The sequence below is a fragment of the Hymenobacter sp. BRD128 genome (genome assembly GCF_013256625.1).
Classification (GTDB): Bacteria; Bacteroidota; Bacteroidia; order Cytophagales; family Hymenobacteraceae; genus Hymenobacter.
In genome coordinates this window covers 3,256,941-3,313,810 of sequence record NZ_CP053908.1, presented here as the reverse complement: position 1 = coordinate 3,313,810, position 56,870 = coordinate 3,256,941, and the positions used below count along the sequence as shown (strand labels likewise).

58 protein-coding genes (2 of these 58 cut by a window edge) are annotated in these 56,870 nt (G+C 58.7%); 57 read left to right on the top strand and 1 reads right to left on the bottom strand.

What is annotated here, in order from left to right; translation table 11 throughout:
• From nagB to GKZ68_RS14615, 13 genes are all read left to right on the top strand, one after another.
• Positions 1 to 1,629 carry the 3' portion of a glucosamine-6-phosphate deaminase gene (gene nagB / locus GKZ68_RS14670; protein WP_217275260.1) on the top strand. It extends 315 nt beyond the left edge of the window, so 1,629 of the gene's 1,944 nt are visible here — the last part of the coding sequence; the start codon falls outside the window, past its left edge; it ends in the stop codon at positions 1,627 to 1,629.
• A gap of 42 nt (positions 1,630 to 1,671) precedes the next feature.
• On the top strand, positions 1,672 to 2,553 hold the full coding sequence (locus tag GKZ68_RS14665) for an ROK family protein (protein WP_173116069.1): 882 nt from the start codon (positions 1,672 to 1,674) through the stop codon (positions 2,551 to 2,553).
• Positions 2,550 to 4,886: a family 20 glycosylhydrolase gene (locus GKZ68_RS14660; RefSeq protein ID WP_173116067.1), complete on the top strand. Its 2,337-nt coding sequence runs from the start codon at positions 2,550 to 2,552 to the stop codon at positions 4,884 to 4,886. Before GKZ68_RS14665 ends, GKZ68_RS14660 begins: the two co-directional genes overlap by 4 nt.
• A 75-nt stretch (positions 4,887 to 4,961) precedes the next feature.
• Positions 4,962 to 6,188 (top strand): sugar MFS transporter, encoded by a 1,227-nt coding sequence (locus GKZ68_RS14655; protein ID WP_367949165.1) that lies wholly within the window; start codon positions 4,962 to 4,964, stop codon positions 6,186 to 6,188.
• A gap of 113 nt (positions 6,189 to 6,301) precedes the next feature.
• Complete coding sequence (locus tag GKZ68_RS14650) at positions 6,302 to 8,965, top strand: glycoside hydrolase family 2 TIM barrel-domain containing protein (RefSeq protein WP_173116065.1); 2,664 nt, start codon at positions 6,302 to 6,304, stop codon at positions 8,963 to 8,965.
• 46 nt (positions 8,966 to 9,011) lie between these two features.
• Positions 9,012 to 11,315, top strand: a complete 2,304-nt coding sequence (locus GKZ68_RS14645; protein ID WP_254244016.1) for a GH92 family glycosyl hydrolase — start codon at positions 9,012 to 9,014, stop codon at positions 11,313 to 11,315.
• 405 nt (positions 11,316 to 11,720) lie between these two features.
• Entirely contained in the window at positions 11,721 to 13,970 is a 2,250-nt protein-coding gene (locus tag GKZ68_RS14640; protein WP_254244015.1) for a SusC/RagA family TonB-linked outer membrane protein, read from the top strand.
• Positions 13,955 to 14,770: a hypothetical protein gene (locus tag GKZ68_RS22175; RefSeq protein ID WP_254244014.1), complete on the top strand. Its 816-nt coding sequence runs from the start codon at positions 13,955 to 13,957 to the stop codon at positions 14,768 to 14,770. The genes GKZ68_RS14640 and GKZ68_RS22175 overlap by 16 nt, the downstream gene beginning before the upstream one ends.
• Positions 14,771 to 14,778: 8 nt before the next feature.
• A complete protein-coding gene (locus GKZ68_RS14635; RefSeq protein ID WP_173116063.1) occupies positions 14,779 to 16,371 on the top strand; it encodes a SusD/RagB family nutrient-binding outer membrane lipoprotein in 1,593 nt (530 codons plus the stop codon).
• A 98-nt stretch (positions 16,372 to 16,469) separates the two neighbouring features.
• Positions 16,470 to 17,564, top strand: coding sequence for a carbohydrate-binding family 9-like protein (locus tag GKZ68_RS14630; protein ID WP_173116061.1), 1,095 nt, complete (start codon positions 16,470 to 16,472; stop codon positions 17,562 to 17,564).
• Complete coding sequence (locus tag GKZ68_RS14625) at positions 17,561 to 18,655, top strand: family 10 glycosylhydrolase (RefSeq protein WP_173116059.1); 1,095 nt, start codon at positions 17,561 to 17,563, stop codon at positions 18,653 to 18,655. The genes GKZ68_RS14630 and GKZ68_RS14625 overlap by 4 nt, the downstream gene beginning before the upstream one ends.
• 185 nt (positions 18,656 to 18,840) lie before the next feature.
• Entirely contained in the window at positions 18,841 to 22,041 is a 3,201-nt protein-coding gene (locus GKZ68_RS14620) for a VCBS repeat-containing protein (RefSeq protein WP_254244013.1), read from the top strand.
• A gap of 20 nt (positions 22,042 to 22,061) precedes the next feature.
• Positions 22,062 to 23,441, top strand: coding sequence for a vanadium-dependent haloperoxidase (locus GKZ68_RS14615; protein ID WP_173116055.1), 1,380 nt, complete (start codon positions 22,062 to 22,064; stop codon positions 23,439 to 23,441).
• 2 nt (positions 23,442 to 23,443) lie between these two features.
• Here GKZ68_RS14615 and GKZ68_RS14610 read toward each other — a convergent pair whose 3' ends face one another.
• Complete coding sequence (locus tag GKZ68_RS14610) at positions 23,444 to 24,772, bottom strand: gluconate:H+ symporter (RefSeq protein ID WP_173116053.1); 1,329 nt, start codon at positions 24,770 to 24,772, stop codon at positions 23,444 to 23,446.
• 354 nt (positions 24,773 to 25,126) lie between these two features.
• On the opposite strand from GKZ68_RS14610, the gene GKZ68_RS14605 reads away from it, so the two are divergent.
• The 44 genes from GKZ68_RS14605 to GKZ68_RS14390 all read left to right on the top strand — a co-directional run.
• Positions 25,127 to 26,011, top strand: a complete 885-nt coding sequence (locus GKZ68_RS14605) for a sugar phosphate isomerase/epimerase (RefSeq protein WP_173116051.1) — start codon at positions 25,127 to 25,129, stop codon at positions 26,009 to 26,011.
• Positions 26,012 to 26,116: 105 nt separating this feature from the next.
• Entirely contained in the window at positions 26,117 to 27,796 is a 1,680-nt protein-coding gene (locus GKZ68_RS14600; RefSeq protein ID WP_173116049.1) for a GMC oxidoreductase, read from the top strand.
• A 21-nt stretch (positions 27,797 to 27,817) separates the two neighbouring features.
• The gene (locus GKZ68_RS14595) at positions 27,818 to 28,429 is read left to right on the top strand and encodes a gluconate 2-dehydrogenase subunit 3 family protein (protein ID WP_254244012.1); all 612 of its coding nucleotides are present in this window, start codon (positions 27,818 to 27,820) and stop codon (positions 28,427 to 28,429) included.
• Positions 28,430 to 28,524: 95 nt separating this feature from the next.
• The gene (locus GKZ68_RS14590; protein WP_217275259.1) at positions 28,525 to 29,676 is read left to right on the top strand and encodes a Gfo/Idh/MocA family protein; all 1,152 of its coding nucleotides are present in this window, start codon (positions 28,525 to 28,527) and stop codon (positions 29,674 to 29,676) included.
• Between the two features lie 6 nt (positions 29,677 to 29,682).
• Positions 29,683 to 30,735, top strand: coding sequence for a sugar phosphate isomerase/epimerase (locus GKZ68_RS14585; RefSeq protein ID WP_173116047.1), 1,053 nt, complete (start codon positions 29,683 to 29,685; stop codon positions 30,733 to 30,735).
• A gap of 15 nt (positions 30,736 to 30,750) precedes the next feature.
• Positions 30,751 to 31,233: a c-type cytochrome gene (locus GKZ68_RS14580; protein ID WP_217275258.1), complete on the top strand. Its 483-nt coding sequence runs from the start codon at positions 30,751 to 30,753 to the stop codon at positions 31,231 to 31,233.
• Positions 31,234 to 31,285: 52 nt separating this feature from the next.
• A complete protein-coding gene (locus GKZ68_RS14575; RefSeq protein WP_173116045.1) occupies positions 31,286 to 32,542 on the top strand; it encodes a nucleoside permease in 1,257 nt (418 codons plus the stop codon).
• Between the two features lie 21 nt (positions 32,543 to 32,563).
• Complete coding sequence (locus GKZ68_RS14570; protein ID WP_173116043.1) at positions 32,564 to 33,451, top strand: hydroxypyruvate isomerase family protein; 888 nt, start codon at positions 32,564 to 32,566, stop codon at positions 33,449 to 33,451.
• 44 nt (positions 33,452 to 33,495) lie between these two features.
• On the top strand, positions 33,496 to 34,269 hold the full coding sequence (locus tag GKZ68_RS14565) for a DUF1080 domain-containing protein (RefSeq protein ID WP_173116041.1): 774 nt from the start codon (positions 33,496 to 33,498) through the stop codon (positions 34,267 to 34,269).
• A gap of 113 nt (positions 34,270 to 34,382) precedes the next feature.
• Entirely contained in the window at positions 34,383 to 34,709 is a 327-nt protein-coding gene (locus tag GKZ68_RS14560; protein WP_173116039.1) for a DUF3467 domain-containing protein, read from the top strand.
• A gap of 131 nt (positions 34,710 to 34,840) precedes the next feature.
• The gene (gene rpsL / locus GKZ68_RS14555) at positions 34,841 to 35,269 is read left to right on the top strand and encodes a 30S ribosomal protein S12 (protein WP_173116037.1); all 429 of its coding nucleotides are present in this window, start codon (positions 34,841 to 34,843) and stop codon (positions 35,267 to 35,269) included.
• A 99-nt stretch (positions 35,270 to 35,368) separates the two neighbouring features.
• A complete protein-coding gene (gene rpsG, locus GKZ68_RS14550; protein ID WP_173116035.1) occupies positions 35,369 to 35,836 on the top strand; it encodes a 30S ribosomal protein S7 in 468 nt (155 codons plus the stop codon).
• 110 nt (positions 35,837 to 35,946) lie between these two features.
• Positions 35,947 to 38,088 (top strand): elongation factor G, encoded by a 2,142-nt coding sequence (fusA, locus tag GKZ68_RS14545; protein WP_173116033.1) that lies wholly within the window; start codon positions 35,947 to 35,949, stop codon positions 38,086 to 38,088.
• 46 nt (positions 38,089 to 38,134) lie between these two features.
• Positions 38,135 to 38,440, top strand: coding sequence for a 30S ribosomal protein S10 (gene rpsJ, locus GKZ68_RS14540; RefSeq protein WP_144846844.1), 306 nt, complete (start codon positions 38,135 to 38,137; stop codon positions 38,438 to 38,440).
• Positions 38,441 to 38,669: 229 nt separating this feature from the next.
• Positions 38,670 to 39,290 carry a 50S ribosomal protein L3 gene (gene rplC, locus GKZ68_RS14535; protein ID WP_173116031.1) on the top strand — a complete coding sequence of 207 codons (621 nt, stop codon included), beginning with the start codon at positions 38,670 to 38,672 and terminating at the stop codon, positions 39,288 to 39,290.
• A 19-nt stretch (positions 39,291 to 39,309) separates the two neighbouring features.
• Positions 39,310 to 39,957 (top strand): 50S ribosomal protein L4, encoded by a 648-nt coding sequence (gene rplD / locus GKZ68_RS14530; protein ID WP_173116029.1) that lies wholly within the window; start codon positions 39,310 to 39,312, stop codon positions 39,955 to 39,957.
• Complete coding sequence (rplW, locus tag GKZ68_RS14525) at positions 39,957 to 40,244, top strand: 50S ribosomal protein L23 (RefSeq protein WP_173116028.1); 288 nt, start codon at positions 39,957 to 39,959, stop codon at positions 40,242 to 40,244. The genes rplD and rplW overlap by 1 nt, the downstream gene beginning before the upstream one ends.
• Positions 40,245 to 40,277: 33 nt before the next feature.
• Complete coding sequence (gene rplB, locus GKZ68_RS14520; protein ID WP_173116026.1) at positions 40,278 to 41,105, top strand: 50S ribosomal protein L2; 828 nt, start codon at positions 40,278 to 40,280, stop codon at positions 41,103 to 41,105.
• Positions 41,106 to 41,108: 3 nt separating this feature from the next.
• Entirely contained in the window at positions 41,109 to 41,387 is a 279-nt protein-coding gene (rpsS, locus tag GKZ68_RS14515; RefSeq protein ID WP_068340444.1) for a 30S ribosomal protein S19, read from the top strand.
• A gap of 1 nt (position 41,388) precedes the next feature.
• Positions 41,389 to 41,835 carry a 50S ribosomal protein L22 gene (gene rplV, locus GKZ68_RS14510; protein WP_173116024.1) on the top strand — a complete coding sequence of 149 codons (447 nt, stop codon included), beginning with the start codon at positions 41,389 to 41,391 and terminating at the stop codon, positions 41,833 to 41,835.
• The gene (rpsC, locus tag GKZ68_RS14505) at positions 41,820 to 42,707 is read left to right on the top strand and encodes a 30S ribosomal protein S3 (RefSeq protein WP_173116022.1); all 888 of its coding nucleotides are present in this window, start codon (positions 41,820 to 41,822) and stop codon (positions 42,705 to 42,707) included. Before rplV ends, rpsC begins: the two co-directional genes overlap by 16 nt.
• A 93-nt stretch (positions 42,708 to 42,800) precedes the next feature.
• Positions 42,801 to 43,229: a 50S ribosomal protein L16 gene (gene rplP / locus GKZ68_RS14500; RefSeq protein WP_068340453.1), complete on the top strand. Its 429-nt coding sequence runs from the start codon at positions 42,801 to 42,803 to the stop codon at positions 43,227 to 43,229.
• Positions 43,230 to 43,233: 4 nt separating this feature from the next.
• Positions 43,234 to 43,443 carry a 50S ribosomal protein L29 gene (gene rpmC, locus GKZ68_RS14495; RefSeq protein WP_173116020.1) on the top strand — a complete coding sequence of 70 codons (210 nt, stop codon included), beginning with the start codon at positions 43,234 to 43,236 and terminating at the stop codon, positions 43,441 to 43,443.
• A gap of 2 nt (positions 43,444 to 43,445) precedes the next feature.
• Positions 43,446 to 43,745 carry a 30S ribosomal protein S17 gene (gene rpsQ, locus GKZ68_RS14490; RefSeq protein WP_151086037.1) on the top strand — a complete coding sequence of 100 codons (300 nt, stop codon included), beginning with the start codon at positions 43,446 to 43,448 and terminating at the stop codon, positions 43,743 to 43,745.
• A gap of 9 nt (positions 43,746 to 43,754) precedes the next feature.
• The gene (rplN, locus tag GKZ68_RS14485; protein ID WP_068340463.1) at positions 43,755 to 44,123 is read left to right on the top strand and encodes a 50S ribosomal protein L14; all 369 of its coding nucleotides are present in this window, start codon (positions 43,755 to 43,757) and stop codon (positions 44,121 to 44,123) included.
• A gap of 3 nt (positions 44,124 to 44,126) precedes the next feature.
• The gene (gene rplX / locus GKZ68_RS14480) at positions 44,127 to 44,390 is read left to right on the top strand and encodes a 50S ribosomal protein L24 (protein ID WP_208131281.1); all 264 of its coding nucleotides are present in this window, start codon (positions 44,127 to 44,129) and stop codon (positions 44,388 to 44,390) included.
• A gap of 14 nt (positions 44,391 to 44,404) precedes the next feature.
• On the top strand, positions 44,405 to 44,962 hold the full coding sequence (gene rplE / locus GKZ68_RS14475; RefSeq protein ID WP_173116018.1) for a 50S ribosomal protein L5: 558 nt from the start codon (positions 44,405 to 44,407) through the stop codon (positions 44,960 to 44,962).
• The gene (gene rpsN, locus GKZ68_RS14470; protein WP_144846881.1) at positions 44,962 to 45,231 is read left to right on the top strand and encodes a 30S ribosomal protein S14; all 270 of its coding nucleotides are present in this window, start codon (positions 44,962 to 44,964) and stop codon (positions 45,229 to 45,231) included. Before rplE ends, rpsN begins: the two co-directional genes overlap by 1 nt.
• 313 nt (positions 45,232 to 45,544) lie before the next feature.
• Positions 45,545 to 45,943 (top strand): 30S ribosomal protein S8, encoded by a 399-nt coding sequence (gene rpsH / locus GKZ68_RS14465; RefSeq protein ID WP_144846899.1) that lies wholly within the window; start codon positions 45,545 to 45,547, stop codon positions 45,941 to 45,943.
• Positions 45,944 to 45,965: 22 nt separating this feature from the next.
• Positions 45,966 to 46,523: a 50S ribosomal protein L6 gene (rplF, locus tag GKZ68_RS14460; RefSeq protein ID WP_173116016.1), complete on the top strand. Its 558-nt coding sequence runs from the start codon at positions 45,966 to 45,968 to the stop codon at positions 46,521 to 46,523.
• 9 nt (positions 46,524 to 46,532) lie between these two features.
• On the top strand, positions 46,533 to 46,883 hold the full coding sequence (rplR, locus tag GKZ68_RS14455) for a 50S ribosomal protein L18 (protein WP_133656912.1): 351 nt from the start codon (positions 46,533 to 46,535) through the stop codon (positions 46,881 to 46,883).
• A 6-nt stretch (positions 46,884 to 46,889) separates the two neighbouring features.
• Positions 46,890 to 47,507, top strand: a complete 618-nt coding sequence (gene rpsE, locus GKZ68_RS14450; RefSeq protein ID WP_173116014.1) for a 30S ribosomal protein S5 — start codon at positions 46,890 to 46,892, stop codon at positions 47,505 to 47,507.
• Positions 47,508 to 47,514: 7 nt separating this feature from the next.
• A complete protein-coding gene (gene rpmD, locus GKZ68_RS14445; protein ID WP_173116012.1) occupies positions 47,515 to 47,694 on the top strand; it encodes a 50S ribosomal protein L30 in 180 nt (59 codons plus the stop codon).
• A gap of 15 nt (positions 47,695 to 47,709) precedes the next feature.
• A complete protein-coding gene (gene rplO, locus GKZ68_RS14440; RefSeq protein ID WP_173116010.1) occupies positions 47,710 to 48,156 on the top strand; it encodes a 50S ribosomal protein L15 in 447 nt (148 codons plus the stop codon).
• 22 nt (positions 48,157 to 48,178) lie between these two features.
• The gene (secY, locus tag GKZ68_RS14435) at positions 48,179 to 49,495 is read left to right on the top strand and encodes a preprotein translocase subunit SecY (protein ID WP_173116008.1); all 1,317 of its coding nucleotides are present in this window, start codon (positions 48,179 to 48,181) and stop codon (positions 49,493 to 49,495) included.
• 9 nt (positions 49,496 to 49,504) lie between these two features.
• Positions 49,505 to 50,287: a type I methionyl aminopeptidase gene (gene map, locus GKZ68_RS14430; protein ID WP_173116006.1), complete on the top strand. Its 783-nt coding sequence runs from the start codon at positions 49,505 to 49,507 to the stop codon at positions 50,285 to 50,287.
• A gap of 5 nt (positions 50,288 to 50,292) precedes the next feature.
• Positions 50,293 to 50,511, top strand: coding sequence for a translation initiation factor IF-1 (infA, locus tag GKZ68_RS14425; RefSeq protein WP_035567874.1), 219 nt, complete (start codon positions 50,293 to 50,295; stop codon positions 50,509 to 50,511).
• 24 nt (positions 50,512 to 50,535) lie between these two features.
• Positions 50,536 to 50,652, top strand: a complete 117-nt coding sequence (gene rpmJ / locus GKZ68_RS14420; protein ID WP_068340511.1) for a 50S ribosomal protein L36 — start codon at positions 50,536 to 50,538, stop codon at positions 50,650 to 50,652.
• 114 nt (positions 50,653 to 50,766) lie between these two features.
• On the top strand, positions 50,767 to 51,144 hold the full coding sequence (rpsM, locus tag GKZ68_RS14415) for a 30S ribosomal protein S13 (RefSeq protein WP_173116004.1): 378 nt from the start codon (positions 50,767 to 50,769) through the stop codon (positions 51,142 to 51,144).
• Positions 51,145 to 51,267: 123 nt separating this feature from the next.
• Positions 51,268 to 51,660 (top strand): 30S ribosomal protein S11, encoded by a 393-nt coding sequence (gene rpsK, locus GKZ68_RS14410; protein WP_144846925.1) that lies wholly within the window; start codon positions 51,268 to 51,270, stop codon positions 51,658 to 51,660.
• Positions 51,661 to 51,686: 26 nt separating this feature from the next.
• Complete coding sequence (gene rpsD, locus GKZ68_RS14405) at positions 51,687 to 52,292, top strand: 30S ribosomal protein S4 (RefSeq protein ID WP_068340514.1); 606 nt, start codon at positions 51,687 to 51,689, stop codon at positions 52,290 to 52,292.
• Positions 52,293 to 52,477: 185 nt separating this feature from the next.
• On the top strand, positions 52,478 to 53,467 hold the full coding sequence (locus tag GKZ68_RS14400; protein ID WP_173116002.1) for a DNA-directed RNA polymerase subunit alpha: 990 nt from the start codon (positions 52,478 to 52,480) through the stop codon (positions 53,465 to 53,467).
• A gap of 171 nt (positions 53,468 to 53,638) precedes the next feature.
• Positions 53,639 to 54,226, top strand: a complete 588-nt coding sequence (gene rplQ, locus GKZ68_RS14395; RefSeq protein WP_173116000.1) for a 50S ribosomal protein L17 — start codon at positions 53,639 to 53,641, stop codon at positions 54,224 to 54,226.
• A gap of 214 nt (positions 54,227 to 54,440) precedes the next feature.
• Positions 54,441 to 56,870, top strand: the 5' portion of a protein-coding gene (locus GKZ68_RS14390) for a glucosidase (RefSeq protein ID WP_173115998.1). It continues 204 nt past the right edge of the window; the window shows 2,430 of its 2,634 coding nt (coding positions 1-2,430); it begins with the start codon at positions 54,441 to 54,443; its stop codon lies off the right edge, out of view.

The following is a 56,870-nucleotide window of genomic DNA, read 5'->3' as shown; positions in this document are numbered from 1 at the left end:
TACGTGACGTTTATGCACGAAAACCTGTTCGACCACATCGACATCGAGCGGGAGAATGTGCACATCCCCGACGGCACCCTGGCCCCGGAAGAAGTGGCGGCGTTCTGCCTCAACTATGAGCGCCAGATTGCGGAGTGCGGCGGCCTCGACCTGCAGCTGCTGGGCATTGGGCGCACGGGCCACGTGGGCTTCAACGAGCCGGGCTCGGCCCCCAACTCGGGCACGCGCCTGGTGACGCTCGACGACCTGACGCGCCGCGACGCCTCGCGCGACTTTGGGGGCAAGGAGTACGTGCCGCGCAAGGCCATTACGATGGGCATTGGCACTATTTTTCAGGCCCGCGAGATTGTGTTGCTGGCCTGGAGCGGTAAGAAAGCCCCCATTATTAAGAAGGCTGTGGAGGGCGAGGTGTCGAGCGAGGTGCCCGCTACGTACCTGCAACTAGCTGAAAACGTAGAATTTATTGTCGACGAAGAGGCGGCGGCGGAGCTAACGCGCTTCGACAAGCCGTGGCTGGTGAAAGACTGCGTGTGGGACGAGCAGCTCATCAAAAAAGCGGTTATCTGGCTCTCGAATACCCTGGGCAAGCCCATTCTCAAGCTCACCGACGAAGACTACAATAGCAATGGCATGGCGCAGCTGGCCACCGAGCAGGGGCCGGCTTACGCCATCAACATTCGCATTTTCAATAAGCTCCAGCACACCATTACGGGGTGGCCGGGGGGCAAGCCGGGGGCCGACGACTCGCAGCGCCCCGAGCGGGCCTTGCCCGCCACGAAGCGGGTTGTTATTTTTTCGCCCCACCCCGACGACGACGTGATTTCGATGGGCGGCACGTTTATCCGCCTCATCGACCAGGGGCACGACGTGCACGTGGCCTACCAAACCTCGGGCAACACGGCCGTGTGGGACGATGACGTGCTGCGCTACATGGAGTTTGCCATCGACTTTGCGGCCAGCCTGGGCAAGGAGGCTAGCCAGCTGCAGGCGGTGTACGACGAGAGCCGGCACTTTATTCAGCAAAAGCAAACCAACCAGGTCGATACCGAGGCCATTCGCAACGTGAAAGGCTTTATTCGCAAGAGCGAGGCCATTGCGGGCGCGCGCTACGCGGGGCTGGCCGACGACCACATTCACTTCCAGGCGCTGCCCTTTTATGAGTCGGGCAAAACGTCGAAAAACTCGGTAACGGATAAGGATATCGAGCTGACGATGGCGCTGTTGCAGCAGGTGCAGCCACAGCAGGTATTTGTGGCCGGCGACTTTGCCGACCCCAACGGCACGCACGTGGTATGCTTCAACATCGTGAACGAGGCGCTGCGCCGCCTGCGAAAAACCGAAAGCTGGGTCGAAGCCTGCTGGATGTGGATGTATCGCGGGGCCTGGCACGAGTTTAAGCCCTACGAGATTGAGATGGCCGTGCCGCTGTCGCCGCAGGAAGTAATTCGCAAGCGCAACGCCATCTTCAAGCACCAGAGCCAAAAGGATACGCCCGTGTTTCCGGGCGACGATGCCCGCGAGTTCTGGGTGCGGGCCGAGCACCGCAACCGCGAAACGGCCCAGCAATACGACCGCCTGGGCATGGCCAACTACGAAGCGATGGAAGCGTTTGTGCGCTGGCATTTTTAAGGCTGCCACCCGCGTCGCATCTCTTTCTAACTCTCCTTCCGCATGAGCAGCACTAAGTACCTAGGCGTAGACATTGGCGGCACGAAAGTGCACCTGGGCGTGGTGCAGCACGGCCAGGTGGTGCAGGAAACGCGGTTTGAGACGCCGTTTGACGCGCCCCGGGAGGAAATTCTGGCCGAGCTGACGCGGCAGCTGGCCCCGCTGGTGACGGACGAGGTGGCGGGCATCGGCATTGGCGTGCCGGGGCTGGTAGACGAGGAAAAAGGCATTGTGCACAACGTGCAAAATATTCCGTCGTGGCGCGAGGTGCACCTGCGCCAGCACCTGGCTAGCCACTTCGACCAGCCGGTGTATATCAACAACGACGCGAATGTCTTCGCCCTTGGCGAGAAAATGTACGGCCAGGGCCAGCCCTACGCCAACCTCGTGGGGCTGGTGCTCGGCACCGGGCTAGGGGGCGGCATTATTATCAACCACCAGGTGTATGCCGGCACGCTGGCCAGCGCCGGCGAGTTTGGCAGCGTGCCTTACCTCGACAAAACGCTGGAAGACTATTGCAGCGGCAAGTTTTTTGGGCAGCGCACGGGCCGGCCGGGCACCGAGTGGCACGCCCGCGCCCGGCGGGGCGATGCCGAGGCGCAAGCCGTGTACGCCGAGTTTGGCTGGCATCTGGGGCAGGCGCTGCACATCATCCTGTACGCCCTGGCGCCCGAGGCCATTTTGCTGGGTGGCTCGGTGAGCAAGGGTTTTGAGTATTTCCGGGGCAGCCTGCACGAAAGCCTGGCAGCCTTTCCTTTCAAGCAGGTAACGGAGCGGCTGGTAGTGGCACCCTCCGCCCTCCGCAACGCGGCCGTGCTGGGCGCCGCCGCCCTCTGCCACATGAAGCAGCTTACTTCCCGCCCTCACCACACACTCGTACTATGACTAAGACCCTCGCCGCCGCCCTGGCCGCCGTGCTGAGTGTAGGCGGGCTAGCCCCTGCCCACAGCCAGCAGGTTCCCGCTAGTCCGGCCGGCATTGCCATTATTCCGCAGCCGGTGCGGCTGGTGCCGGGCACTGGCAGCTTCGCCATTACGCCGGCAACCCGGATTTACGTTGGCCCCAAAAATGACGAGCTGCGCCGCATCGGCCAGAGCCTGAGCGAAGAAATAAGCCGCGCTACCGGCGTGGTGCCGCCCGTAGTGGCGGCTGCGCCGGGCAAAAACCTCTCCGGTGCTATTTACTTAAAGCTTTTAGCCGCCCTCGACACGCTGGGGCCCGAGGGCTACACCCTGAGCGTGCAGCCGGCGCAGGTAGTGCTGGCCGCCCGCCAGCCGCAGGGCCTGTACCTGGGTACCCAGACCATCCGGCAGCTGCTGCCGGCGCAGCGCACCGCCAGTGCTAGCCTGCCCGCCGTGGAAGTGGCCGACAAGCCGCGCTACCAGTGGCGCGGCATGCACCTCGACGTGAGCCGCCATTTCTTCCCGGTCGAGTTTGTGAAGCAGTACATCGACTACCTGGCGCTGCACAAGATGAACACCTTTCACTGGCACCTCACGGACGACCAGGGCTGGCGCGTCGAGATTAAGAAATACCCTGGGCTAACCTCAGTAGGCGGCTACCGCGACGGCACGCTCATCGGCCACTACGGCGCGAAGGTGCCTGAATACGACCACGTGCGCTACGGCGGCTTCTATACCCAGGAACAAATAAAAGAGGTGGTGAAATACGCGCAGGACCGCTACATCACGGTGGTGCCCGAGATTGAGATGCCCGGCCACGCCCTGGCGGCGCTCTCGGCCTACCCCGAGCTGTCGTGCACCGGCGGCCCGTTCAAAGTGGGGCAGACGTGGGGCGTGTACGACGATATTTTTTGCGCCGGCAACGAGCAAACCTTCGCCTTTTTGCAGGACGTGCTGACGGAGGTGGTGCCGCTTTTTCCGAGCAAAATCGTGCACATCGGTGGCGACGAAGCCCCCAAAACCCGCTGGAAAACCTGCCCCAAGTGCCAGGCCCGCATCAAGGCCGAGCACCTCAAGGACGAGCACGAACTGCAGAGCTACTTCGTGCAGCGGATGGAGAAATTCGTGAACAGCAAGGGCAAAACCATCATGGGCTGGGATGAAATCTTGGAGGGCGGGCTAGCCCCCAATGCCGCCGTGATGTCGTGGCGCGGCATGGAAGGCGGCACGGCCGCCGCCCGGCAAAAGCACCAGGTGGTGATGACGCCCGGCGAGTTTGTATACTTCGACCACGCGCAGGGCGACCCCACCCTGGAGCCCCTGAGCATCGGCGGCTACCTCCCCTTGGAGAAGGTCTATTCCTTCGAGCCCACGCCTTCCGAACTCACGGCCGACGAAAAAAAGTACATTCTGGGCGCGCAGGCCAATCTCTGGACCGAGTATATCCCGACCACGCAGCAGGTCGAGTACATGGTGCTGCCCCGCATGGCGGCCCTGGCCGAAGTGCTCTGGACGCCGGCCAGCCTCAAAAACTGGGCGAGCTTTAAGGTGCGCATGCAGCCGCAGTACCAGCGCTACGCCGCGCTCGGGGCCAACTATGCCAAGAGCGCCTTCAACCCGCGCCAGCAGTTTGTGCCCGATACTACCAAGGGTGGCGATGTGGTGAGCCTGCTGCTCGACGCCACCGGCCCGCAGGTAACCTACACCCTCGACGGCTCGGCGCCAACTCCGGCTTCGACTGCTTATACCGGGCCTTTCACGCTCAGCCGCTCGGCGGTGGTGAAAGCCGCCTCGTTTGAGAACGGCCAGCCGGCCGGCAAGACGACGACTACCGAGGTGCTGGCCCATCAGGCCCTGGCCGCCCCGACCCGGCTAGCCAGCGCCCCGCACAAAAACTACCGCAGCGTGGGCCCCCTCACGCTGGTCGATGGCCTGCACGGCTCGCTCAGCCACACCGATGGGCGCTGGCTAGGGTTTTTGGGTACTGACCTGCTGGCGACCATCGACCTCAAAAAAACCACCGAAATCAGCCGCCTGCGCAGCACGTTCTTGCAGAAGCCGGAAGACAAAATACTGCTGCCCAGAATGGTAGAAGTAGCCGTGTCGAACGACGGCCACACCTACAAAACCGTGTACACCGGGCCCGTAGCGGCGGCCCAGCCCGGCACCAGCATCGGCGAGGTAAAAGCCGACTGGAAAAAAACCAAGGCTCGCTTTGTGCGCGTCACGGCCAAAAATGCCCAGCCGCTAGCCCCCGGCGCTACTACGCAAGACACTGATACCTGGCTGTTTGCCGACGAGCTGATGGTGCAGTAGGGCGCCACTTATATCCTGGCCGAATGGGCAGTTGCCGGCCCGCATTCTTACCTCCTCAAACCACCCCGATACCGTATGCCTACCGTTGCTACCACGGCCCCCGCGCCCGCCCGGCCAGCTACCGGCCAGCCCACGAAGTCGATTGTTATTATCGGGGCGTTGTTTTTCATCTTCGGCTTCGTCACCTGGCTCAACTCGGTGCTGATTCCGTACCTGCGCATTGCCTGCGAGCTGACCAACTTCGAGGCCTACCTGGTGGCGTTCGCCTTCTACATTTCGTACCTGGTCATGGCCATCCCGTCGGCCTGGGTGCTGAAAGCCACCGGGTTCAAAAAAGGTATGTCGCTGGGGCTGCTGGTGATGGGAGCGGGGGCCCTGCTTTTTGTGCCGGCCGCACTCACGCGCACCTACGGGCTGTTTTTGCTGGGGCTGTTTGTGCAGGGTACGGGGCTGGCGGTGCTCCAGACGGCGGCTAACCCCTACATCACCATCCTGGGCCCGCGCGAAAGCGCCGCCAAGCGCATCAGCATCATGGGTATCTGCAACAAGGTGGCCGGCGCCATCGCGCCCGTTGCGCTGGGGGCCGTGGCCCTCAAGGATGCCGACGCCCTGGTCAAGCGCCTGGCTAGCCTCAGCCCCGCCGCCAAGGCCGCCGAGCTCGATGCCCTGGCCGCCCGCGTAGTCACGCCCTACCTGCTGATGCTGGCCGTGCTGGTGGTGCTGGCCGGGCTCATCTACTTCTCGGCGCTACCCGAAATCGACACCGACCACGAAGACGAAGCCGTGGCGGCGGCCAACACGAACAAATCGAGTATCCTTCACTTTCCGCACCTGCTGCTGGGGGCGCTGGCCATGTTTTGCTACGTGGGCGTAGAGGTGATTGCCGGCGACACTATTATCAGCTACGGTGCCTCGCAGGGCATTGCCCTGGCCACGGCCAAATTCTTCACTACCTGCACGCTGGTAGCCATGATTGTGGGCTACGGTATTGGCATTGCCGCCATTCCGCGCCTCATCTCGCAGGAGCGGGCCTTGCAGGTTTCGGCCGTCACGGGGGTGCTGTTTGCACTGGGCGCGCTCTTCACCACTGGTTACACGTCAGTGCTGTTTATCTCGCTGCTGGGGCTAGCCAACTCGCTGATTTTTCCGGCCATCTGGCCGCTGGCGATTGACGGACTCGGGCGCTTCACCAAACTGGGCTCGTCGCTGCTCATCATGGCCATTGCCGGGGGGCGGTGCTGCCGCCGCTCTACGGGCTGCTGGCCGACCACTCCTCGCCCCAACACGCCTACTGGCTGGTGATTCCGTGCTACTTGTTTTTGCTGTTTTACGGCGCGGCCGGGCACACTATTCGCCGCGCTTAGCAGGCATTCGAGGCTCGTTCTGGCGGGCACCTCACTTGCATTACTTCAAGGATGACAAAATTTCGTTACCTGCTTTTACTTCTCGCGCTGGTCGGTGCTTTGCCGCTGGCCGCGCAGCAGCGCTACGAGTTGAACGCTGGCTGGCGGGCCTTGCCCATTGGCAAGGTACCGGCCAGTGGGGCGCAGCTCTCGCAGCCGGGCTACGCGCTCACGGGCTGGCTGCCGGCTGTGGTGCCGGGCACGGTGCTCACCACCCAACTGGCTAATAAGCAGGTGCCCGACCCGTTTTTTGGGATGAACAACGAGCGTATTCCGGACATCTACCGCACCGGGCGCGACTACTATACTTACTGGTTTGTCAAGGATTTTCAGGAGGCGCCCGCCGCCGGCAACGGGCAGGCGTGGCTGCACCTGCGGGGCGTGAACTACAGCTGCGAGGTGTACCTGAACGGGCAGAAGCTTAATAAGCAGACGCACCACGGCATGTTTCTGCGCCAGGCCTACAACATCACGCCCTACCTGGCCAAAAACGGGCGCAACCGCCTGGCCGTGGTGGTGTACCCGCCCGACCCCGTGGGCAACCCCAATGGCGGCCAGGGCGGCGACGGCACCATTGCCCGCAATGTGAGCACGCAGTACACGGCCGGCTGGGACTGGATTCGGCCCATCCGGGACCGTAATACGGGCATTTGGGACAAGGTGACGATTGAAAAAACGGGGGCCATCAACCTCAAAAACCCACACGTCATCACCCGCGTGCCCGGCGTGCGCCTGCCCGCCGGCCCCCAGGCCCCCGCTAGCCTCGACGTGACGGCCGAGCTGGAAAACCCAACCGCGCAGGCCGTGGCTGGCACCCTGCAATACGCCCTGGCGGGCCAGCTGATAAAGCAGACCGTGACGGTGCCCGCGCGCAGCACCAAGCTGGTGCGCCTGCCGGAGCTCACGCTGGCTAGCCCCCGGCTGTGGTGGCCCAACGGCTACGGCCCGCAACACCTCTATCCGCTCAAAATGCAGTTTCTCACGGCCGGCCGCACCGTGTCGGACGAGGAAAACCTGCAGGTGGGCGTGCGCCAAATCGGGCACGTCTGGAACGAGCATACCCAGAGCATGCAGGTGGTGCTCAACGGCCAGAAAATCTTCGTCAAGGGTGGCAACTGGATTATCTCCGACGCCATGCTGCGCTTTACGCCAGCGCGCTACGACGCCGAAATCCGGTTTCACCGCGACATGAACCTGAACCTCATTCGGATATGGGGCGGGGCGCTGGTCGAGCGGCCCGAGTTTTACGAAGCCTGCGATAAGTACGGTTTGCTCGTGATGCAGGACTTCTGGGTGAGCGGCGACGCCAACGGCCGCTGGGTAGACCCCCAGAAGCTGGAAGACCAGTGGACCCGCCGCCAGTATCCCAACGACCACCGGCTATTCATCAGCTCGGCGGCCGACCAGATAAAAATGGTGCGCAACTACGCCTCGCTCGGCATCTGGTGCGGCGGCAACGAAATCACCCCGCCCCGCGATATTCTCACGGCGCTGCAAGACTCCCTCTTGCCCCGGCTCGACGGCACCCGCTGGTTTATCCCGTTCTCCAACGCCGACAGCATGTCGTTTAACACCCAGGGTGGCAACGGCGACGGGCCGTATGGTATTCAGCCCATTAGCCAGTTCTGGGCGCACCGCACCTACCCATTCAACTCGGAAGTAGGCTCGGTAGGCGTGGGCGATGTGGAGTCGCTGGAGCGCTTTCTGCCCGCCGCCAACCTCGTGCCCCCGCGCTACCTGGGGGCTGGCAGCAAGCCCACTGAGCAGGTCGACTCGATGTGGACCTACCACACCTACATCGGCTACGAGCAGCACCTGCTGCCCTACGGCGCGCCCAGAACCCCCAAGGATTTCGGCCTGAAGGCGCAAGTGGTGAACTACGACCAGTACCGCGCCCTGATGGAAGGCTTCAGCTCGCACATGTGGGACTGGTACACGGGCAGCATCATCTGGAAAACGCAGAACCCCTGGACGGCGATGCGGGGGCAGATGTACGACTACTACCTCGACCCTAATGCCTGCCTCTACGGCCTGCGCGCGGGCAGCGAGCCGCTCCACGTTATGTATAACCCTGTAGATAGCATGGTAATGATTACCAACAACTTGTTTCAGGTAAAGCGTGACCTGATGCTGGTAGTAGACGCCTACGATATGGCTGGTAAAAAGACCAACATCACGCAGGTAATAGTGGAGGCCGGGCCGTCGATGTCGAAAAAGTTCTTATCCATCAGCTCCGTGGTGAAGCAGCTAGGCCAGCAGAAGGGCCTGTTCCTGTCGCTACAGCTGCTGGACCTGCGCAAGCAAATCGTCAGCAATAACTTCTACTGGCTGCCCGATGGCCGGGGCGAGTACTCGGGCCTGCAAGGCCTGGCCAAGGCGGCCGTGCGGGCCACTGCCCGCCAAACGGCACCCGGCAAAATCGCCGTCACGCTCGCCAACCCAGCCGGTGCGCCGGTGGCCTTTTTCAACCGCCTGGCCCTGGTAAACCCCGCCACGCAGAAGCGCATCCTGCCCGTTTTCTACACCGACAACTACGTGTCGGTGCTGCCCGGCGAGAGCAAAACCGTGGGGCTGGACTACACTCCCGCAGCCGGCGTGCCCGCCCCCGTGGTAGCAGTCGAAGGGTGGAATGTAGACAAGCTGCTGCTACCCGTAGCGGGCGCGACCACCAACTAATACCTTAGCCTTTTTCCCACCCTAGCAAAAAACATAACATAAGCTTATGACGCGCACTATTCCGTCCCGGGCCTGGCCGGCCGCTGTGATGGGGGCCGGCTTGCTAGCCCTGGCAGTCGCGGCCCGCCCGCCGCGAACTTCCGCCAGCCTGCCAGCCCCTGGCGCCGGGCTCACGCACTACGTGGACCCTTACATCGGCACCGGCTTTCACGGTCACGTATTTCTGGGGGCCAACGTACCGTTTGGGGCGGTGCAGCTCGGGCCGGTAAACCTATCGGAAGGCTGGGACTGGTGCTCGGGCTATCATTATTCCGACTCTACTATCGTGGGTTTTTCGCATACCCACCTCAGTGGCACCGGCATCGGCGACCTCGGCGATGTGGCCGTGATGCCCACCACCGGGGCGGTGCGCGTGCGCAAGGGCACCCTCAAAAACCCCGAGCAGGGCTTCGTATCGCTGTTTTCGCATAAGGAAGAAACTGCCCGCCCCGGCTACTACGCCGTGCGCCTCAAGCGCTACGACATCAAGGCCGAGCTCACGGCTAGCCCCCGGGTGGGCTTCCATCAGTACACCTTCCCCAAGTCCGACGCTGCGCACCTCGTCATCGACTTGCAGCAGGGCATTGGCTGGGACCTGGCCACCGATACTCGCATCGAAAAACTCAACGACAGTACCCTGGTGGGCTACCGCTTTTCCAAGGGCTGGGCGCCCAAGCAGCGGCTCTACTTCGCGGCCATTTTTTCGAAGCCCATCCGGCAGTTTGCCAGCGTGCAGGTGACCGACTCGCTGGGCAATACCGCTTCGGCGGCCACCGGCAACCGCCTCAAGGGAATAGTCACGTTTGCCACCCTGGCCGGCGAGAAAGTGAAGCTGAAAGTGGGCATCTCGCCCGTGAGCACGGCTAACGCGCAGGCCAACATCCGGGCTGAAATTCCCGGCTGGAACTTTGAGCAAGTAGCCGCCGCCGCCGATGCCGCCTGGAACCAGGAGCTGCAAAAAGTGCGCATTCAAGCCAGCGACGACCGCAAAAAGACGTTTTACACCGCGCTCTACCACACGATGGTGGCGCCATCCGTCTTCAACGACCACAACGGCGACTACTGGGGCACCGATGAGCAAGTGCACCGCGGCGCCAAGTTTACGAATCTCACCACGTTTTCGCTCTGGGATACCTACCGGGCGGCCCACCCGCTGTTCACGCTGTTGCAGCCGCAGCGCGTGAATGACATGATAAGCTCGATGCTAGCCATTTACCAGCAGCAGGGCAAGCTGCCGGTGTGGCACCTCATGGCCAACGAAACCAACTGCATGGTGGGCTACAGCGCCGTGCCGGTAGTAGCCGATGCCTACCTCAAAGGCTACAAGGGCTTTGATGCTAACCTAGCTTTCGAGGCGGTAAAAGCCACTGCTATGCGCGATGAGTCGGGCCTGAAAGACGTGAAAGCGCTCGGCTTCATTCCGGCCAATAGCGAGGTAGAGAGTGTGTCGAAAGGTCTGGAATATGCCGTGGACGACTGGTGCATTGCTCAGATGGCCAAGAAGATGGGCAAAGCGGCCGACTACGCCTACTTCAGCAAGCGGGCCAAAAACTACCAGAACTACTTCGACAAAAAAGCCGGCTTCATGCGCGGCCGGGTGTCGCAAACGGAGTGGCGCACACCATTCAACCCGTTTTCGTCGGTGCACATGAAAAGCGACTTTACGGAAGGCAACGCCTGGCAGTATACCTGGCTGGTGCCGCAAGACGTGGAAGGACTGATGGCGTTGCTCGGGGGCGAAAAGCGCTTTAGCCAGAAGTTGGACTCGCTGTTTGTGGTGAAGGGCAATATGGGTGCCGAGGCCTCGCCCGATATTTCGGGGCTCATCGGGATGTATGCGCACGGCAACGAGCCGGGTCACCACATCACCTACCTCTACAGCTACGCGGGCCAGCCCTGGAAAACGGCTGAGAAAGTTCGCTTCATCACCGAGAGCTTCTACACCACCAAGCCCGACGGCATCATCGGCAACGAAGACGTGGGGCAGATGTCGGCATGGCACGTGTTCTCGACCCTGGGCTTCTACCCGCTCAATCCGGCCAACGGCGCCTATGTGTTTGGCAGCCCGTCCGTAAGCCAGGCTATTGTTACCCTAGCCGGCGGCAAAACCCTGACGATAGAAGCCAGGAATAACAGCTTGACCAACAAGTACATTCAGCGTGTGATGCGCAATGGCCGGCCTTACTCCAAATCCTACATTACCCACCAAGACCTTGTGCAGGGCGGCCAGCTCGTGTTTGAAATGGGCCCCCGGCCCAGCCCCACCTGGGGCGTGGCCCTGGCCGACCGGCCCCGGTCGGTGCTGCCGTGAGCATCCTGGCCTGCCTCTGGTATTATTTTCGGCCAGTAACAGCAATTTACTTGCTTTATACTCAGCAGTCAACTATTTTTAGGCCAAGCAATTACCGCATTAGGTTTGGCTAAAAGCATGACTCTGGCTAGCAGCCAGAAGCAAATGCGATTTGCAAATTTAGTAAAAGGTTTTAGCATCACTGAATCAGTGAGTTAGCTTGTGTTTTTGGAGTTGACCGGCCGCCCGCCCGACCAACTGCCACGAGCCCTATTACCTGCTCAAGCCGCTGCTGGCAGCGCAAGGCCGACAAGGCTAGCCGAGGTTCATCATAACTGAGCAAGCAGACCGACCTCTTTCGCAAACCAACCCAATTTTTTTTGTCACCTTACCCAATGCACCATGAGACAATTCCTACAATTGCTTGTGCTCCTCCTGCTGCTTAGCCACGGCTACAGCTATGCCCAGGCGAGCAAAATCTCGGGCCGGATTACCAATGCCACTAACGAGCCGCTCATTGGGGTGAGCATCGTGGTGAGTGGCACCACCCAGGGTACCACCTCAGATGTGGATGGCAACTATACCCTCACCGCGCCCAGCGAGGCTACGCTGGTATTTTCGTATGTGGGCTACGTGAGCCAGACGGTGGCCGTGAAAGGCCGCTCGTCCATCAACATCATCATGGCTGCTGATAATAAGCAGCTTGGTGAGGTAGTGGTGACGGCGCTCGGCATCAAGAAAGACGAGCGGAAGATTGGCTATTCGGTAACCAAAGTAGACGGCGGTGCCCTGTCGGTGGCCCGCGAAACCAACGTGGCAACCTCCCTGCAGGGCCGGGTGGCCGGCCTGAACGTGGGCAGCACCAGCGGTGGCCCCGGCTCGGCGGCCCGCCTCAACATCCGCGGCGTAACGTCGTTTTCGGGCACGTCGCAGCCACTCATTGTTATCAACGGCGTGCCCATGGATAACACGGTGCGCGGCAGCTCGGGCGAGTGGGGCGGCGCCGACCTGGGCGATGGCATCAGCAACATCAACCCCGACGACATCGAAACGATGACGGTGCTGAAGGGCTCGACGGCTTCGGCCCTCTACGGGGCACGGGCGGCCAACGGCGTTATTCAGATAACGACCAAATCGGGCCTGCGTAATAAAACTACCATCGAGTACAACACCAACTACCAGTTTGACCACGCGGTAGATAACCGTAACTTCCAGACCCAGTACGGGCAGGGCAGCCAGGGGCTGCGGCCGACTGACCAGGCCTCGGCTATCATTTCGGGCAACACGGCTTGGGGCCCGCGCCTGGACGGCGCTCCGACCGTGGGCATCGACGGGCAAACCCATCCGTACTCGCTGGCGGGTGACAACTTCCACCAGTTTTACCGCCTGGGTACTTCCTGGACGAACACCGTGTCGGTTTCGGGCGGCGGCGAGAAAGGTACTTACCGCCTCTCGCTCTCCAACCTCGACAACAAGTCTATCCTGCGCAACAGCGGGCTAGCGCGCCGCACGGCCACTTTCACCACGGCCTACGACCTGACCAAAAAGCTGAGCTTCAACTTGTCGCTTAACTACATTGACCAAGAAGATAAGAACCGACCCCAGCTGAGCGACGCCCCGCTGAATGCCAACAACATCCTGTTCTTGTCGCCCAACATCGACCAGTCGCTGCTGCAGCCCGGCTACGACGTCAACAAAAACGGCCTGGAAACCGCTTGGAACGTGGATAGCTACACCACCAACCCCTGGTTCGTGGTCAACCAGTACATCAATAACTTGTCGCGCAAGCGCCTGATTGGCGTGGTATCAGGCCGGTACGCGTTTACCGATTACCTGTCCCTGATGGCGCGCACGGGCTACGACTACTCCAGCGACCGGCGCTTTAACGTCACGCCCTACGGCACGCTGTACTCGTCGGCCGGCGAAGGTGGCCTCGACAACCTCACCCTGGGCACCCGCATGGAGATGAACAGCGATGCCTTGCTGTCGTTCAATAAGCAGTTTAATCAAGATTTCACCGTCAGCGCCAGTTTAGGGGGCAACTACCGCTACAACCGCTTCGAGAGCAGCCGCCTGTATGGCGGGCAGTTCATCGTGCCCTACCTATACACGCCTACCAACCTGCGCAACCGCAACCTGGAGTATCAATTCACGGAGCTGATAACGCCTTCGGTTTACTACACTGCCGATTTCAGCTACAAGTTCTTGACCTTGAGCACAACGGGTCGTTACGACCGCTTCTCGACGCTGCCCGATGGCAACCGCAGCATCTTTACACCTTCGGTGTCGGGTAGCTTCGTCTTCTCCGACCTGCTGGACTCGCCGGCCCTGAGCTACGGCAAGCTGCGCGCCTCGTATGCCAAAACCAGCGGCGAGCCGGCTAACCCCTACCAGACCAATTTTTACTACAACATTGGTAACCCCCTCAACGGCACGCCGCGCGCCAATTTTAGCTCCACGCTGCCCAATGCCAACCTGCGGCCCTTTAGCCTGCGCGAGTTTGAGGTAGGCACTGAGCTGAAGTTCTTCGGCGGGCGCGTTGGGGTAGATGTGGCGTACTTCGACCGCCAGACCAGCGGCGAGATTGTAAGTGCTGGCCTCTCGGTTGCTTCGGGCTTCGAGAGCCGCTCGGTAAACCTAGGCTCGACCCGCAACCGGGGGTGGAAGCCTTGCTGACCGTGGTGCCGCTGAAGCGCGGCTCCTTTACCTGGACGTCGTCGTTCAACTTCACCAAGCTGAAAAACGAGGTGCTGGATATCGACCAGACGGCAAACCCCTCGCCGCTGCAAACCGGTACTTACCGTCCGCTGAACGCCAATATCTCTATCGTGAAAGGCTTGCCCATCGCGCAGATTATGGCCTATGACTACAAGCGGGACGCTAGCGGCAACATCGTAGTGGGCGCCAACGGGGTGCCCCTGCGCGGCAACCTTACGCCCATGGGCTCGGGCATTGCCAACCTTTACGGCGGCTGGAACAACGATTTCAACTTCAAAGGCGTGAACCTCTCGTTCCTGATTGACTTCCGGTTCAACAATAAAATTCTATCGGCTACCGAGTACTACTCCTACACCCGTGGCCTGAACCAGGCTACCCTGAACGGCCGTGAAAATGGCATCGTAGCCACTGGCGTTACGGAAACCGGCGCCGCTAATGCAGTTTCGGTGCCGGCCTACATCTATTACCCGCAGCTGGCGGCCAACGTGTCGGCCCTGTCGGTACTCGACGGCAGCTTCATCAAGTTCCGGCAGGTGGTGCTAGGTTATACCTTCAACCAGAGCGTGTTGTCGCACACACCCTTCCAGGATATTACGTTGTCGCTGGTGGGCCGCAACCTGTTCACCATCCTGAAGCACACCGACAACATTGACCCTGAGAATACCATCTCGCCGCTGGTGGCCTATGCCGGCGTAGAAGGCGGCTCGCTGCCCTTCGCCCGCACGTATGGCGTGACCCTCAACGTAAAATTTAAGTAAGCAACGCTATGAAAAAGCTAATTCCGTTTATTGCGCTGGCGGCCTTGCTGGGAGGTTCTTCCTGCTCGGAGAAATACCTCGACCAGATAAATACCAATCCTAACGCCGCCTCGGCTAATAACCTCGACCCCAACTACCTGCTCACCGACGGCGAGCTGACTTTTGCCAACACCGGCTACGGGCAGCTGCTGTATGAGGCGCCCGCCATTCAGGGCCTAGCCAGCACGTTCAACTACTACGGCAACGGCGATAAATACGTGAACGCCGGCGGCTTTACGGGCTACCAGGCGCTCATCTTCAGCCAGGGGTATACGGCCCTCAGCCGCCTGCAGCAGGCTATTAGCGTGGCCAATGCGCAGAGCGCAACCCGCTATGCCAACGTCATCGCCATCAGCAATATTATGAAGGTGATGATATTCCAGCGCATCACCGACACCTACGGCGACGTGCCCTATTCGCAGGCGGTGCAGGCAGCCTCGGGCATCGTGACGCCGCAGTACGACAAGCAGCAGGATATTTACCCCGCCCTGCTGACTCAGCTCGATGCGGCCATCACCAGCCTAAACAGTACCGGGGCTAAGGCGACCGGCGACCTGCTCTACGGTGGCGACGTGACGCAGTGGAAGAAGCTAGGCTACTCGCTGATGGTGCGCGTGGCTATGCGCATGACCAAGGTGAACCCCGCGCTGGCCAAAACCTACACTGAGAAAGCTGCCGCCGCCGGCACCATGACGGGTACCTCGGACAACGCCATCGTGAAAACCGACATCAGCTACGGTGATACGCAAAATGCCACGACTAACGCACTGCTGACGACCGACGATTTCCGGGAGGTGAAGTGGAGCAAAACTATCATCGACTACCTGCGCAACACCAGCGACCCGCGCCTGGGCGCCATCGCCGAGATACCGCAGCCCGGCGCCGGCAACAACGCCAACCAGGCGCTACCCGGCGACAACACGCCCAGCCTGCAGCGCGGCCTGCCCAATGGCTATGACCTGACGGGTGGTGCCAATGACATTCGCAAGCGCGCCGATTACCCCGGCCCCACGGGCAGTGGCTCGGACCAGGCCCCGCTGGGTAACTACTCGCGTCCTCGCCTGCAAGTGTACATTCAGCGCAATGCACCCATTTACCTGCTGACCTACGCCGAAACGGAGTTGCTGCTGGCCGAGGCCGCCAGCCGCGGCTGGAGCGTGGGTGCCGATGCCGCTACGCACTACGCCAATGGCTTGCGCAGCGCGCTGGAATCGCTGGGCCAGTTCAGCACCAACGCCGCCATCCCCACGGCTACCATTACGGCCTTCGTGGCGGCCAACCCCCTGGGCGCGGCCAACCCGCTGCAACAGATAAACGAGCAGTACTGGCTGGAAACCTGCACCACGTTCAACTTTATTGAGGCCTGGACTAACTGGCGCCGCTCGGGCTACCCCGTGCTGACGCCGGTGAACTACCCCGGCAACGTGACCAATGGTACCATTCCGCGCCGCATGATTTATCCGGCTACTGAGATTGGTAACAATCCCGCCGGGTATGCGTCGGGCGTGGCTAGCCTGAACGGTGGCGACCTGCTCACCTCGCGCGTGTGGTGGGATAAGTAACTGCCGCGTACTCTTTGGTAGGTGAGGCTTTATTCCGGGCGAGCCTGGGGTAAAGCCTCACTTTTTATAACGACTTGCCACCCGGCACCTTGTGCAACATGAAACTGCCGCTTACCCTTTTTATGAGTCTGGGGCTGGGCGCCGCCCTTCCTCTGCGTGCGCAAACAATGCCGTTTCAGGGCCTGGAAAATCTGTTTACGCCGCCGCTGGGCTACGTAGTGCAGCACACCAGCCAGCGGCTGACAATGGACGGCCACTTACAGGAGAGCGACTGGCAAAGAGCCCCCTGGACCACTGATTTTGTGGATATCGAAGGCGCTAAGAAGCCACTGCCTGCCTTTCAGACGCGGGTGAAAATGCTCTGGAACGACTCGACGCTGTTCATTGCCGCCACTTTGCAGGAGCCGCAACTCTGGGCCTATCAAACGCACCACGACGATATTATCTACAAAGACAATGATTTTGAAGTGTTTATCGACCCCGACAACAACGCACACCAATACTTCGAGGTTGAGGTGAATGCCCTGAACAAGATTTTCGACCTCTACCTGCCCAAGCCCTACCGCGACAAGGGCGACGCGCTCATCAGCTGGGACGTGCCCGGCCTGCGCTCGGGCGTGGCCCTGGCGGGTACCCTTAACCAGCCCCGGGACCAGGACCAGAGCTGGACCGTAGAAATGGCCGTTCCGTTGAAGGCCGTGCGCATGGGCTTTCCGTGGCAGCCGCCCACCGAGGGCACGCTGTGGCGCATCAATTTCTCGCGGGTGGAGTGGGACACGCGCGCGGCGGGAGGTAAGAATGTAAAAGTGCAGGATGCTGCTGGCAAGGACCTGCCCGAGCACAACTGGGTGTGGTCGCCGCAGGGCGTTATCAACATGCACTACCCCGAGCGCTGGGGCTACCTGCAGTTTACGCGCCGGGCCGGTACCGCCTGGCAGCTGCCCGCGGCCGAGCTGCGCAAGCAGTATTTGTGGCTGGTCTATTACCGCCAGCAGCAGTTTCGGGAGCGTACCGGCCACTACGCCGCTAGCCTGGCCGAGTTGAAGCTTGCGCCCCAGGCGGTGGTCGATAAGCAAGTAAGCCAGCTGGCGCTGGCAGCCACGCCCTACCAGTTTACGGCCACCCTTACGGCGGACGGTTACGCTGCCATTCGCATCAACGACGAAGGATTAATTGAAACCCTGAAACCATGACCAATCGCCGCAAATTCGTTCAAAACAGCCTGCTCCTGGGGCTGGCCGCACCGTTGCTGCCGGCCGCCGCCCAGGCTGCGCTCCCCGCCGCCAGCGCACCCAAAGCCGGCTGGAAGCACTGGGTGTGGACCAATCCCGACCAAAAAGACACCGAGGCGCAGCTCGCCGAGCGCTACCGCAAATACTACGAAGCCGGCGTGCGCGGCATCTTTTTCGAGGCCGACAGCGAGCGGCACTTTCGCGCCGCCAAGGCCCAGAAGCTAGAAGCCCACCGCTGGATTTGGACCATGAACCGGGGCGAAAAGACGCTGCTGGCCGCCCACCCCGAGTGGTACGCCGTGAGCCGCAAGGGCGAGTCGTGCGCCACCCACCCGCCCTACGTCGACTACTACCGCTGGCTGTGCCCCTCGCGCGAGGAGGTGAAGCAGTACCTGGAGCAGGACTACGCTGCCGCGCTCAAGAAAGACTACATCGACGGCATTCACCTCGACTACGTGCGGTTCTGCGACGTTATTCTGCCCGTCAACTTGTGGGCCAAGTACGGCATTGTGCAAACCAGCGAGCTGCCCGAATACGACTTTTGCTACTGCCCGGTGTGCAAGGCCGCCTACACGGCCGAATACGGCGAGGATATCGATAAAGTGCAATACCCCGAGGCTAGCCCCTCGTGGCGGGCCTTCCGCTACCAGCGCGTGAACGAGGTGGTGCGCCGCCTCACGGCCGTGGCCAGGCAGTACCGCAAGCCCATCACGGCGGCCGTGTTTCCGACCCCCGACATTGCCCACCGCAACGTGAAGCAGGATTGGGTGAACTGGAACGTAAGCGGCGTGTGCCCCATGATTTACCACGGCTTCTACAAGGAAAACGTGACCTGGATTGGGCAGGCTGTGAAGGAGGGCGTGCAGGCCCTGAACGGCAAATTTCCGCTCTACGCCGGCCTGTTTCCACCCGATTTTAAAAACGATGCGGAACTGGCGCAAGGCATCGAAAATGCTCTGCGCAACGGCGCGGCGGGCGTGTCGCTGTTCGGCGAAGTATCGGAGGCCGCGCTGGCCGCGCTGAAAACGGCCTCGGCCAAGGCGCGGGCCTAGCGCGGCCGCCCCGGCTGCTTGCGAATGTCCGCGTTTTAGAGTAGATTTCTAGTCTAACGTGGATTCCCTATAAGTCGAGTTTTACTTCCCTGTATGTGTTGCTTCAGAGCTGGTTATCAGCGCATCCTCACGCTGCTTTTGCTGGCCGCCGCCGTGGGGCCCAAGCCCAGCAGCCGCTATTCAGTTTGCTGAGCGCTCAGGAAACGGGCATCACCTTCACGAATACCATTAGCGAGAGCGAAGCGCTTAATATTCTGTCGTATGAGTACTTCTACAACGGCGGCGGCGTGGCGGTCGGCGATATCAATAGCGACGGCCTGCCCGACCTGTTTTTTACCGGCAATATGCGGCCCAACAAGCTGTACCTCAACCTGGGCAACTGCAAGTTTAAGGATATCACCGACCAGGCCAGCCCGGCGCTGGCGGGGCGTAAAGATGGCTGGAAAACCGGCGTGACGATGGCCGACGTGAACGGCGACGGCCGGCTCGACATCTACGTCTGCTACTCGGGAAAAAAAGCCGAAGACGTGCGTCGCAACCAGCTGTTTATCAACCAAGGGGATACTAAGTTTCAGGAGCAGGCTAGCCAGTATGGCCTCGACGACCCCGGCTACAGCACGCAGGCCGCCTTTTTCGACTACGACAATGACGGCGACCTCGACATGTTTTTGCTCAATCACAATGTTAAAAAGATTGACAACATGGAGTTTGCGCAGCACAAGGGCGAGGTAGACGCGCTGGCCGGCAACAAGCTGTTTCAGAACGAGGGCGGCCATTTTGTGGATGTGTCGCGGGTGGCCGGCATCGTGCAAAACCCCCTCACGTTTGGGTTGGGTATTGCCGTGGCCGACATCAACAAGGACGGCTGGCAGGACGTCTACGTCACCAACGACTACAACGAGCCCGACTACCTGTACCTCAACAACCACGACGGCACGTTTACCGACCACTCAAAGCAGATGCTGCGGCACCATTCGCAGTTTTCGATGGGCGTCGATATCGCGGATTTTAACAACGATACGCAGCCCGATATTTTCACCCTCGACATGCTGCCGGCCGACAACCACCGCCAGAAGTCGCTGCAATTACAGGAAAACTACGAGTTGTTTGAGTTGCAGCAGCAGCAGGGCCTCTACCCGCAGTACATGCGCAACATGCTGCACCTCAACAATGGCGACGGCACCTTCAGCGAAATCGGGCAGCTAGCCGGCGTGGCCAAAACCGACTGGAGCTGGTGCCCGCTGATTGCTGATTTCGACAACGACGGCTACAAGGACATCTACATCAGCAACGGCTACCTGCGCGACTACACCAACAAAGATTTTCTGCGCTACTGGGGCGACTATAAAATCAAAAAAGCGATGGCCCGCGAGCCCTTCCTGCTGATGGATTTGGTGACGGCCATGCCCGCTACGGCGGTGCCCGACTACATTTTTCGCAACGAGCACAACCTCACGTTTTCCAACAAGCAGCAGGAGTGGGGGCTGAACCAAACTAATATGTCGAACGGCGCCGTGTACGCCGACCTCGACAACGACGGCGACCTGGATTTGGTCGTGAACACCATCAACCAGCCGGCTAGCCTCTACCGCAACCACAGTGCCGATGTGAACCACACTGCCTACCTGGCATTGCATCTGCAAGGCCCCGGCCAAAACACCCAGGCCGTGGGTGCCAAGGTGTACGTGTACACGCCCGGCCTGGCCCAGTACCAGGAGCTGAACCCTAGTCGCGGCTACCTCTCGTGCGTGTCCACGACCCTGAACTTTGGGCTCGGCGCCAGCCAGCGGGCCGATTCGGTGCGCATTATCTGGCCCAACCTGACGACGCAGCTGCTCACCAACGTGAAGGCCAACCAGCTGCTCCAGCTCACCGGCCAGCCTAAGGCCAGGCCTTATGCGCTGGCCGCCCCGGCCCCTAAAAAAGTATTTAAGTCCGCCGCGCCACTGTTCAATTTCAAGCCCGAAGAAGTGACGCTGAACGACTTCAAACGCCAGCTACTCATGCTGTTTATGTATTCGAAGACCGCGCCGGTGATGGCAAAGGCCGACGTGAACAAGGACGGCCGCGACGACCTGTTCGTGAGCGGTGGCCAGGATGAAGCGGCCCGGCTCTACCTGCAGCAGCCGGGTGGCAAATTTACCGAGGTGCCCCTGGCGCGCAGCCCCAGCCGCCCGGCCGGTACGGTGGCCGCCGCCACGTTTTTCGACGCCACCGGCGATGGCTACCCCGACCTTTACCTGGCCAAGGGCGGCTACGCGCTCTACGAGGCCGGGCAGGAGGACTTGCAGGATGAGCTTTACATCAACGATGGCCACGGCAACCTGGCCCTGGCCCCGGCCGGGCTACCCGTGCTCACGGGCGGCAGCAAAAGCTGCGTGCGCATCGCCGATGTGGATAAAGATGGCGACCTCGATATTTTCGTGGGGGGGCGCGTCATTCCCGGCCGCTACCCGCTAGCCCCGCCCAGCTACCTGCTGCTCAATAATGGCCACGGTACCTTCACGGCCGCCGAGGTGCCGTTTGCCCACGCTGGCATGGTAACCGATGCGCAGTGGGTAGACCTGAACAAAGATGGCCGGCCGGACCTGGTGCTGTGCGGGGAAATGATGCCCCTGACCGTGTGGGCCAATACTCCACAAGGATTTAAGGACCAAACTGCTGACTACTTCGGTACGCCCCAGCCGGGCCTGTGGTTTAGCCTGCACGTGGCCGATGTGAACGCCGACGGCCAGCCCGACCTGGTGGCCGGCAACCTGGGCCTGAACAGCCCCCTGCGGGCTAGCGCCCAGGAGCCGGCCACGCTTTACTACGCCGATTTTGATGGTAATGGCTCCATCGACCCGTTCTTCAACTTCTACGTGGACGGCAAGAGCTATCCCTACGTGAGCCGCGACGAGCTCAATGACCTGATTTATCCCATGCGCCGCCGCTTCACCTCCTACAAAGCCTACGCCGACGCGACGATGGCGGATATCTTTCCTGCCGATGAGCTGGGCAGGGCCAGTAAGCTGGAAGCTACCGAGCTGCGCACCATGCTATATCTCAACAATAAAGGCAAATTCATCGCCGCTGAGCTGCCGGTAGAGGCGCAGTTTTCGGTGGTGACCCAGGTTATGAGCGGCGACTACAACCACGACGGCCACCCCGACCTGCTGCTCCTGGGCAACCACAGCGATAACCGCTTGAAAATGGGCAGTATCGATGCTGGCTACGGCTGCCTGCTGCAGGGCGACGGCCGGGGCGGCTTCCGCTACGTGCCGCAGCCGGCGGCCGGCATTTGCGTAGTCGGCGACGTGAAATCGGCAAGCGAAATTATGGTCAACCACCAGGCCTATCTGGTGGTGGGGGTTAGCAATGGTCCCGTGCAGTTTTACCAGGAATAAAGCCTTTAGCCGCCCTCGCGATGAACCCCCGTCCCGTTCTGCTAGCCCTGGCGCTGCCCCTGCTGCTCTGCGGCGGCGCCGCTGCCCAAACCCCGCGCCCCCACGAGCCGCTGAATCCTGGTAAGATGCTCGACCTCATCAATATGACGATGGTGCACGATGTTATTAGCCCACCGGCGGCGGCGCGCTACTATGCCTACAGTATGCTGGGGGCCTACAGCATCGTGGCGGCGCACAGCAAGAGCCTGCCGCCACCGCAGCGCTTGGCCAAAAGCTTCACGACCGACCTGCGGCTCGACACCGTGCGGGCGGCCTACGACTACCAGGTAGCGGCCTGCTACAGCATGCTCGAAACGGCCCGCCTGCTGTTGCCTTCGGGCGAGACGCTGGCCGAGGACGAAGCCAGCTTTTTGCAGGAGCTAGCACGGCAGGGCACGCCGCCGGCCGTGCTTAGCCAATCGGTGAGGGTGGGGAAACTGGCGGCGGCGGCCATAATAAACTTTTCCAAGGCGGATAATTATGGCAAGCTGAGCGCACTCAAGCGCTACTCGCCGGTGCGGGCCGAGGGCAATTGGTATCCCACGCCGCCTGCCTACCTCGAAGCCGTGGAGCCCAACTGGCAAACCATTCGCCCGCTGGTTATCGACTCGGCCAGTGCATTTCGGCCGGCGCTACCCTGCGCTTTCAGCAAAGACACGGCCTCGGCCTTTTACCACCAGGCGCGGGCGGTGTACCGGGTGGGCAAGCAGCTAACCGAAGAGCAGGTGCAGATAGCGCAGTTCTGGGACTGCAACCCGTTTGCCGTCAACACGGCGGGGCACATGGCTATCGGCTTCAAGAAAATCAGCCCCGGCGGGCACTGGATGAACATTGCTGCCCTGGTAGCCAGGCAGCAAAAAGTAGGATTCGCCAAAACCGTCTACGTGCTCTGCGCCGAGGGTATTACCCTGATGGATGCCTTCATCAGCACCTGGGATATGAAGTACGCTACCAACCGCATTCGCCCCGAAACCTACATCAACAAGTACCTGGACGTGAAATGGCAGCCCTTCTTGCAAACCCCGCCTTTTCCGGAGTACACCAGTGGCCACGCGGTGGTATCGAATGCCTCGGCCGAGGTGCTTACGTACTTGCTAGGCGATAAAATAGCTTACGTCGACGACACCGAAATTCCGTTTGGCAGCGGCCAGCGCTCGTTCACGTCGTTTCGCCAGGCGGCGCAGGAGGCATCCGTGTCGCGCTTCTACGGCGGTATTCATTATACAGACAGCATCGAAAGCGGCAATGAGCAGGGCCGGAAAATAGGCCGCTACATCGTGGGTAAGATATTGGTGCCCAGCGGGCCGGCCAAGGTTGGTAAAAGCCAGGCCGTGCTCAACCAGCAGGGTGCTGCTCATTAAAATCAGTAGCCCAGTAGCGGCAGCAGCCAGTTGAGCACCAGCACGCCGGCTAGCCCCACCACGGCCACGATTGTTTCCATCGCCGTCCAAGAGCGCAGCGTGTCTTTGATAGAGAGGTTGAAATATTCCTTAAACAGCCAGAAACCCGCGTCGTTGACGTGCGATAGTGCCAGGCTGCCCGCCCCAATGGCCAGCACCAGCAGGCTGGGATTGACGTGCGATTGACTGAGTGTAGGCAGCATAACGCCCGCTGCCGTGAGCCCGGCAATAGTAGCCGAGCCCAGGCACACCCGGATAAAAGCAGCCAGCAGCCAGCCGAGCACCAGCGGCGGCAAGCCGGTGCCGCGCAGGCTGGCCGCAATTTCCTGGCTAGCTCCACTGGCTACGAGCACCTGCTTCAGAATGCCCGCGCCGCCGATAATGAGTAGGATAGCCGCCACGTCTTTTACCGCCACCCCATAGCCATCCATCACCTGGCTCATGCGCTGGCCGCGGGCGAGGCCCAGGCTATACGTAGCCGCTGCCACCGACAGCAGCAGGGCCACCGCCGGCTCGGCCAGCAACGTCAGCAACGGGGCTAGCGTGCTGGTAGCGGGCAGCAGTGCTTTCAGCAGCAACGCGCCCCCTAGCAACAGCACCGGCAACAGCGATGACAGAAAGCTGTTCAGGCGGCCGGGTAGGGCGCTTTCGGGTAAGGGCGGGGCCACAAACCCGGCCAGCGGCTCGGCCACCAGCCCGCGCAGCGTGCGGGCGTAAAGCGGCCCAGCCAAAATAATAGCTGGAATAGCCAGCACCAGCCCATACACAAACGTGCGGCCCAGGCTGGCATGGAACTGCGCCACCAGGGCCGTCGGGGCCGGGTGCGGGGGCAAAAAACCGTGCAGCACCGAAAGCGCCGCCAGCATGGGTAGCCCTACGTACACGGTAGGCAGCCGGTACTTGGCCGCGGCCGAAAATATCAGCGGGACCACCAGCACGAAGCCCACATTATAGAAGAGCGGGATGCCGATGAGCAGGCCGGCCAGCATCAGCGTCCAGAGCAAATACCGGGGCCCAAAGGCTTCGACCAGGGCGCTGGTAATCTGCTGGGCTGCGCCGCTGTCGGCCACCAGCTTGCCGAGCATGGCACCCAGCACAATGATGATGGTGACAGAACCCAGCGTGTCGCCCAGGCCCTGGTAAATGGCCGCAACCAGCAGCGGCGGCGACACGCCCAGGGCCAGCCCAGCCCCCAGCGACACTAGCAGAAACGCCAGGAATGCATTAACCCTAGCCCAGCTAATGAAACCAACGAGCGCCAGCACCGCCAGCAGAATGATGAGAGAGGCCATAATGGGCGCGGAGATGTGAAGTTTATGGATTGTTTTTTAAGAGTGAGGAAACTAGTTCGGCTGCGACTAGCCAGGGTGCATAAAAAGCCCCGGAAGTGTGTTGTAGGCGTACTGCGGGTTCGGAAAGCGCATTGTTCAGGTAATGAGATGGGTGGGGGTAGTCAGTCATTTCAAAAAAAACAGCCAATAAATTAGCAGTTGCTAACTCCCCGGCTAGCGTGTTCTTTATTACCTTGCCCACGCTAAGTGTAGCAGCTGGTATGGATAAGAATAAGCAGCTGATTGACGAAGCTAGTACGTGGCTCACCCCGGTAGCCGACTTTCTCATCCTCTTTTACCCACCCCCTCGCGCTTATGACTTCCCGCCGCGCATTTGTTAAATCCGCCACGCTGCTCTCCGCTGGAGCGCTTATCAGTCCCAGCCTGCTAGCGGCGGCGCCAAAGTACATCGGCCTGCAGCTCTATACCGTGCGCGACGCCATGCAGCAAGACCCCACCGGCACCCTGGCCAAAGTGGCAAAGCTGGGCTACAATTCGGTAGAGGGCGCTACTTATACCGGCAGCGAGAAGTTTTACGGCATGGAGCCCGCGGCCTTTGCCCAGGTGCTGAAGCAGAATGGCTTGATTATGCCGAGCAGCCACTACGTGCTGGGGGAAGCCATGAATAACGGCCAGCCTACCCAGGGTACCATCCTGCATGGCTGGGACAAAGCCGTCGACGACGCCGCGCAGATAGGCGTGAAGTATATGGTGTGCGCTTACCTCTTCGATAGCGAGCGGGGCAACCTTGACCATTATAAGCAGATTGCCGAGCACCTGAATAAGGCGGGTGAGCGCTGCAAGAAGGCGGGTATTCAGCTCTGCTACCACAACCACGACTTTGAGTTTGCCGCCCAGGATGGCAAGCTACCCTACGACACCCTGCTCGGCATGACCGACAAAAACCTGGTGAAGATGGAGCTGGACCTCTACTGGGCTACCAAGGCTGGCCAAGACCCGGTGGCGCTGTTTAAGAAGCACCCCGGCCGCTTCCCGCTCTGGCACGTGAAAGACATGGCCAAGACGGCCGAGCGCAACTTCACCGAGGTGGGTAACGGCAGCATCGATTTCAAGCGCATTTTTGCCCAGGCCAAGCTGGCGGGCATGCAGTACTTCTTCGTGGAGCAGGATAAAACGCCTGGCTCGCCTTTCGACAGCATTCAGCAGAGCATTACTTACATCAAACACACTTTGGTGTAATCTTCCGGATGAATGCCTAGCGGCCACTGGCTACAGTGCAATGGTCTTCGCGGTCATTTGTCGCTAGGTATCAGTCAATAGAATTTCTATCCCCACCCAATTTTTATGGAAAAGAACACCTATGACGCCATCGTCATCGGCTCTGGTATCTCGGGCGGCATGGCTGCTAAGGAGCTGACCGAGAAAGGCCTGAAAACTATCATGCTGGAGCGTGGTCGCAATGTAGAGCACATCAAGGACTACGTGAACGCCAACAAAGCACCCTGGGAGCTGCCCCACCGCGGCGGCAAAACCCAGCAGATGATAGCCGACCACCCGGTGCTGAAGCGCGACTACACGCTGAACGAGAGCAACCTCAATTTCTGGGTAAATGAGAAAGAAAGCCCCTATGTAGAAGTGAAGCCTTTCGACTGGTTTCGCGGCTACCAGGTGGGTGGCCGCTCGCTGATGTGGGGCCGCCAGAGCTACCGCTGGAGCGACTACGACTTCGAGGCCAATGCCAAGGACGGCATTGCCGTGGATTGGCCCATCCGCTACGCCGACCTGGCGCCCTGGTACAGCCACGCCGAGAAGTTTGCCGGCATCAGCGGCAACCGCGATGGCCTGCCCCAGCTACCCGACGGCGACTTCATGCCCCCGATGGAAATGAACATCGTGGAGAAAGACGTAGCTGCCCGCATCAAGAAGCACTATAAGGACCGCCACATGGTAATTGGCCGCACGGCCAACATCACCCGCCCGCACCTCAACGGCCGCGTGAACTGCCAGTACCGCAACAAGTGCTGGCTAGGGTGCCCATTCGGCGCCTACTTCAGTACCCAATCGGCCACGCTGCCAGCGGCCATGGCTACGGGTAAGCTCACGCTGCGGCCATTCTCCATCGTCACCAAAATCCTTTATGACAAGGATACCAAGCGGGCGAAGGGGGTGGAGGTGCTGGATGCGGAAACCAACCAAACCTACGAGTACTACGCCAAGATTATCTTCCTCAACGCCTCGGCCCTGAACTCGGCCTGGGTGCTGATGAATTCGGCCACCGACGTGTGGCCCGATGGCCTGGGTAGCAGCAGCGGCGAGCTGGGGCACAACGTGATGGACCACCACTTCCGGGCCGGCGCGCACGGCGAAATGCCGGGCTACGAGGATAAGTACGTGTACGGGCGCCGGGCCAACGGTATTTACATCCCGCGCTACCGCAACCTGTTTGGCGATAAGCGCGATTACATCCGGGGCTTTGGCTACCAGGGCAGCGCCGGCCGCGAGGGCTGGAGCCGCGAAATTCCGGAAATGAGCATCGGCGGCGAGTTTAAGGATGCGCTGAGCGAGCCGGGCGGCTGGACGATGGGTATCACGGGCTTCGGCGAAACGCTGCCCTACCACGACAATAAGATTACCCTCGACAAAACCAAGAAAGACAAATGGGGCCTGCCGGTGCTGGCAATGGACGCCGTTATCCGCGATAACGAGCAGAAAATGCGCGTCGATATGATGGCCGACGCCCAGGAAATGCTCGAAAAAGCCGGCCTGAAAAACGTGAAGACCTACAACAACGGCTACGCGATGGGCGGCGGCATCCACGAAATGGGCACCGCCCGCATGGGCCGCGACCCCAAAACGTCGGTCCTCAACAAGTACAACCAGGTGTGGGACGCGCCGAATGTGTACGTGACCGATGGCGCGGCCATGACTTCGGCCGCCTGCCAGAACCCGTCGCTCACCTACCTGGCCATGACGGCCCGCGCCGTAGACCACGCCGTGAGTGAGTTGAAGAAGCAAAACGTCTAACCCCTTTCACTTTTAGTAGCCATGATGAACCGAAGAGATGCCCTGGCGCGGGTGGCCCTGCTGATGGGCGGCGCCGTGATTGGGGGCGATTACTTTTTGACCGGATGCAGCCCCGCTGGCTCCGATAAAAAGGAAACCCAGACAAAAACGACGGCCAACGCCAAACCCAAGGATATTCTAAACCCGGAGCAGACGGCCTACCTCACCGAAGTGGCCGATGCCATCCTGCCCGCTACCAAAACGCCGGGCGCCAAGGCGGCCAACGTGGGTGCCTTCATGAACGTGATGGTGCGCGACTGCTACACGCCCGCCGACCAGCAGATTTTCACTAAGGGCCTGACCGAATTGGAGGCGGCTAGCCAGAAAATGAATGGCAAAGGCTTCTTGGCCAGCACGCCGGCCCAGCGCACGGCCCTGCTCACGGCTCTCGACGCCGAGCAGAAGAATTACAGTAAGACCAAGACGCCCGAGCAGCCCAATCACTATTTCCGCATGGTAAAGGAGCTGACGCTGCTCGGCTTTTTTACTTCGGAGGTGGGTGCTACGCAGGTGCTGCGCTACCTGCCGGTGCCGGGCAAGTACGATGGCAATTATCCTTACAAAAAGGGCGACCGCGCCTGGGCTACTTCTTGAGTGCATCTCACCCCCTAGCTCCCTCTTTTTTGAAGTGGGGCTAGGGGGTGAAATTAATCGGCTGACAGCCTTTTATTAATACTTTGCAAAAGTTGATGAAATTACGATTGGGCATGATTGGCGGCGGGCAGGGGGCCTTCATCGGCGCCGTGCACCGCTTGGCCGCCGCCCTCGACGGCCAGTATGAGCTGGTGGCCGGCGCCTTTAGCAGCAACCCCGATACCTCGCGGGCTAGCGGCCAGCTGCTGGGTCTCGACCCGGCGCGCGTATATGGCTCGTACCAGGAATTGATTGAGGGCGAAAAAGCCCGCCCGGCCGCCGAGCGCGTGCAGGTTATCAGCATCGTAACGCCCAACCACCTGCACTTTGCCCCGGCCAAGCTGGCGCTAGAAAATGGCTTCGACGTGGTGCTGGACAAGCCCATGACCTTCTCGTTGGCCGAGGCCAAGGAGCTAGCGGCCGTGGTGCAAGCCACCGGCCGTCACCTGTGCCTCACGCACACCTACACCGGCTACCCGATGGTGAAGCAGGCCCGCCAATTGGTGGCTGAGGGCACACTGGGCCGCATCCGCAAGGTGTACGTGGAGTACCCGCAGGGCTGGCTCAGCAAGTTTGAGGAAGGCGGTGAGAACAAGCAAGCCGCTTGGCGCACCGACCCCACCAAGAGCGGCGTGGCGGGCGCGATGGGTGACATCGGCACCCACGCCTTTAACCTGCTCGAATACGTGAGCGGGCTGCAAGTCGAAAAGCTCTGCGCCGATATTAATACGGTGGTCGAAGGCCGCCGCCTCGACGACGATGGTGCGGTGCTGCTGCGCCTCAGCGGTGGGGCTAGCGGCGTGCTGGTGGCTACCCAAGTAGCGGCGGGCGAAGAAAATAACGTCCGCATCCGGGTGTATGGCGAGAAGGGCGGCGTGGACTGGATGCAGGCCGATGCCAACACCCTGCTGGTGAAGTGGCTCGACAAGCCCACCGAAAGCTGGCGCACGGGCGGTCCCGGCACTGGCTCCTACGCCGCGCACAATACCCGCACGCCCGCTGGCCACCCCGAGGGCTACCTCGAAGCCTTCGCTAACCTCTACCGCAACTTCGCCCTGACCTTGCAGGCCGGGCTAGCCGGCCAGCCGGCCACGCCCGAAGCTCAGGACTACCCCAGCATCGAGGAAGGCGTGCGCGGCATGGCCTTCATTGAAAACGTCATCGCCTCGGGCCGCTCCGACCAGAAGTGGACCGATTTTACCGTGTAGCCGCCCATGAAAACCATCAAAGGACCCGCCGTTTTTCTGGCGCAGTTTATTGGCAACGAGGCCCCGTTCGACAGCCTCGACGGCATGTGCGCCTGGGCTAGCGGGCTGGGCTTCAAGGGTATTCAGCTGCCTACTACCGATAGCCGCTTTATTGACTTGAAGCTAGCGGCCGAAAGCCAGACCTACGCCGACGAGCTGGTGGGTAAGGTGCGGGCTGCCGGCCTCGAAATCACCGAGCTCTCGACCCACTTGCAGGGCCAGCTGGTGGCCGTGCATCCGGCCTACGACCAGCTATTCGACGGCTTTGCGCCCGAGGCGCTGCGCGGCAACCCGGTGGCCCGCCAGCAGTGGGCCGTGCAGCAGCTTACCTACGCGGCCAAGGCGTCGCGGCGGCTGGGACTGTCGGCGCACGTCACGTTCAGCGGCGCGCTACTCTGGCCCTACGTGTACCCCTGGCCCCAGCGCCCGGCCGGGCTGGTGGAGGAAGGCTTTGCCGAGCTGGGCCGCCGCTGGCTGCCAATTCTGGATGAGTTTGAGAACGAAGGCATTGACCTCTGCTACGAGTTGCACGCGGGCGAAGACCTGCACGATGGCATCAGCTACGAGCGCTTTCTGACGGAGGTCAACGACCATCCGCGTGCCTGCCTGCTCTACGACCCCTCACACTATGTGCTGCAATGCCTTGATTATTTAGAGCATATCGATATCTACCACGAGCGTATCAAGATGTTCCACGTCAAGGATGCCGAGTTCAACTCCAGCGGGCGGCAGGGTGTGTACGGCGGCTACCAGTCGTGGCTCGAACGGGCCGGTCGGTTCCGCTCGCTGGGCGACGGGCAGGTCGATTTCAAGGCCGTCTTCAGCAAGATGGCGCAGTACGATTTCCCCGGCTGGGCGGTGCTGGAGTGGGAGTGCGCCCTCAAGCACCCCGAGGACGGTGCCCGCGAAGGTGCGCAGTTCATCAAAGACCACATTATCCGCGTCACTGACCGCACCTTCGACGACTTCGCCGCTTCAGGCATTGATAAAACGCTCAATAAAACGTTACTAGGACTCTAATTTCCCCTTTTCCCGATGAAAAAGGTATTTCTTCTCCTCAGTGCCGGTGTGCTGCTCGCAGCCTGCAACAGCGGCTACCAGCAGGACGGCCCCGACCAGGTAAACGCCGCCAAGGCCAACGACAAAACGCCTGACCCGCTAAAGCAGGACAGCGCTGCCGGTACCAACGTGGCGGCCGTCAATAACCAGATGCAGGTCGATACTAACAGCACCAAAATCGGCACCGCGCCCACCGGCACGCCCGAGGCCAAGGGTGCTAAACTAATGGCCGCGGCCGACTGTGCCAGCTGCCACCGCGAGCGCGACAAGCTGCTGGGCCCCGCCTACACCGCTGTGGCTCAAAAGTATCCCGCCACGCCCACCAACATTACCATGCTAGCCAATAAGGTAATTAAGGGTGGCTCGGGCCACTGGGGCGATATTGCTATGACGCCGCATCCTGCTTTATCAGAAGGCGACTCACAGGAAATCATTCGCTACATTCTCAGCCTGAAATAAGCCGGTTGACCTGCCACCGCTAGCCTTCCTTTTCCATCCCACCCCTCTGCCTATGTCTGCCGCCATTCGGATTAAGTTGTCCATCATGATGTTCCTGGAGTTTTTTATCTGGGGCGCGTGGTTCGTAACGCTGGGCACCTACCTGTTGCACAACCTGCACGCCACGGGCACGCAGGTGGGCGTGGCCTTCCTGACGCAGTCAATCGGGGCCATTGTGGCGCCGTTTATTATCGGGCTCATTGCCGACCGGTTTTTTTCGGCCCAGAAAATTCTCGGGGTGCTGCACCTGCTGGGCGCCTTGCTTCTGTGGCGCGCTTCCTCGGCGCCCGATTTTAATAGCTTCTACCCCAATGTGCTCACCTACATGGTGTTGTACATGCCCACGCTGGCCCTGGTCAATTCCATCGCCTTTCGGCAGATGAAAGACCCGCAGAAGGAGTTTGCGCCTGTTCGGGTACTAGGCACGCTGGGCTGGATTATCGCCGGCCTCACCATCGGCTGGCTAAATTGGGAACAAACCAATAATCTGCAAACTACTTTTCTGATGGCCGCTGGCGCCGCCGCGCTGCTCGGGGTATTCAGCTTTACGCTGCCCGCTACACCTCCCGTGAAAAGCGGTCAGTCAAGCTCCATCGGCGACCTGCTGGGCCTCGACGCTATTGGTCTGCTCAAAAACCGCTCGTACCTGATTTTCTTCCTGGCGTCTATCGCCATCTGCATCCCGCTGGCCTTCTACTACGGCTTCACCAACCCTTTCCTCAACGAGGTAGGCATGAAAGCTGCCGCCGGCGTGCAGAGCCTGGGACAGGTGTCGGAGCTGCTATTTATGCTGGCCATTCCGCTGTTTTTTAGTCGGCTAGGGGTAAAAAAAATGCTGGCTATCGGTATGGCGGCCTGGGTGTTGCGCTACGTGTTCTTCGCCTACGGTAATGGGGCTAGCAACTACTGGATGCTCATTGCGGGCATTGTGCTGCACGGCGTATGCTACGACTTCTTCTTCGTAACGGGCCAGATTTATACCGACAACCTGGCCGGCGAGCGCTTCAAAAGCTCGGCGCAGGGCTTTATTACGCTGGCTACTTATGGTGTGGGCATGCTTATCGGCACGCTACTCTCAGGCGACATCTTCGATAAAAATACCCTAGCCGGCGGCGGCCACGACTGGCGCATGATTTGGCTCATTCCGGCTGGTATCGCGGCGGTGGTACTGCTGCTTTTCTTGCTGCTTTTCCGCGAGCGAGTTACCGCGTCTGCGGCCCCCGATGCCACCGTGCCCTACGGCGAAGCCTCGGCCGTCGCCCCCGGCTAATAATTATTCAACCTCTCCGCTATGAGTACCTGGAATCGCCGCGCTGCCCTGAAAGGCTTGCTGGCCACCACCGCCACGGTGGGCACGGTAGGCGTGGCCAGCGCCCGCACCATGGATGAAAAACAAACCGCCCCGAAAAACCCACTGCTCGGCAACATTAAGCAGTCGGTGTGCCGTTGGTGCTTTCAGGATATGCCTCTAGAGCAGTTGTGCGCCGCCGCTAAGGCAATGGGTATCAAAGGTATCGACCTGGTGGGGCCTAATGACTGGCCTACGCTCAAAAAGCACGGCCTCGATTCGCCCATGTGCAATGGCGCCGAGCTCAACCTCACCGATGGCTTCAACGACCCGCGCTTTCACGCGCAGCTCCAGAAGCAGTATGGCGAGATGATTCCGCGCGTGGCGCAGGCCGGGTACACCAATCTCATCTGCTTCAGCGGCAGCCGCCGGGGCATGACCGATGAGGTAGGCCTAGCCAACGCCGTGAAGGGCTTGCAGCCGCTACTAGCCCTAGCTGAAAAGCATAAAGTAGTACTGGTGATGGAACTGCTCAACAGCAAAGTTGACCACCACGACTACATGTGTGACCGTACCAGCTGGGGCGTGGCCCTGGCCAAAAAACTAGGCTCTGAGCACTTCAAGCTGCTCTACGACATCTACCACATGCAGATTGACGAGGGCGATGTCATCCGCACTATCAGAGACAACCACGTCTACATTGCGCACTACCATACGGCTGGCGTGCCCGGCCGCCACGAGCTCGACGACTCGCAGGAGTTGAATTACCCGGCTATCATGCGCGCCATTAAGGCTACCGGCTTTCCGGGCTACGTGGCGCAGGAGTTTATTCCGACCAAAACCGATAAGCTGGCTTCACTCCAGCAGGCCGTGCGGCTCTGCGATGTGTAGCGCGGCTAGCGGCCGCTTTTTTTCCTCTCTAATTCTCCCACCTTATGAAGCTTTTTCTTGCCAGTGCGTTTATGCTAGGGGCCACTACCCTGGCCTGTGCCCAGCAAACGGCCAAGCCCGAAGATACCGAGGTATATGAGCCGGTGCCCAAACCGGTGGTAGCTACGCCCAACTTCGAGCCGGCCCCTTCCGACGCACTGATACTCTTTGATGGCAAAGACCTCAGTCAGTGGGTAATGACCGACGACCGCAACACGCCCGCCAAATGGAAAGTAGCTGGTGGCATTATTACCGTAGATAAAACCACCGGCAACATCGAAACCAAGAAAGCCTTTACTAACTACCAACTGCACCTGGAGTGGCGCATCCCGGCCAACATCAGCGGTACCGGGCAGGCGCGCGGCAACAGCGGCGTGTTTCTGGCCTCGCTCGGCAAGGGCGACCTGGGCTACGAGCTGCAAATCGTGGACTCGTACAATAACAAGACCTACGTCAATGGCATGGCCGGCAGCATCTATAAGCAGCGGGTGCCCCTGGCCAACCCCGCCCGCAAGCCGGGCGAATGGCAGTCGTACGATGTAGTGTGGATGGCGCCCACCTTCAAAGCCGACGGCTCGGTGCAAACGCCCGCTCGCGTCACCGTCTTCTTCAACGGGGTGCTGGTGCAAAACAACGTGGAGCTAGCCGGCCCCACCCGTTACATCGGTCCCGCCAGCTATGAAGGCCAGAAAGCCGGCCCCGCGCCTATCAAGCTGCAAGCCCACGGGGACAAAAGCGAGCCCGACAGCTTCCGCAACATCTGGGTGCGCGAATTGTAGGCGTCCGCCCAGACGGATAAGTGTACTTTTGCGCTAAAGGAGCCGACTAGTGAGTGCTGGTCGGCTTTACTTTTTTAAAATCGTTAGTCTGTATTAACGTTTCCTTTTGTTCCATGCAGCCCAATCAGTCTCCAGATACCGACCCCAACGCCCTCAATATTGAACTAAGTGAAGCTATTGCGGAAGGTGAATATGCCAACCTGGTGCTCATTGCGCACAGCACTAGCGAGTTCGTAGTCGATTTTATTCGCATGATGCCGGGTGCGCCCAAGGCTAAAGTGAAAGCCCGCATCATCCTCACGCCCGAGCACGCCAAGCGCCTGCTGTCCGCCTTGGAGGAGAATATACAGCGCTTCGAGCAAAGCTATGGCCCCATTAAGCTGCACCAAGAAGCTACTACTTATCCTATGAATTTTGGGGGCGCAGTAGGGGAGGCCTAGCGGAGCTAACGACCCGGCTTCTGCAACAGAAAATTAACTTTTTCAGCGAGTTTGCTATTGCCAAACTATTTTCTTACCTTTGCAGGCCTGAAAATTTGGGAGCAAACGGCTCTCGTTCAACTAATCGCTAAATGCCAACCATCAACCAACTAGTACGGAAAGGTCGCGAGGCTCTGACTACCAAGTCGAAGTCGCCCGCCCTTGATTCGTGCCCGCAGCGTCGGGGCGTATGCACTCGCGTGTATACCACCACGCCTAAGAAGCCGAACTCGGCTATGCGCAAAGTGGCCCGTGTGCGCCTTACCAACGGTAAGGAAGTAAACGCATACATTCCCGGTGAAGGCCACAACCTCCAGGAGCACAGCATTGTGCTCATTCGCGGAGGCCGGGTAAAAGACCTGCCAGGCGTGCGCTACCACATCATCCGTGGTGCGCTCGATACGGCCGGCGTAAGCGGCCGCTTGCAGCGTCGCTCGAAGTACGGCGCCAAGCGCCCGAAGCCGGGCCAGGTTGCAGCCGCTGGTAAAGGTGGTAAGCCGGCACCCGGCAAGAAGAAGTAATTTATTAGTTGCCAGTTGTTAGTTGTCAGCCGCCAGGGCTGCAAGGTCCGCTCCAAGCGGCTGACAACTAACAACTACCAACTGACAACTATATAAACCATGCGTAAGTCAAAACCGAAAAAGCGCATTCTCCTGCCGGACCCCAAGTTCAAGGAGACGCTCGTAACCCGCTTCGTCAACTACATGATGTATGACGGGAAAAAGAACCTGGCCTATACCATTTTCTACGATGCTGTGGAGCAGGTAGAAAACCGCACCAAGGAAAGCGGCCTCGAAATGTGGCGCAAAGCGTTGAACAACGTGATGCCGACCGTCGAGGTGAAAAGCCGCCGCGTAGGTGGTGCTACCTTCCAGGTACCGATTGAAGTGCGTGCCGACCGCCGCATTGCCGTAGGCTCGAAGTGGCTGATTCAGTACGCGCGTCGCCGTGGGGAGAAAACCATGAAAGACAAGCTAGCCGGCGAAATCATTGCCGCTGCCAAGGGTGAAGGTGCTGCCGTTAAGAAAAAGGACGACACCCACCGCATGGCCGAGGCCAACAAGGCTTTCTCGCACTTCCGTTTCTAATCTATCGGGCGTTTAGCGGGTTGTTGAGTTTAGATTGAATGTTTAGCCAGCTTTGGTTGTCTTCATCGCTAGACTCATCAACCCGCTAACGCGCTAATTAACCTACCGTAATGGCAGTCAACAAAGACCTTCAATACCTGCGCAATATTGGGATTATGGCCCACATTGACGCGGGCAAGACGACCACTTCGGAGCGTATTCTCTACTACACCGGCAAAACCCACAAAATTGGGGAGGTGCACGACGGAGCCGCTACGATGGACTGGATGGAGCAGGAGCAGGAGCGTGGCATCACCATTACCTCGGCTGCTACCACCACTTTCTGGAACTACCCGACCGATGCCAAAGGCAACACGACCGGCGAAACCAAACAGTATAAAATCAACCTCATCGATACCCCTGGTCACGTTGACTTCACGGTCGAAGTTGAGCGTTCGCTGCGCGTGCTCGACGGGGCTGTGGCTCTGTTCTGCGCCGTATCGGGCGTAGAGCCGCAGTCGGAGACTGTATGGCGTCAGGCTGATAAGTATAGCGTTCCGCGCATTTGCTTCGTCAACAAGATGGACCGTGCCGGCGCTGACTTCTTCAAGGCAGTAAACGAAATCAAGGAAAAGCTCGGCGCCAACCCCGTGCCGCTGCAAATTCCGATTGGCGCTGAGGATACTTTCAAAGGCGTAGTTGACCTGCTCACTGGCAAAGCCATTGTGTGGGACGATGCTACCGAAGGCAAGTCGTACAACGAGATTCCCGTTCCCGAGGACCTGGTAGATACCGTGGCCGAGTGGCGCGAGAAGCTCATCGAGAGCGTAGCTGAGTACGACGACACCTTGATGGAGAAATTCTTCGAGGACCCGGAAAGCATTACCCGTGAGGAAATGATGGTCGTTATCCGCAAAGCGGTTATCGACATGAAGTTCTCGCCCGTACTATGCGGCTCGGCCTTCAAAAACAAGGGTGTGCAGACGATGCTGGATGCCGTGATGGCTTACCTGCCTTCGCCGCTTGATATGCCTGCCATCGAGGGTACCAACCCCGAGACTGGCGAGCCGGTAGAGCGTCACCCCGACAATTCGGAGCCCTTCACCGCGCTAGCCTTCAAGATTGCTACCGACCCCTACGTAGGTCGTCTGTGCTTCTTCCGCTGCTATAGCGGTCAGCTCGACGGTGGCTCGTATGTACTGAACAACCGCACCGGCAAGAAGGAGCGTATCTCGCGCCTCATGCAGATGCACTCCAACAAACAGAACCCGATTGATAAAATCCAGGCGGGTGATATTGCTGCTGGTGTTGGTTTCAAAGACATCAAAACCGGTGACACGCTGACTGACGAAAAGAATCCCGTGGTTCTGGAGTCGATGTCGTTCCCCGAGCCGGTAATCGGCTACGCTATCGAGCCGAAGACGCAGGCCGACGTTGACAAAATGGGTATGGCTATCGCCAAGCTCATCGAGGAAGACCCGACCCTTCGTGTGAACACCGACGAGGAAACCGGCCAGACCATTCTGCGTGGCATGGGCGAGTTGCACCTTGAAATCATCATCGACCGCATGCGTCGGGAATTCAAAGTAGAAATCAACCAGGGTGCTCCCCAGGTTGCCTACAAAGAAATCCTTACTAAGAAAGTCGACCACCGCGAAACGTACAAGAAGCAAACCGGTGGCCGTGGTAAGTTCGGCGACATCGTGTTTGAACTTGGCCCGAAAGAAACCGAGCCCGAAAAGGCTGGCATGGAGTTCGACAATGCCATCGTAGGTGGTGTAATCCCCCGCGAATTCATTGCGCCCATCCAGAAAGGCTTCGAAGAGGCAATGAAGCGTGGTCCGCTAGCTGGCTTCCCCATCGAAACGATGAAGGTTCGCCTTTACCACGGTTCGTTCCACGATGTTGACTCGGATGCCCTATCGTTCGAACTCGCCGCCCGTGACGGTTTCCGCGAAGCAGCCCGCAAGGCTGGTCCGAAACTGCTCGAGCCCATTATGGCTGTGGAAGTAGTTTGCCCCGACGAGTACACGGGTCCCGTAACCGGTGACTTGAACCGTCGTCGTGGTTTGATGAAAGGCATGGACACCAAGGGTGGTGCCCAGGTTATCAAGGCTGACGTTCCGCTATCGGAACTGTTCGGCTACGTAACTGACCTGCGTACGCTGTCGTCGGGCCGTGCCTCGGCTTCGCTCACCTTCTCGCACTACGAGCAGGTGCCCACCAACATGGCTGAGGCTATTGTTGCCAAAACAAAAGGCACCCGCGCCTAATATTTTTTCAGCTTGTCAATCCTGAGGCAATCGGCCTCTACCAACCATGAACCAAAAAATCAGAATCAAGCTGAAAAGCTATGACCACAACTTGGTCGATAAGTCTTCCGAGAAAATCGTGAAGGCTGTAAAAGCTACCGGTGCCATCGTGAGCGGCCCGATTCCGTTGCCTACAGAAAAAGAGAAGTACACGGTACTGCGTTCGCCCCACGTAAATAAGAAGAGCCGGGAGCAATTCCAGCTCTGCACTTACAAGCGTCTGGTGGACATCTTCTCGACCAGCAGCAAGACAGTAGATGCGCTGATGAAGCTGGAGCTGCCCAGCGGCGTTGACGTTGAAATCAAAGTCTGAGCCTAGCGCTTACCTATTAAAAGCCCCACTGGTCATTGGCCGGCGGGGCTTTTTATATGGCTAGCTCTGCGCATCTACCAGTAGGCAGGTGGATGAGCTAAATGCCTCACTGCTAAATTTATTTCTGCAACAAGTTGGTTTTTTCAGGGAAAAACACCTACCTTTGCACTCCCTTAGCGAAAAGGCCACTCGGGCCTTTTCTTTTTGTGTCATTTAATATCCACACAGAATGCCTGGCATCATCGGTAAAAAAATCGGTATGACAAGCCTCTTCACTCCGGACGGGAAGAACATTCCCTGCACGCTCATAGAAGCGGGTCCGTGCGTAGTGACGCAGGTTAAGACTGTCGAAACAGACGGCTACAACGCCGTGCAACTCGGCTACGGCGAGAAAAAAGCCAAGAATACCACCAAGGCCCTGGCTGGCCACTTCGCTAAAGCAAGCACTACTCCTAAGAAACGCCTCGTTGAGTTCCGCACCGACGACCTCGCCGCTTTCACGCTCGGCAGCACGGTAGAAACGTCGCTGTTCGAAGAAGGCGAGTTTGTTGACGTGGTAGGGACTTCGAAAGGTAAAGGTTTCCAGGGTGTTGTGAAGCGTTACAACTTTCAAGGCGTGGGTGGTCAAACCCACGGTCAGCACAACCGCCTGCGTCACCCCGGTTCTATCGGTGCGTGCTCGTGGCCTTCGCGCGTATTCAAAGGAATGCGCATGGGTGGCCGCATGGGCACCGACCGAGTTAAGATTCAGAACCTGAAGGTGATGCGTATTGTGGCTGATAAGAACCTGATTCTGGTGAGTGGCTCGGTGCCCGGTGCCAAGAACGGCTACGTGGTTCTGGAGAAATAACCTGCTAAGCTTACTAGAGATGGAACTGTCCGTATTCAATAGCAAAGGCGAAGACACCGGCCGCAAGGTTACGCTGTCCGACGCCGTGTTCGGCCACGAGCCGAACGAGCACGTCATGTACCTCGACGTGAAGCAGTACCTGGCCAACCAACGCCAGGGTACGCACAAATCGAAGCAGCGTGCTGAAGTAGCCCGCACCACGAAAAAACTGAAGAAGCAGAAAGGCACCGGTGGTGCTCGTGCTGGTTCGATGAAATCGGGTGTATTCGTAGGTGGTGGCCGCATGTTCGGTCCGCAGCCCCGCGACTACGGCTTCAAGCTGAACAAAAAGACCAAGCGCGTTGCCCGTCTGTCGGCTCTGTCGGTACTGGCTCGCGAAGGCAAAGTAGCCTTGGTTGAGAACCTCACGCTGAGCGCTCCTAAGACCAAAGACTTCGTAGCTATCCTTGATGGCCTGAAGCTCAACAATGGCCGCAAGACCTTGTACGTAGCCGCTGAGGCTGACAAGAACTTGCTGCTGAGCGCCCGCAACGTGCAGAAGGTGAAAATTGCTACCCCCGTAGCCCTCAACACCCACGACTTGCTGAACACCGACACCCTGCTGCTGAGCGAGGATGGTCTGCGTTCGCTGGAGCAATTGTACACCGCTAATAACTCCGCCGAATAATGAGCACGCTAAAACGCCCCATTATCACCGAGAAGGCCACCAGCCTCACCGAAAAAGGCCGCTACGTGTTCGAAGTAGAGCGCACGGCCAACAAGGTGCAGATTAAGAAGGACATCGAGCAACTTTACGGTGTGACCGTGCTAGGTATCAACACGATGCGCACGATTGGCAAAGTGAAGTCGAAGTTCACCAAAGGTGGCCAGGTTTCGGGTCGTCGCGCCCACGGCAAGAAAGCCGTCGTGACCCTGAAAGAAGGTGACATCATTGATTTCTACGGCAATATCTAATTGCCTTCGCCGCAAAAGCCCAACTAGCTAGTAATGGCACTTAAAAAACTCAGACCAACCACGCCAGGCCAACGCTTCCGCGTGGCCCCGGCCTTCGACGAGCTAACCACGTCGACGCCGGAGAAGTCGTTGCTGACCTCGCTCAAAAAGACCGGTGGTCGTAACTCTTCGGGTAAAATGTCGAACCGCTACATCGGCGGTGGACACAAAACCCAGTATCGTATCGTAGACTTCAAGCGTGACAAAGCCGGTGTTCCGGCCACGGTGAAGACCATCGAGTACGATCCCAACCGTACCGCTCGTATTGCCTTGCTGCACTACGCCGACGGCGAGAAGCGCTACATCATTGCCCCCGCGGGCCTGAATGTAGATACCGTTATCGTATCGGGTCCCGGTGTAGCTCCTGAAGTTGGCAATGCCTTGCCGCTCCGCGAAATGCCCCTTGGTACTATCGTTCACAACATCGAGTTGCAGCCCGGTCAGGGTGCCGCTATCGCTCGCTCGGCTGGCACTTACGCCCAGCTTGTAGCTCGTGAGGAGCGTTACGCTACCCTCAAGCTGCCCTCCGGCGAGATGCGCATGGTACTCGTTACCTGCACCGCTACGGTTGGTACGGTGTCGAACGGTGACCACATGAACGTTGTGATGGGCAAAGCCGGTCGCAACCGTTGGGCTGGTCGTCGCCCCCGCGTTCGTGGTGTAGCCATGAACCCTGTTGACCACCCCATGGGTGGTGGTGAAGGTAAATCGTCGGGTGGTCACCCACGTAGCCGTAACGGTATCTTCGCTAAGGGTCAGAAGACCCGCAACAAGAACAAGTATTCTGAGAACCTGATTGTCAGCCGCAAAGGCAAGAAGTAATATATGGCACGTTCACTCAAAAAAGGGCCGTACATTGACTTCCGGCTCGAGAAAAAGGTAGAAGCGCTGGAAAGCGCTGGCAAAAAATCGGTGGTGAAGACTTGGTCGCGCCGCTCTATGATTTCGCCTGACTTCGTGGGTCACACCTTCGCAGTCCACAACGGGAACAAGTTCATCCCGGTCTATGTAACTGAAAACATGGTCGGCCACAAGCTCGGCGAGTTTGCGCCCACGCGCAACTTCCGCGGCCACGTCGCCAAAAAAGATAAAGGCAAGCGTTAAGATGGAAGCAGTAGCCAAACTCCGTAACGTGCCTACCTCGCCGCGCAAAATGCGCCTGGTAGCCAATCTGGTACGCGGCAAGCGCGTAACCCAGGCCCTCGGCCTGCTCCGCTTTGAGGCTAACTCGGGTGCTGAGCGCGTGGAGAAACTGCTCTTGTCGGCCTTGGCCAACTGGCAGCAGAAGAATCCCGACGAGCGCATCGAAGACGCCAACCTTTGCGTGACCGAGATTTCGGTAGACGAAGGACGTCAGCTGAAGCGTTTGCGCCCCGCCCCCCAGGGCCGTGGTCACCGCATCCGCAAGCGCTCGAACCACATCACGCTGACGGTTGGTCCGCAGCGTGAGTCGCAGATGTCGAAGAAAGAGCTGAACGCTCTGACGCGCCTCGCCGCTGCTACCCCACTGAAAACCCCGCCAACGCTTAATCAATCATGGGACAGAAAGTAAATCCCGTCGGTTTCCGACTCGGCGTTATTAAAGGCTGGGACTCAAACTGGTACGGCGGCAAGGATTTTGCCGACAAACTCGTTGAAGACGAGAAAATTCGCAAGTACATCAACGCCCGTATCCAAAAGGGTGGCATCTCGCGCATCGTTATCGAGCGCACCCTAAAGCGGATTACCATCACCATCAACACGGCTCGTCCGGGTGTGGTAATCGGTAAAGGCGGCCAGGAGGTTGATAAGATTAAGGACGAACTCAAGGAAATCACTAAGAAGGATGTTCAAATCAACATCTTCGAGATTAAGCGCCCCGAGTTGGACGCTCGCCTGGTAGGTGAGAGCATTGCTCAGCAACTGGCTGCTCGTATCTCGTTCCGTCGCGCCATGAAGATGTCTATCCAGGCTGCTATGCGGGCTGGTGCTGAAGGCATCAAAATTCAGTGCGGTGGCCGCCTAGGTGGTGCCGAGATTGCTCGCTCGGAGCAGTACAAAGAAGGTCGTACCCCGCTGCACACGCTGCGCGCCGACATCGACTATGCCCTGTCAGAAGCCCAAACGGTGTATGGCAAAATCGGCATCAAGGTGTGGGTAATGCGCGGCGAGGTATTCGGCAAGCCCGACCTCTCGCCCAACCAGGTTCCAGCTGGTCAGCAAGGTGGTGATGACCGTGGTGGCCGTGGTGGCGACCGTGGCCCGCGCCGCGATGGTGACCGCAACGACCGTGGTCCGCGTCGCGATGGTGACCGTGGCCCGCGTCGTGACGGCGCTGCTGGCGGCCCCCGTGGCGGCCAAGGCGGTGGCAACCGTGGTGGTCAAGGTGGTGGCCCCGCTGGCGGTGGCAACCGCGGCGGCCAAGGTGGCGGTCCCCGTCGCTAGGGTTAATTAAACTAGTCTGAGCCGTATCCTGAATCATTTCGTTCAGGGTACGGTTCACTGCTAATATTTTTCAAGTTTTCTTTTTTTACTCAAATGTTACAACCGAAAAGGACCAAGTATCGCAAGATGCAAAAGGGTCGCGTAACAGGCCTGGCCTACCGCGGCAGCTCCATAGACTTCGGTTCGTTCGCGCTTAAGTCACTGGAAATCTCTTGGATTACGGCTCGCCAGATTGAGGCTGCCCGTATTGCCATGACCCGTGCCATGAAACGCGAAGGGCAAGTATGGATTCGCATTTTCCCAGATAAGCCAATTACCAAGAAGCCTGCTGAAGTGCGGATGGGTAAGGGTAAAGGTTCGCCCGAGTACTGGGTAGCCTGCGTGAAGCCTGGCCAAATCATGTTTGAATCGGATGGCGTGAGCCTCGAAACCGCAAAAGAGTCGCTGCGCCTAGCGGCTCAGAAGCTGCCGGTTCGTACCTCATTTGTAGTTCGTCGCGACTACGTAGAGAACGCTGCTTAATTCGATGAAAAACGAAGAAATCCGCGCCCTGTCGCTCGACGACCTGCGCACGCAAATCAAAACCGAGCAAACCAACGGCCAGCAGATGCGCTTCGCGCACGCTATCAGCCCGCTCGAAAACCCCGGCCGCCTGAAGGCCAACCGCAAAACCGTTGCTCGCCTGCAAACGGAGCTTTCGCGTCGGAACAATGAGCAGGCTTCTAACAAAGCTTAGTAATGGAACCGACTCAAGAAAACCTGCTGCCGGCTCACGATGCTGCTTCGGACCGCAACATGCGGAAAGAAATCGTGGGCAAGGTGACCAGCAACAAGATGGATAAGTCCATCACAGTTGCGGTAGTAGCCAAGCACCAGCACCCGATTTACGGAAAGTTCGTGAGCAAGACCACCAAGTTCCACGCCCACGATGAGAAAAACGAGTGCGGTGAAGGTGACCTGGTGCGTATTATGAGCACCCGCCCCCTAAGCAAAACTAAGCGCTGGCGCTTGGTTGAAATTGTTGAACGTGCTAAATAATCCTGAACGATGATACAGCAAGAATCCCGCCTCACGGTGGCCGACAATAGCGGCGCCAAGGAAGTGCTCTGCATCCGCGTACTGGGTGGCACGGGCAAGAAATACGCTACGGTTGGCGATAAAATCGTGGTAGCCATCAAGTCGGCTATCCCTTCGGGCAACGCCAAGAAAGGTACTGTTAGCAAGGCTGTTATCGTACGCGTGAAGAAAGAAATCCGTCGTAAGGACGGTTCCTACATCCGCTTCGACGACAACGCCGCCGTATTGCTCAACAACAACGACGAGCCCCGCGGCACGCGCATTTTCGGGCCAGTAGCCCGCGAGCTGCGCGAGAAGCAGTTCATGAAAATCGTATCGTTAGCCCCCGAAGTAATTTAAGTTATGGCAACGAAACAGAAAGCAGCCCCCGTTCAGCTGCACGTGAAGACGGGCGACAACGTACTCGTAATTGCCGGCGACGAAAAGGGCAAGCGTGGCGTTATCAAGTCGGTGAACCGCTCGACCCAGCGCGTCATCGTAGAAGGCCTGAACCTGGTAACCAAGCACAACAAGCCGAGTGCGAAGAACCCCCAGGGCGGCATTACCAAAATCGAAAGCCCCATTCACGTGTCGAACGTGAAGAAGGTTGATTCGGCCACCGCTTAATCCGCACTACGACCATGGCCCGTCTAAAAGATAAATACGAGAAAGAGGTTGTACCCGCGCTCCAGGAGAAATTCCAGTACAAGAGCATCATGCAGGTACCGCGCATCACCAAAATCTGCATCAACCGTGGCATCGGTGCCGCCGTTGCTGACAAGAAGCTGGTAGACAACGGGGTAGAGGAGCTGACGACCATCACCGGTCAGAAAGCTGTTCCGACCATCGCCAAGCGTTCGGTTTCTAACTTCAAACTCCGCGAGGGCATGCCCATCGGTGCGCGCGTTACGCTGCGCGGCGAGCGGATGTATGAATTCCTGGACCGTTTGCTGACCGTGGCCCTGCCCCGGGTACGTGACTTCAAAGGCATCAACGACAAGGGCTTCGACGGCCGGGGTAACTATACCCTCGGCGTGAAGGAGCAGATTATCTTCCCCGAGATTTCAATTGACAAAATCAAAGGCATCTCCGGTATGGATATCACTTTCGTAACGACGGCCGAAAACGATGAGCAGAGCTACGAGCTGCTCCGCGCCTTCGGTATGCCCTTCGCTAACGCTAAAAAGGAAGCTGAATAATGGCTAAAGAATCCATCAAAGCCCGGGCCCGCAAGCGCGTTGCCCTGGTAGCCCGCTACGCTGAGAAGCGCAAGGCCCTGAAAGCTGCCGGTGACTACGCTGGCCTCGACAAGCTGCCCCGCAATGCGTCGCCCGTGCGCCTGCACAACCGCGACATGATTGACGGCCGCCCCCGTGGCTACATGCGCAAGTTTGGCATCAGCCGCGTTCGCTTCCGCGAAATGGCGCTGGCTGGTAAGATTCCCGGCGTGACGAAGTCGAGCTGGTAGTATTCTTCCTAGGTATGCGAAAGCCCTCAACTCACCGAGTTGAGGGCTTTTTGTTTGAGAATGGAGAGGTTAAAAAATTTTGTTGAAAGTGGGCCTTGCATAAGTGCCACAATTTCTGCTACCTTTGCACCCCAAAATAGAATACCCGTGGGCCTAGCTCACCCTATTTGGCAGGTTGCCGAAAGAAACCATGGGCCGCGCCCCGAAAGCCGAGCCCAGTAGTCTTAACTGAAATTTCGCTGTAGGGCTGCTAGCTACTGCTGCGAAATTTTCTTATCTTTGCGGCCCCAAGTTGTGGGCCAATTAAAAACAAATGAATACTGACCCGATTGCCGACTACCTCACCCGGTTGCGCAACGCCATCAAGGCGAACCACCGGGTAGTGGAAATCCCGGCCAGCAACATCAAAAAGGAAATCACGAAAGTGCTCTATCACAAGGGCTACATTCAGAGCTACCGTTTTGATGATACTTCGGCCCAAGGCGTGATTAAAATCGCCCTGAAGTATAACCCCACTACCAAAGCCCCGGCTATCACCAAGCTGGAGCGCGTGAGCACCCCCGGCCTGCGCCAGTACCGGCACGTCGAGAACCTGCCCCGCGTACTGAGCGGTTTGGGCGTAGCCATCCTGTCGACCTCGAAAGGGGTAATGACCGAGAAAGAGGCTAAAAATGAGAACGTGGGCGGCGAGGTGCTGTGCTACGTGTACTAACCTGCTAAGCCCTAGTATCTATATGTCCCGTATTGGCAAACTACCGATTGCACTGCCCGCCGGCGTGCAGGTATCGGTCGACAACGAGAACACCGTAACGGTGAAAGGCCCCAAAGGCACGCTGACCCAGCAAGTAGACCGTGACATCACGGTAGCTACCGAAGACGGCAACGTTGTCGTGACGCGCCCCACCGAGCAGAAGCGCCACAAGGCCATGCACGGCCTGTACCGCTCGCTCATCAACAACATGATTACCGGCGTTAACACCGGCTTCGAGCACAAGCTCGAGCTTGTGGGCGTAGGTTACAAGGCCGCCCTGGCCGGCCAGTCGCTGGAGCTTTCGCTCGGTTACTCGCACAACGTGTACCTGGCCCTGCCGCCCGAAGTAAAGGCTACCGCCGTTACTGAGAAAGGTAAAAACCCCATCGTTACCCTCAACAGCATCGATAAGCAACTTATCGGTCAGGTAGCCGCCAAAATCCGCTCGCTGCGGAAAGTTGAGCCTTACAAAGGCAAAGGTGTGCGCTTCGTGGGTGAAATCGTTCGTCGTAAAGCCGGCAAGACTGCCGCTAAAAAGTAATCTAGTATCATGGCTTTCGATAAAGCATCCCGCCGGAAGCGCATTCAGCGCATCATCCGCACGAAAGTGTCCGGCACGTCGGAGCGCCCGCGCCTGTCGGTGTTCCGCTCCAACACGGGCATCTACGCCCAGATTATCGACGACACGGCTGGCCGCACGCTGGCTGCCGCTTCGTCGAAGAAGGTAACCGCCGAAGGTGGTAACGGCGTGGCCCTGGCCGCCGCCGTTGGCCGCGAAATCGCTGCTAAGGCGCAGGAGGCCGGCATCACGAAAGTGGTGTTCGACCGCTCGGGCTACCTCTATCACGGTCGTATTAAATCACTAGCTGAAGGAGCCCGCGAAGGCGGCCTCAATTTCTAAGGCATCATGGCAGAGTATAACAACAACAACCGTGGTGGCGGGGCCGGTGGCAACGACCGTGGGGGTAACAACCGGGGCGGTAACGACCGTCGCGGCAACGACCGCGGTGGCCGCGGTGGCAACGATAGCTCGGTTCAGGGCGATTCGGATTTCAAAGAGAAAGTAGTAGCCATCAACCGCGTAGCCAAAGTGGTGAAAGGTGGTCGTCGCTTCAGCTTCTCGGCTATCGTAGTGGTAGGCGACGGCAAAGGCAACGTAGGATACGGTCTGGGCAAAGCCAACGAGGTAACCGACGCCATTGCCAAAGGCATTGACGACGCTCGCAAAAACGTGGTGAAAGTGCCGCTGTATAAGCACACCGTTCCCCACGTAATGGAAGGCCGCTACGGTGGAGGTTTCGTACTCGTGCAGCCCGCTGCGGCTGGTACGGGCGTAATTGCCGGTGGTGCCATGCGCGCCGTGTTCGAATCGGCTGGTATCAAAGACGTACTAGCTAAGTCGAAAGGCTCGTCGAACCCCCACAACGTGGTAAAGGCTACCTTTGCTGCCCTCGCCAAGATGCGTGACCCGATGCAAATTGCTCAGGCACGCGGCATTTCTCTCGCTCGCGTATTTAACGGTTAAGTTGACCATGCCACAGATTCAAGTAAAGCTCGTGCGCAGCGCCATCGACCGCCCCGAGCGTCAGAAGCGTACCGTAGAGGCCCTCGGCCTCAATAAAATGAACAGCGTTGCTACGCACGAAGCCAACCCCAGCATCCTGGGCATGGTGAAGTCGATTCAGCACCTGCTGGAAGTAACCGAACTGTAAGCGTTTATCCCAGTCATGAATCTTTCCAATCTAAAACCTGCCGCTGGCGCAACGCGCAACAACAAGCGTCTCGGTCGTGGTGAAGGCTCGGGCGGCGGTGGTACCGCTACCCGTGGCCACAAGGGCGCCAAATCGCGCTCGGGCTACTCGCGCAAGTCGGGCTTCGAAGGCGGTCAAATGCCTTTGCAGCGTCGCGTGCCGAAGTTCGGCTTCAAAAACATCAACCGTGTCGAGTACAAAGGCATCAACCTGGACGTAATCCAGGGCCTGCTCGAAAGCGGTGCCGTAACTTCGATGGACCAGGCGTACTTTGTACAGGCTGGCCTAGTGTCGAAGAACGCCAAAATCAAAGTTCTGGGTCGTGGTGAACTTACCACCGCCCTCGAAGTACACGCTCACGCTTTCTCGAAATCGGCCGTTGAGGCCATCGAAAAGGCTGGTGGCAAAGTAGTTACGCTGTAGTATCTATTGTTATCGACTAGCAATGAAGAAGTTTATCGAAACGATAAAGAATATTTGGCAGATTGACGATTTGCGCACGCGAATCCTCAATACGCTGTTTTTCATTGCCATTTACCGGCTGGGCTGCTACGTAGTCCTCCCCGGTGTAGACCCTACCCAACTAAAGCAAGGCACCGGCGGCGTATTCGGCATTCTGGATACGCTGCTCGGTGGGGCTTTTAGCCACGCGTCGATTTTCGCGCTGGGTATCATGCCCTACATCTCGGCCTCTATCGTGTTGCAGCTGCTCACGATTGCCGTGCCGTACTTCCAGAAGTTACAGAAGGAAGGTGAGTCGGGCCGGAAGAAAATCAATCAGTATACCCGCGTGCTCACCATCCCGATTGTGATGGCGCAGTCTGTGGGCTTCCTGGCAACGATTAATGCCGAGGCCATTATGAACCCCGGCACGTTCTTTACCATCTCCACCATGCTCATCATTACGGCGGGTACGCTGTTTTGCATGTGGCTAGGGGAAAAGATTACCGATAAAGGTATTGGCAACGGTATCTCCATGATTATCATGATTGGTATTGTATCGCGTCTGCCTGGTGCACTCATTGGGGAAGGCGCTTCTAAGGGCCTTAGTCACGCGCTGGTTTTCTTGTTAGAACTTGTAGTGCTGTTCTTAGTAGTAATGGCCGTTATCGTGCTCACGCAAGCTGTACGCCGGATTCCGGTGCAGTATGCTAAGCAGGTAGGTGGTGCTACGCAACTCGACGCCCAGCGTCAGTTTATCCCGCTTAAGGTTAATGCTGCTGGCGTTATGCCCATCATTTTCGCCCAGTCGCTGATGTTTGTACCGAGCATCGCTGCTTCGGCTTGGGATAAGAATAGCGACCTGGCGGCTAACATCGCCGCATATTTCTCGCCTGAGCATTGGGTATACAATACGGTATTCGCTCTCCTAATTGTCATTTTCACCTACTTCTACACCGCCATCAGCGTTAATCCAAACCAGATTGCGGATGACCTAAAGCGTAGTGGCGGTTTCGTGCCGGGCGTCAAGCCGGGCCGCGACACGTCGGAGTTCATTGATGAAATCCTGACCCGCGTGACGTTGCCGGGTGCTGTGGCGCTAGCACTTATCGCTATCTTCCCGACCTTGGCGTTGCTGCTAGGCGTTACTCGTCCGCTGTCGTTGTTCTACGGTGGTACCTCACTCATCATCATGGTAGGTGTAGTATTGGATACACTAAACCAGGTAGAAAGTTACCTCCTGATGCGTCATTACGATGGCATGATGAAATCGGGCAAATTGCGCGGTCGGCCTTCACAGCCGATAGCTATTGCCTCCTAATCGGCACGAATGGCAACTGGAGTTATTCAGTATAAAACTGAAGAAGAAATAGAGTTAATGCGCGCCGCCGGGCAACTGTTGGCGCGTGCCCACGGCGAGGTAGCTGCGCTGGTGCGCGAAGGAGTCACGACGCGGGAGTTAGACCGCCGCGCCGAGGAGTTCATCCGCGACCACGGGGCTACCCCTTCGTTCAAAGGATTGTATGGTTTCCCGCATAGCTGCTGCCTGAGCCCAAACTCGGTAGTAGTGCACGGGTTTGCTACCGACGAGCCGCTGCAAAGCGGGGATATTTTGACGGTAGACTGCGGGGTATTCCTCAATGGCTACCACGCAGATAGTGCCTACACTTACCCAATCGGGGAGGTGTCGCCGGAAGTACAGCGGCTACTGGATGAAACTAAAGCATCGTTGTATAAAGGTATCGAGCAGGCAGTAGCTGGCAACCGCGTTGGCGACATCAGCTACGCAATTCAAAACTATGTAGCGCCCAAGGGCTATGGCGTGGTGCGTGAGCTGGTTGGTCACGGGGTAGGGGCTAGCCTCCATGAGAAGCCCGAGGTACCGAATTACGGCAAACGAGGCTCGGGGCCGCTGCTACAAGTTGGCATGACCCTAGCCATCGAGCCGATGATTACCCTCGGCAAGAAGGATGTGGTGCAGGAAAAGGATGGCTGGACCATCCGGACCCGCGATAAGAAACCAGCGGCGCACTTTGAGCACACCGTTGTTGTTAGAAAAGACAAGGCAGAAATTCTGACCTCCTTTGAATATATAGAAAAAGCACTGCGTTAGCCCTTATGGCAAAACAAGCCTCCATCGAGCAGGACGGTACCATCCTCGAAGCCCTTTCCAACGCCATGTTTCGCGTGGAATTGGAAAATGGCCACCAACTGATTGCCCACATTTCGGGCAAGATGCGGATGCACTACATCAAGATTCTGCCCGGCGACAAGGTAAAGCTCGAAATGTCGCCCTACGACTTGTCGAAAGGCCGCATTAAGTATCGTTATAAGTAAATTTTTTTCGTTCTTTTCAAGGTCATGAAAGTAAAAACCTCGGTGAAGAAACGTAGCGTTGATTGCAAAATCATCCGCCGTAATGGCAAGCTCTACGTTATCAACAAGAAGAACCCCCGCTTCAAGCAGCGTCAGGGCTAAACCAATTTTCAGAAACTCGGAGCCTTGGGTACTGGCTAGTTTGAACGCTGATTCAGCTAGCCGCCTTCCAAGCCGCTGCCGGACTTTCTGGTCCGCAAACATCTCACAACCACTATGGCTCGTATCGCAGGGGTAGACATCCCGGACAACAAGCGCGGCGAAATCGCCCTGACTTACATTTTCGGCATTGGCCGGAGCAATTCCATTAAAATCCTCACTAAAGCTGGCATCGATGTCAACAAGAAAGTGAAGGACTGGACCGAAGCGGAGGCTAGCGAAATCCGCGCTATCATCGCTGCTGAGCATAAGACCGAGGGCGTGCTGCGCTCGGAAATCCAGCTCAACATCAAGCGTCTGATGGACATTGGCTGCTACCGTGGCCTCCGTCACCGCAAAGGCCTTCCTGTTCGTGGTCAGCGTACCAAAAATAACTCGCGCACCCGTAAGGGTAAGCGTAAGACCGTGGCCGGCAAGAAGAAAGTAACGAAATAACCCGTAGCGGCAATCGGAATTTCAGTTATCAATTATTAGTGAACAGTTATCAGCTTGGGTAACTGTCCACTAATAATTGATAACTGATAAACCAACACCTGCCGCGTTTATAGCGATAACCAAATGGCACAAAAAAGAAAAGACAAAGCCAAGAAGCGGCTTGTCGTGGTGGAGCAGGTGGGCCAGGTCCACATTCGCGCTTCCTTCAATAACATCATTATCTCGGTAACCAACTCGAATGGCCAGGTTATTTCCTGGGCTTCGGCTGGTAAAATGGGGTTCCGGGGTTCAAAGAAAAACACACCCTACGCTGCCCAGATGGCAGCTAGCGACTGCGGCAAGGTAGCCCACGACCTGGGCATGCGCAAAGCCGAAGTGTTCGTGAAAGGTCCGGGTGCTGGCCGTGAGTCGGCCATCCGGGCGTTGGGCAACATTGGTATCGAAGTGACGACCATCCGCGACGTGACGCCGCTGCCGCACAACGGCTGCCGCCCGCCCAAGCGTCGCCGCGTTTGATTTCTCACTCCTGATATTTTTCTAAAATGGCACGTTATACTGGCCCTACCGCCAAAATCGCCCGTCGCTTTTCGGAGCCGATTTTCGGTCCGAGCAAAGCGCTCAATAAAAAGAACTACCCCCCCGGCCAGCACGGCCGTGGCCGTCGCAAGAAGCAGTCGGAATACGCTGTGCAGCTGATGGAGAAGCAAAAGGTAAAGTACCTGTACGGTGTACTGGAGAAATACTTTGAAAACCTCTTTCACAAGGCAGCAGTGCTCCCCGGCATTACGGGTGAGAACTTGCTCGGCCTGTTAGAATCGCGTCTCGACAACGTAGTTTACCGCCTGGGTATCGCTACCACCCGTCGCGCCGCGCGCCAGCTGGTGTCGCACAAGCACATCACGGTAAATGGTGAAGTGGTAAACATTCCTTCTTACAAGCTCCGTCCCGGCGACCTCGTTGGCGTGCGTGAGAAGTCGAAGTCGCTCGAAGCCATCACGACTTCGCTGACCGTGCGCAATGCTCGTCAGTTCTCGTGGCTGGAGTGGGATGGCAAAGACATGGTGGGCAAGTTCACCAATATGCCGTCGCGTGACCTGATTCCGGAGAAAATTACGGAGCAGCTCATTGTCGAACTGTATTCGAAGTAATACTGGCACTTGGTGCGGCCCGGGCTTGGCTCGGGCCGCATTTGTGCTAAGCCGGTGTGGCTATGCTGCTGCTTATTAGCGCGCTAGGGCACGAAAACAACCCACTCGTGGTTTTGGTTGGCTAGCCAAATTTGAGGCAAGCTTCGGCTTGCTTTTCCTGTATACACTAATTAACTGCCCCACATATGTCAATCTTAGCTTTTCAGATGCCGGAGAAGGTGGTGATGGAGAAATCCGACGACTTCACCGGGACGTTTGAATTCAAGCCTCTGGAGAAGGGCTACGGCGTCACGATTGGGAACGCGCTTCGTCGCATTCTGTTGTCGTCGCTGGAGGGCTTCGCCATTACGTCGGTGCGCACGACTTCGGTGCTGCATGAGTTTTCGACGATTGAAGGCGTGATTGAGGACATGTCCGAAATCATCCTTAACCTCAAGCAGGTGCGCTTCAAGAAAATCAGCGATGCTATTGAGGACAAGATTACGGTGCGTATCAGCGGGCAAGACAGCTTCACGGCGGGCGACATCGGCAAGTTCGCCGTGGGCTTCCAGATTCTGAACCCGAAGCTGGTTATCTGCAACCTTGACCCGGCCAAAGAGTTGGAGTTTGAGTTGACGGTAGCGCGTGGCCGTGGCTACGTGCCCGCCGATGAGAACAAGCCGGCCGACCAGGTTTTCGGTCAGATTGCCATTGATGCTATTTACACGCCCATCAAGAACGTGAAATACAGCATCGAGAACACGCGTGTAGAGCAGAAAACTGACTACGAGCGCCTGCTGATTGAAATCTCGACCGACGGCTCGATTCACCCTGAAGAAGCGCTGAAAGGTGCGGCTAATATCCTGATTCAGCACTTCATGTTGTTCTCGGACAGCACGATGCAACTGAGCGGCAACCGCCCGGTAGCGGCTGAGCCGATTGACGAAGAAACCCTAGCCATGCGTAAGGTGCTTAAAACCTCGCTTGGTGAGATGGACCTCTCGGTACGGGCTTACAACTGCCTGAAAGCGGCTGACATCAAGACCCTGGGCGAACTGGTGCAGCTCGACATGGCCGATATGATGAAGTTTCGCAACTTTGGTAAGAAGAGCCTCACGGAGCTGGAAAACCTGGTAGAAGAAAAGGGCCTGCACTTTGGCATGGACCTGAGCAAATACCGCCTCGACGAAGACTAGTAGTAGAGTGCCTTGCTGGCTGCTGAATCCTTACTAAGGACTTGGCAGCCAGCAATTTTTTGTAGTTACTTTTTATTCATCCGCTACGCCCTCGGGGCTAGGGTTCTAATGAGGTTCTAGCGACCCGCCGTGGTCCTGGTCCGCAAGCGTAGCATTTAACCAAATTGTCCGATGCGACACGGTAAAAAAATCAACCACCTGGGCCGTACTACCGCCCACCGCCACGCGATGTTGTCGAACATGGCTTCGTCGCTCATCCTGCACAAGCGCGTGACTACGACGGTTGCTAAAGCTAAGGCTTTGCGCCAGTACATTGAGCCGCTGCTGACTAAGGCGAAGGACGACACGACGCACTCGCGCCGTACCGTATTTGCTACCCTGCAAAACAAGGAAAGCCTCAAGGAGCTGTACGGCGAAGTAGCCGGCCGCATTGCCAACCGCCCCGGTGGCTATACCCGCATTCTGAAACTGAGCGCCACCCGCGCCGGCGACAATGCGGATATGTGCATCATCGAGCTGGTTGACTTCAACGAGACTTTGCTCGAAGCTAAAACTGCTAGCGAAGCCAAAACTACTACTACCCGTCGTTCGCGTCGCCGTGGTGGCAAGAATGAGACTGCTGGCAACGAGGCTGGTACGTCGGCCGCCGTGGTTGCTGATGCTCCGGCTGCTACCACTACTGAGTCGGCCCCGGCCGACACGGCTACCGATACGCTGACCAACGGCGAAACCCGTGAGGAAGCCGAGAAGGCCGAGTAGTTTTAGGCTAAGCTGAAACCGGAAAAGGGATGCGCCGCGAGGTGCATCCTTTTTTTATGCGGGGGAAAGCTTAGGAAGATTTTACGGGTCAAGCCTTAATAAAGGCAACTGTGCGAGCCGCAAGTAGTATGAGGAAGAATTTGGGGGCTAGCCAGCGCTTGAGATGCAGCTGCGGTTTGGTCGTAGTTGCTGGTTGGGAATAAAACGAGTTATTATGCAGGAACAGCGACGCTTGGCGGAAGCCAATAACCAGACGGCGGCCTGGAAGAAATTTGGGCCCTACCTCACCGAGCGGCAGTGGGGTACGGTGCGCGAAGATTACAGTGCCGATGGTAATGCCTGGGACTTTATCACGCACGACATGGCGCGCGGCTACGCCTATCGCTGGGGCGAGGAAGGGCTAGCCGGCCTGAGCGACGACGACCAGCAGCTCTGCTTTGGCGTGGGGTTGTGGAACGGGGTGGATACCCAGCTCAAGGAACGGCTCTTCGGCCTGACCAATGGCCAGGGTAACCACGGCGAGGATGTGAAGGAGCAGTACTATTACCTCGATAGCACACCCACGCACTCGTACATGAAAATGCTGTACAAGTATCCGCAGCGGGCATTTCCTTACGATGAGCTGCGGGTGGAGAATGCCCGGCGCACCCGGCTGGAGCCGGAATACGAACTGCTGGATACCGGCATTTTTGACGAAGACCGTTACTTCGACGTGTTTATCGAATATGCCAAGGCGGGGCCGGAAGACGTGCTGGTGCGCATTACGGCGCACAACCGCGGGCCGGAAGCCGCAATACTGCACGTGCTGCCGCAGCTGTGGTTTCGCAACACTTGGGCCTGGGGCTACGACGCCAGCAAGCCTGAACTGCGGCAGGCACGGCCCGATAGGGTAGTGGCCACGCACCACGCGCTGGGGCAGTACCACTTGTATTGCGAGGGGGCTAGCCGGCTGCTGTTTTGCGAAAACGAGACCAACCCGCGACTGCTGCGCCGCCAGGCAGGTTGGGGCAGCTACTACAAGGATGGCATCAACAACTACGTGGTGCACGGCCACCGCAAGGCGGTGAACCCAGCCCAGCGCGGCACCAAAGCGGCGGCCCAGTACACGCTGACCATTGCGCCGGGCGAGTCGCAGCAGGTGTGCCTGCGCCTGAGCCAGCCCACGCACGAGGCGCCGTTTGCTGATTTTGACCAGGTTTTTACAGAGCGGCAGCAGGAGGCGGACGTGTTTTACGAGTGCGTGCAGGAAGGCGTGGCTAGCCCCGATGCGCGGGCCGTGCAGCGCCAGGCCTTTGCCGGCATGCTGTGGAGCAAGCAGTACTACTACTACGACGTGAGCCAGTGGCTCGATGGCGACCCCAAGTGGCCGGCTCCGCAAGGAGCCCGCCAAAAAGGGCGCAACGCGGCGTGGCGGCACCTGCACAACGCCGACATCATTTCGATGCCCGACAAGTGGGAATATCCGTGGTACGCGGCCTGGGATTTGGCGTTTCACTGCCTGCCGCTAGCTATGCTCGATGCCAGCTTTGCCAAGCAGCAGCTGCGGCTGCTGACCCAGGACGGCTACCTGCACCCGAATGGCCAGATGCCCGCCTACGAGTGGAAGTTTGAGGACGTGAATGCGCCGGTGCACGCCTGGGCCACCTGGCGCGTGTACCAGATGGACCGCAAGCTCAATGGTGGCAACGGTGACAACGTGTTTCTGGAGGCCGTTTTCCAGAAGCTCGTGATGACGTTTACCTGGTGGGTAAACCGCAAAGACCGCGACGAGCGCAACATTTTCGAGGGCGGCTTTCTGGGAATGGATAACATTGGGGTGTTTGACCGCTCGGCGCCGCTGCCTACGGGTGGCAAGATTGAGCAGAGTGATGGCACCAGCTGGATGGCCATGTTCTCGCTCAACCTGATGCGCATGGCCCTGGAGCTAGCCAAAACCAACCCGGTGTACCAGGAAATGGCCAGCAAGTTCTTCGAGCACTTCCTCTACATCGCCCACGCCATGACGCTGGGTGGCGGCGGTGAGTTTAACCTCTGGGACGAGCAGGACCAGTTTTACTACGATGTGCTGCACATGCCCGACGACTCGCGCGAGCGCCTGCGCATCCGCTCGATGGTGGGGCTGATTCCGTTATTTGCCGTCGAAGTAATTGAGGATGACCTGCTCGACGCCGTGCCGCAGTTTACGGCGCGGGCGTGGTGGCTGGTGCAGCACCGCCCGCACCTGGCCGAGCTGGTGAGCCGCTGGCAGGAGCCCGGCAAGGGTGCCCGCCACTTGCTGAGCCTGATGCGCCGCAGCCGCCTCAAGAGCGTGCTTACCCGCATGCTCGACGAAACGGAATTCCTTTCCGACTACGGCATTCGCTCGCTCTCGCGCTACCACCTGGAGCACCCGTATGAATACCACACCACGGAAGACAGCTTTGAAGTACGCTACGTGGCCGGCGAGGCCGAGTCGGATATGTTTGGGGGCAACTCCAACTGGCGCGGGCCCGTGTGGTTTCCAGTCAACTACCTCATTATTGAATCGTTGCAGCGGTTTCATAGCTACTACGGCGATTCGTTTAAAGTGGAGTACCCAACCGGCTCGGGCCAGCTGCACAACCTGAATCAGGTAGCTGATGCCCTTTCCGAGCGCCTGGCTAGG

Bases quoted from the DNA above. Each gene is read 5' to 3' on its own strand.
- GKZ68_RS14665 (WP_173116069.1), top strand. From the start codon at position 1,672: ATGAGCAGCACTAAGTACCTAGGCGTAGACATTGGCGGCACGAAAGTG.
- GKZ68_RS14660 (WP_173116067.1), top strand. From the start codon at position 2,550: ATGACTAAGACCCTCGCCGCCGCCCTGGCCGCCGTGCTGAGTGTAGGC.
- GKZ68_RS14655 (WP_367949165.1), top strand. From the start codon at position 4,962: ATGCCTACCGTTGCTACCACGGCCCCCGCGCCCGCCCGGCCAGCTACC.
- GKZ68_RS14650 (WP_173116065.1), top strand. From the start codon at position 6,302: ATGACAAAATTTCGTTACCTGCTTTTACTTCTCGCGCTGGTCGGTGCT.
- GKZ68_RS14645 (WP_254244016.1), top strand. From the start codon at position 9,012: ATGACGCGCACTATTCCGTCCCGGGCCTGGCCGGCCGCTGTGATGGGG.
- GKZ68_RS14635 (WP_173116063.1), top strand. From the start codon at position 14,779: ATGAAAAAGCTAATTCCGTTTATTGCGCTGGCGGCCTTGCTGGGAGGT.
- GKZ68_RS14630 (WP_173116061.1), top strand. From the start codon at position 16,470: ATGAAACTGCCGCTTACCCTTTTTATGAGTCTGGGGCTGGGCGCCGCC.
- GKZ68_RS14625 (WP_173116059.1), top strand. From the start codon at position 17,561: ATGACCAATCGCCGCAAATTCGTTCAAAACAGCCTGCTCCTGGGGCTG.
- GKZ68_RS14615 (WP_173116055.1), top strand. From the start codon at position 22,062: ATGAACCCCCGTCCCGTTCTGCTAGCCCTGGCGCTGCCCCTGCTGCTC.
- GKZ68_RS14610 (WP_173116053.1), bottom strand. From the start codon at position 24,772: ATGGCCTCTCTCATCATTCTGCTGGCGGTGCTGGCGCTCGTTGGTTTC.
- GKZ68_RS14605 (WP_173116051.1), top strand. From the start codon at position 25,127: ATGACTTCCCGCCGCGCATTTGTTAAATCCGCCACGCTGCTCTCCGCT.
- GKZ68_RS14600 (WP_173116049.1), top strand. From the start codon at position 26,117: ATGGAAAAGAACACCTATGACGCCATCGTCATCGGCTCTGGTATCTCG.
- GKZ68_RS14595 (WP_254244012.1), top strand. From the start codon at position 27,818: ATGATGAACCGAAGAGATGCCCTGGCGCGGGTGGCCCTGCTGATGGGC.
- GKZ68_RS14590 (WP_217275259.1), top strand. From the start codon at position 28,525: ATGAAATTACGATTGGGCATGATTGGCGGCGGGCAGGGGGCCTTCATC.
- GKZ68_RS14585 (WP_173116047.1), top strand. From the start codon at position 29,683: ATGAAAACCATCAAAGGACCCGCCGTTTTTCTGGCGCAGTTTATTGGC.
- GKZ68_RS14580 (WP_217275258.1), top strand. From the start codon at position 30,751: ATGAAAAAGGTATTTCTTCTCCTCAGTGCCGGTGTGCTGCTCGCAGCC.
- GKZ68_RS14575 (WP_173116045.1), top strand. From the start codon at position 31,286: ATGTCTGCCGCCATTCGGATTAAGTTGTCCATCATGATGTTCCTGGAG.
- GKZ68_RS14570 (WP_173116043.1), top strand. From the start codon at position 32,564: ATGAGTACCTGGAATCGCCGCGCTGCCCTGAAAGGCTTGCTGGCCACC.
- GKZ68_RS14565 (WP_173116041.1), top strand. From the start codon at position 33,496: ATGAAGCTTTTTCTTGCCAGTGCGTTTATGCTAGGGGCCACTACCCTG.
- GKZ68_RS14560 (WP_173116039.1), top strand. From the start codon at position 34,383: ATGCAGCCCAATCAGTCTCCAGATACCGACCCCAACGCCCTCAATATT.
- rpsL (WP_173116037.1), top strand. From the start codon at position 34,841: ATGCCAACCATCAACCAACTAGTACGGAAAGGTCGCGAGGCTCTGACT.
- rpsG (WP_173116035.1), top strand. From the start codon at position 35,369: ATGCGTAAGTCAAAACCGAAAAAGCGCATTCTCCTGCCGGACCCCAAG.
- fusA (WP_173116033.1), top strand. From the start codon at position 35,947: ATGGCAGTCAACAAAGACCTTCAATACCTGCGCAATATTGGGATTATG.
- rpsJ (WP_144846844.1), top strand. From the start codon at position 38,135: ATGAACCAAAAAATCAGAATCAAGCTGAAAAGCTATGACCACAACTTG.
- rplC (WP_173116031.1), top strand. From the start codon at position 38,670: ATGCCTGGCATCATCGGTAAAAAAATCGGTATGACAAGCCTCTTCACT.
- rplD (WP_173116029.1), top strand. From the start codon at position 39,310: ATGGAACTGTCCGTATTCAATAGCAAAGGCGAAGACACCGGCCGCAAG.
- rplW (WP_173116028.1), top strand. From the start codon at position 39,957: ATGAGCACGCTAAAACGCCCCATTATCACCGAGAAGGCCACCAGCCTC.
- rplB (WP_173116026.1), top strand. From the start codon at position 40,278: ATGGCACTTAAAAAACTCAGACCAACCACGCCAGGCCAACGCTTCCGC.
- rpsS (WP_068340444.1), top strand. From the start codon at position 41,109: ATGGCACGTTCACTCAAAAAAGGGCCGTACATTGACTTCCGGCTCGAG.
- rplV (WP_173116024.1), top strand. From the start codon at position 41,389: ATGGAAGCAGTAGCCAAACTCCGTAACGTGCCTACCTCGCCGCGCAAA.
- rpsC (WP_173116022.1), top strand. From the start codon at position 41,820: ATGGGACAGAAAGTAAATCCCGTCGGTTTCCGACTCGGCGTTATTAAA.
- rplP (WP_068340453.1), top strand. From the start codon at position 42,801: ATGTTACAACCGAAAAGGACCAAGTATCGCAAGATGCAAAAGGGTCGC.
- rpmC (WP_173116020.1), top strand. From the start codon at position 43,234: ATGAAAAACGAAGAAATCCGCGCCCTGTCGCTCGACGACCTGCGCACG.
- rpsQ (WP_151086037.1), top strand. From the start codon at position 43,446: ATGGAACCGACTCAAGAAAACCTGCTGCCGGCTCACGATGCTGCTTCG.
- rplN (WP_068340463.1), top strand. From the start codon at position 43,755: ATGATACAGCAAGAATCCCGCCTCACGGTGGCCGACAATAGCGGCGCC.
- rplX (WP_208131281.1), top strand. From the start codon at position 44,127: ATGGCAACGAAACAGAAAGCAGCCCCCGTTCAGCTGCACGTGAAGACG.
- rplE (WP_173116018.1), top strand. From the start codon at position 44,405: ATGGCCCGTCTAAAAGATAAATACGAGAAAGAGGTTGTACCCGCGCTC.
- rpsN (WP_144846881.1), top strand. From the start codon at position 44,962: ATGGCTAAAGAATCCATCAAAGCCCGGGCCCGCAAGCGCGTTGCCCTG.
- rpsH (WP_144846899.1), top strand. From the start codon at position 45,545: ATGAATACTGACCCGATTGCCGACTACCTCACCCGGTTGCGCAACGCC.
- rplF (WP_173116016.1), top strand. From the start codon at position 45,966: ATGTCCCGTATTGGCAAACTACCGATTGCACTGCCCGCCGGCGTGCAG.
- rplR (WP_133656912.1), top strand. From the start codon at position 46,533: ATGGCTTTCGATAAAGCATCCCGCCGGAAGCGCATTCAGCGCATCATC.
- rpsE (WP_173116014.1), top strand. From the start codon at position 46,890: ATGGCAGAGTATAACAACAACAACCGTGGTGGCGGGGCCGGTGGCAAC.
- rpmD (WP_173116012.1), top strand. From the start codon at position 47,515: ATGCCACAGATTCAAGTAAAGCTCGTGCGCAGCGCCATCGACCGCCCC.
- rplO (WP_173116010.1), top strand. From the start codon at position 47,710: ATGAATCTTTCCAATCTAAAACCTGCCGCTGGCGCAACGCGCAACAAC.
- secY (WP_173116008.1), top strand. From the start codon at position 48,179: ATGAAGAAGTTTATCGAAACGATAAAGAATATTTGGCAGATTGACGAT.
- map (WP_173116006.1), top strand. From the start codon at position 49,505: ATGGCAACTGGAGTTATTCAGTATAAAACTGAAGAAGAAATAGAGTTA.
- infA (WP_035567874.1), top strand. From the start codon at position 50,293: ATGGCAAAACAAGCCTCCATCGAGCAGGACGGTACCATCCTCGAAGCC.
- rpmJ (WP_068340511.1), top strand. From the start codon at position 50,536: ATGAAAGTAAAAACCTCGGTGAAGAAACGTAGCGTTGATTGCAAAATC.
- rpsM (WP_173116004.1), top strand. From the start codon at position 50,767: ATGGCTCGTATCGCAGGGGTAGACATCCCGGACAACAAGCGCGGCGAA.
- rpsK (WP_144846925.1), top strand. From the start codon at position 51,268: ATGGCACAAAAAAGAAAAGACAAAGCCAAGAAGCGGCTTGTCGTGGTG.
- rpsD (WP_068340514.1), top strand. From the start codon at position 51,687: ATGGCACGTTATACTGGCCCTACCGCCAAAATCGCCCGTCGCTTTTCG.
- GKZ68_RS14400 (WP_173116002.1), top strand. From the start codon at position 52,478: ATGTCAATCTTAGCTTTTCAGATGCCGGAGAAGGTGGTGATGGAGAAA.
- rplQ (WP_173116000.1), top strand. From the start codon at position 53,639: ATGCGACACGGTAAAAAAATCAACCACCTGGGCCGTACTACCGCCCAC.